This is a genomic window from Psychrobacter sp. Choline-02u-9, assembly GCF_002836505.1.
In the GTDB taxonomy this organism is placed as follows: domain Bacteria; phylum Pseudomonadota; class Gammaproteobacteria; order Pseudomonadales; family Moraxellaceae; genus Psychrobacter.
This window is the reverse complement of sequence record NZ_PJBF01000058.1, coordinates 115,344-173,014: the sequence shown is the minus strand read 5'-3', so window position 1 is coordinate 173,014 and position 57,671 is coordinate 115,344. Positions and strand designations below refer to the sequence as shown.

Below are 57,671 nucleotides of genomic sequence, written 5' to 3'. Positions count from 1 at the left end.
CAAATCCACTAGCGCTTGTGGAGTATCAACCTGATAGGTTGGATTTTGCGCAGCAAGCTCTGCACTCGTTGCCGTACCATAGTTCACCGCTATACTGGTCATGCCCAATGCTGTTGCCATTTGAATGTCATAGATACTGTCACCGATAAACACAGCATCAGAAACCTGCTGCTGCGTATAATCCAAGATATCGGTCAACATCTGCGGATCAGGTTTTGAGCCTGACTCATCAGCACAACGCGTAATCGCAAAGTAATCATGGCTATCGGAGGCATCTAATACACGATCTAGCCCTTTTCTTTTTTTGCCAGTTGCTACGGCGAGCGTTTTTCCCTGCTGCTGCAAAGTTTGCAACATATGCTCTATTGGTTCAAATAGCGGCGTACTGTGACTATTGGCAATATAGTACTCTGCATAGGTTTGCTGAATGGCAAGCAACTGCGCATCGTTTGCCTGCGGATATAAAATCTTAATGCCATTCATTAAACTCAGACCAATGATGTCTTTTACAGCTTTATCAGTCGTCTTAAACCCGTGTGTTTCCCCAGCCACATGCATAGAATCAACAATCAGGCCGATTGAATCCATTAACGTGCCGTCCCAATCAAAAATAATCAACGTCTTATCAGACAGATTGTGTTCTGCTAATGGTTGAGCATTTATAACACGCTCTGAAGTTGTAGCTGGTTTGGTCATGAAGTCACCTTAATGAATATTAATAATAAATAGCAGATACTAAAACGTCACGGCGGCTTATTCGTAAAAATAAGATATCGTGACGTTTAGGAAAGTACAAAAATAGTTTGGCTTAAGAGTTTATTTTGAAAAATTATTCAGGCAATTTCGTTGTTTCTGGTAGCCAATCTGCCATATCGTCTGGCAATGGCGCAGTAATGGTCTTGTAGCCTGGAATATCTAAGCGCCATGCATGTAGACACAGACGATGGACGCCTGATTTATCATGAACGTTATATTTGTCATCACCCAAGATAGCATGACCGATATGCGCCAAATGCACACGGATTTGATGAGTGCGACCCGTCAATGGCTTGGCTTCAATTAAGCTTACTGGCTGACTATTAATCATAAAGCGATCATGGATAACGATATCAGTCTGGCTTTCTTTCGCTTGTGGGTCTTGGCTATCTACTTTCACTCGGCGCTCACCACTAGCAAGCGTGTAACGTAGCAATGGTGCATTGATACGCTGCTCATTGAGCGCAGGTTGCCCTTTGGCAAGACACAGATAGTGCTTCTGAATGGTCTTGTCTACCAAATGCTGCTGCAATACTTTGAGCGTTGAGCGTTTTTTGGAAATCATCAGTAGCCCTGATGTGTCTTTATCAATGCGATGGATTAGCTCTAGGTATTTTTTACCCGTCACTTCACGCATGGCTTCGATAACCCCAAAGTCCAAGCCGCTACCGCCATGCACAGCGATACCAGAAGGTTTATTTAGCACTAGCAAACCGTCATCTTCATAGACCACGCGCGCCAGCAAGCTTTTGGCGAACTCGGTACTAATAATTGGTTTTTCGCGCGTTGCTAGCTCTACAGGAGCAATACGTACCACATCTTCACGCTGCACTCTATCGTGTGCTTTGCAGCGTTTATTATTAACGCGTATCTCATCTGAGCGAATCATTTTGTAGATATGTGATTTTGGTAAACCTTTTAAACGGTTTAACAAAAAGTTATCTAAACGCTGATCGTGTTGATGGCGCGTTACTTCGAGGTAGTTCACCTTACCGAAGTTGCTAATCTCATCGTCAGCGCTTTGTGGGCGTGTTTTGCTATTAAAAATAGCAGGGGCTTCATGGGTAGTAGCGTCGTCAGTCATTTTTGAGTTTGTCATTTTTAGTTAGGTATTTACACAAAGATTTGCTATAGTTTAGCATGTTGAGCGACAATTAAGCAGAGGCGACAGCAATAATCATTGTTGTTACAAATAGTTGACCACCGTTTTATTGCTTGTCAGTTTTCTATTACTTGCTAGTAAAGAGGTAGACACTATTTATCCTGCTGACCTGACACGTTTCATCTGATTTTAGGGCGCATTTTTATTTAGAGGTATTACTTACCAAATATAGCCCTACAAATTAAAAATACTGTACTGAATGTTATTCGGTACCATAAAATAAATAGTGACACTAAATACCATCGCGTTGATCACGCTGATAATAAATCAGCTTATTAACCGATTACCATACAACACTGACTCACTAATTGCATGACAACGACCGTACTCGATAACCAATCATTATTTAATGACTATTTATCTGATGGTTCTTTATGCCAGCATAGTTGAGCAAGTATGGGTAGTTTAACGTTAGGATCGAAAAGTAACTCGATAGCTGCCTAAGTATTGGTGGTCAAACAGATGACGATAACAATGTAAATACGATACCACGCTGACAAGCTGGTCCATTACTCTGTTTGCCAAGTACGCCCCGCTGATAACAAAAGCTGCGACACCTAACCTTGAGACACCCAAGATATTATTGACGCTATACAAAGAACGATAAACAAAGAGTAACCAATTGCTTCGCCTGAATAAACAACTGCTGAGTGACGCCACTATAATAGTAGCAATCATGACCGCGATATTATTGTTAGACTTTGATGGATGAATGGCAACAGCACTACGCCTTTTTAATATCAGTATTTTTTAGAACTGTAACTGACCCTCGCCCACGCTTACAACGTGCGCTGAAATCACTACCAATAGAACGTACTGAGAATAAGAGCGCTTTGACTCGCTGACCCAATCATATATGTACCAAGTTTACTGATGATAAAATATAAGTACCGTAGCCTTACACCCTATATTACTGATATTAATCTGAGCGCCGCTCATTACTTCAGGTAAAAAAGAAGCCATTGAAAAAGCCCATGTGCTTTATAAACCCACGATTTACGTTCTACCGTTAATGAACATCTACACACGCTAATCACAATATTAGCCACACTTGCCACTATGTCCTAAAGACTGTCTTATCGTTGTCATGCGTACTCATAGGATACAAATATGAAACGCATTTTGATCAACGCTACTCAAAACGAAGAGATTCGTGTCGCCTTATGTAAAGGCAACCACCTGTACGATTTCGACCTAGAAAACCGTACTCGCGAGCAAAAAAAATCTAACATTTACAAAGGTCATGTGACCCGTGTCGAGCCATCGCTTGAAGCAGTATTTGTCGAATACGGTTCTCAGCGTCAAGGATTTTTGCCGATTCGTGAAATCTCTGCTGAATACCTAAGCGGCAACCCACGCGACGAAAACATCAAAAAACTGATTAAAGAAGGCGACGAGCTAATCGTCCAAGTCGAAAAAGAAGAGCGCGGTAATAAAGGCGCTGCCCTATCGACGTATGTGTCATTAGCCGGTCGCTATCTGGTATTAATGCCGAACAACCCTCGCGGTGGTGGTATCTCACGTCAAATCTCGGGTAAACTGCGCGAAGATATGAAGCGTATGCTGAGCAATCTTGATTTACCAAAAGGCATGAGTGTCATCATCCGTACTGCTGGTATTGGTAAAACACAAGAAGACTTACAGCACGATCTAAACCACTTGCTCAACATTTGGCAAGCCATTCAAGAACAAAACCAAAAATACCCATCACCGCGCTTGGTTCACCAAGAAGCGGGCGTTGTCACACGTGCTGTTCGCGATTATTTGCGTGATGATATTGCTGAGATTTGGATTGATAACGAAAATGCTTATATTGAAGCGGCTGGGTTTATCGATGCGGTAATGCCAAAACAAGCCGAAAAGCTACGCAAATATACTGACTATGAGCCGATGTTTTCGCGCTTTAATATCGAAAAACAAATCGAAACCGCTTATCAGCGTGAAGTTCGTCTGCCATCAGGTGGTTCAATCGTTATTGACCAAACAGAAGCACTAGTCTCTATCGACATTAACTCAGCTAAGTCAACCAAAGGTTCAGACGTTGCTGAGACCGCTTACCATACCAACTTAGAAGCAGCTGACGAGATTGCTCGTCAGCTTCGTTTGCGTGATATGGGTGGTTTGATCGTTATTGATTTCATTGACATGAATGACAATAAGCACCAAAAAGAAGTAGAAAAACGTCTAATCGACGCGACCAAATATGATCGTGCGCGCGTTCAGTTTGGTGATATCTCTAAGTTTGGTTTGATGGAAATGAGCCGTCAGCGTCTACGTCCTTCATTAGAGGAGTCAACAGGCTATATCTGCCCACGTTGTCATGGCAACGGTATGATTCGTGACTTGCGCTCATTGTCGCTATCTATCATGCGTCAAATTGAGCAAATCGCCCTTAAAGAACGTCAAGGTGAAGTACAAGCAGAAGTCCCGACAGACATCGCGGCATTCTTATTAAATGAAAAGCGCGACAGCTTGGTTTATCTTGAGCAAGACAGTGGCACGCGTATCACTATTTTGCCACACGCGCATTTAGAATCACCAAACTTCAAGCTGCACTTCAACCGTGATGGCTTTGCACCATCGAGCTATGAACGTATCACTGATACTCAGCAACAAGAGCATAGTGACCTTGGCTACAACGTTGACTGGCAGACTGCTGAAAAAGAGCGTCCTGAACAGCAGCCTACTCGCCAGCCTCGTAAAACTGCAGATGATAAGCAGAGCCGCTCAAACACACAGCAGGCCGCAGCTACGCAAGCACAGAACGATACGGTAAATCATAGCAATGATCGTCGTAATCATAAAAACACCAACGATGTGTCGCCTGCACATGCACCGCAAGCCAATAAAACCGCTATTGTCGCCGCTCCAGTAGCACCGCAGACACAGAGTGTCGAAGCTACTGCTCAACCAAAAGCCGTTGCGTGGTTATCAAACCTATTTGCTCAAGCACCACAAGCCACTACGACGCCTAGTGTCAGTAGCCGAGATGCCGCTGAAGCAATCGAAGCGCTAGTAAACACGGGCGCGCAAAGCTTAGGCTCGTTTGGTCAAGTTGATAGCAATGCATTGAATAGTGCAGCTGCAACTGGTGAGCAGCCAACTCAACAAAGCAACAGTCAGAAAAACGAAAGCCAACAGTCAGATAATAACGCTAACCGTCAACAGGCGCGTCGTAATGACAGCGATGCTGACGACAGCAGCAATGAAGACAGAAGAAGACGTAAGCCGCGTAAGTCTAGATCTTCTAAGCCGCGTCAAAGAAAAGAGACAACTGACGAGGATACTGGCAACGTAAACAGTAGCTCAGAAAGTACTAACTCAAACAATGCTGATGACAAATCGTCTGATACTCAAGACCAAAGACAGCAAGACAAGCGTCAAAACGATAACAGACGCACGAACGATCGCAATCGTAATAACCGCCAAGATAGCAGTCAACAGAACAGCAATCGTAACGCAAGCGAGCGCAGTGATGCTGATAACGAAAACAGCTCTAAAGCAGATGAGCAAACTCGTACTAAGCGTAAATCGCATAGCCAACGCGGCTCACGCGGTAAGCTAGAGCGCGGTGAGACACTAACGGCTGACAACGTTAAGCAGGGCAAACAGCAGAACGCTAGAAACAACGATGCTGCCAATAGCAAAAATCAGCATAGTGCACGTCGCAATCAAGACCCTAACGAGGTCGTGCTACAGGTCAATGAAGCGCCAACTGAGTTAAAAGCCCCTGAAGTGGTGCATCTATCTTTAGATGATAGCAAATCCACACAGGCCAAAACTCAGCCTAGTGAGCAGCAAAGCGCGACAAATAACGTAGCAAAAGATGAGCGTTCAAACGAAACAGCTGCTCAAAAACCTACTGACAAACACAGTAGCAATGAGCAGAACACTGATAAGCAAAACACCAGTGCGCCGAACGCTGATAAGAAAAGCGATAACGGAAAAAGTACGGTGGAAACCCATGCTAATCAGGTAAATGACGATAAGCGTGAATCTACCGAACAAGCTAAGATGCAGAACGACGCGCCTAAGCATCAGCAGGCTGCTGAAGAGGAAAAAGCACCTGTAGCTGTAGAGGCAGCATCGACTTCTACGAGTGACACCGAAAGTAAAGCGGAAGCTCCAACATCGGTAACTGCTGACGTAGAGGAAGCTAAAGAAACTCAGACTCCAAAACAGCAGAAAACCAAGACTGCTGAAAATGTGAGTAAGAGTAATGAAGCTCAAAGTACTCAGGCTGACAGTAATAGTGCAAGCACAAGTAATGTGAGTAACTCAGCACTTGAGCTAACCCATGAAGCACTATTTGGCACACGTTACGTGACTGCTGAGAAATTTGGGCAAGCGAGTAACGATCCACGTGTAGTACTCGCTCAGCAAGCTGCTCAAGCGAACAAGCCAGCTGCCACTAATGTGCCAGCAATACGTGGCACGGTTGGTGAGTTTATTCGTGCCACGCTACCAGAGGCGCAAACGCGCTTAGCAGAAGAAGGCATTATCAACTGCTTTATCGCGACTATTGCGTTGCATAATGAGCAATCTCAGAGTGCTGATAATAGCTCTGATGCTGCTAGCCAGAGCTTTGACTTTAGCAATTATGGCTATCAACCATTGGCTGCCGACTACCTTGCACGCTTTGAAGTGATGACTCAAGCCGTCAGTCAATTCGCAGCAGCACAAGGTAAGACAGACGTTGAGCCACGTGCTATCACTAAGCGTGCTAGCAACGATCCGCGCGGACAGCACCCTGATTATCAGGAACCCACTGTATTGAGCGTACCTGCTGAACAAGCTACCGTCGAGCAAACCAATAACGAAGTCGATGCGCATGACGTTGAAGCGACTGCCCTCGCCAATCAGACACAGACAGAAAATGTCAGTGCTGATAGTGAGCACTTGCTAGAAGTCGAGCGCGCTCAGTCAGAAGCTAAGGATGCAGAAGTCGAAATCCCTGCAGAGCAAACTGGCAATGAAGTAGAAAATGCTGCAGAAAACGTGTTAGAGACTGAGCAGACGACTGAATCGGTAGTAGTAGAAGCTACTAAAGAGGCTAGCAAAGATGACAGTCAGGCAGCTAAGTCTAAGACGACCATAGCCAGCTATAAAAACATGATCGAAAATGTGGCTGAGCAATTGCTTCCACAGACTGGTATGTTTAATCTGACTACGCCAAAAGTACCAAAGGCGCGCAGTCGTAAGCCTAAGATGGATCATAAGAAGCCGACGCAGGCTGAAAAGCTCGCATCTGATGATGTAGACAGCGACAGCTAGTCATATAAGCTCAAATGTAAAAGCCCCAAAGCTATTTGTAGCTTTGGGGCTTTTTATCTTAATACAGTCAAACTTACTTGCTAATTCAAACGAGAGACAATAGAAAGCAGATAAGCTTAATGTGCAGAAGACGCTGTGTCATCTTTACCACGCATTTTGCCAATAGTAGTAACAATAGCTACTACAATAGCGCCAACAATCAGTCCGACCAATCCATTTAACAATGACGCGGTTAACCCTTCAAATACCCCAGTAAGATGGGCAATGTCTTCTACACTGTGATGCAAAAAGCCGGTACCGTGAACGATAATACCGCCGCCCACCAAGAACATCGCAATCGTGCCCGCTATGGATAAAAACTTCATAATCTTTGGCGCAGCTGCAAGCATAAACTCGCCAAACTTGCGCTTACTATCACCTGCTTGTGAGTTTTCAATCAAATGCAGACCCGCATCATCAATCTTTACGATGCCTGCAACTAAGCCGTAAATACCGACAGTCACGACAGCAGCCACTATCGAAAGTACGATGCCTTTTTGGACAATATCGCCACCAGCTGCTGTAATTGCGCCTAAAGAGATAACAATAATCTCAGCTGATAAGATAAAATCGGTACGTATGGCACCTTTGATTTTGTCCTTTTCAAACGCGACCAAATCTACCGACTCATCTGCATTGGCTTTTAAACGAGCATTTTGCTCTTCATCATGAGGCAACAATTTCGGCCAAAACTTGTGAATGACCTTCTCAGCCCCTTCATAACTCAGGTATAACCCTCCGATCATCAATAGCGGAGTAATCAACCACGGTATAAAATAACTGATCAATAGTGCCGCTGGTACTAAAATCACTTTGTTCACGGCAGAGCCTTTGGCCACTGCCCAAATGACGGGGAGCTCACGATTTGGCTTAACCCCTGTGACCTGCTCGGCATTGAGTGCTAAATCATCACCAACTAAGCCCGCGGTTTTTTTGGCGGCAACTTTGGTCATGACGCTCACATCATCCATTAAGACGCTGATGTCATCGAGTAAGGTTAATAAACTGGCACCTGCCATGTGTGCTCCTTAAAGCAAATTTGTTAAAGTAAGTCGTTCTCAAATGGTTCATACAATGCACTTTATACAGATTTTTATAGAAACAATGCGATTAGCCATAGATTACAAGTTCAAGCAACTATGTTAAATAGCACAAATGTATCTTGTTTTTTGAATTTATGTTGATAGCTATTCTTTAAAGTTGGCTTTATTGATACTTCTTGGCTGCCTTCCCTTTGCTATTATTTGGCGTAAATATGGTAATATGAAGGCTATTACTACCTATCTTTTATTATCAATAAGTTATAAAAACTTCTTCAATGTTAGACCTTTAAAACACTGCCAAGACACATTACTATATAGAAAAGTTCATAGCGCTTTTTATAACGAACTCATGATTAGGCGCGATGCCTATAGGAAACCCGTATGCCGTTCCCCACTATCCAAAATACCACCTTGCGTAATGCCCTTTCTCGTACCGTTCTATCTCGTTTTATGATGAGTGCGCTGCTAGTTGGTATCGCTGCTGGCTGCTCAAACAATGCCGCTGATGCAACCAGCAATACTAGCGTTGTAAACGCTGCACAGACAAATACTACTGCTACTAATCCCTCAGCTGGTAATGATGCAACCGTGGTGAAGGCGTTACAGGCGAACCTAAAAAGCTCTGGTATCGAGGAAACTATCGTTTCAGCTGTACCGACAGATATGGATGGTATTTATTGGGTGACCGCTGAAGGTCTACCTTCTTTCTTTACTGATAAAGCTGGCAAGCATATTATTCAAGGTCAGATCATTGCTGTGGGTGATGCTGCTCCGGTTGATATCAGTGCTGCCCTAGTTGCTACGACAGCACAAGAAGCGCTAAAAGCCGTCGATAAAAAAGACATGGTGATTTATCCAGCAAAAGGTGAAACCAAGGCTGTCATCTATGCCTTTACCGACGCAGACTGTGGCTACTGTCGTAAACTACATTCTGAAATGGATGATATCAATGCGCGTGGTATCGAGGTTCGTTATCTGGCATGGCCACGCAGTCAAGAGTCTGTACCAAAGATGGAAGCGATCTGGTGTAGTCAGGATCGTAAAGCTGCGATGGATCAAGCAAAAATCGGTGCTAACGTACAAGCCCCTAGCTGTGCCAACCCTGTACAAGAACATATGGCTCTAGGCTCAAGACTTGGCGTGCGCGGTACGCCTGCGGTGTTTACCGAAACAGGACAACAAGTAGGTGGCTACTTACCTGCAGCAGAATTGGCACAAGCGGTAGGCGCTAACTAATCATTTGAGTTATCAGTATTGGTTACTCATATTAGAGCGACTAATATGAGTAACCAAGCATAAATGACATATACATATGCCAAACAAGATTGAAGCTATCGCTTTTTTATAATCGTAAGCTGATATAACCTTGATGACGTTGTCTTTGTAATCTTAGCCTTTATGACATCAACCTTCAGAACATTGGCTTTTATGACGTTAACATTCAGAACATTGGCTTTTATGAGATTGTATAGACGTCACAATGCCTTGTCGGTATGATACGATAAAGCGCGATGCAAAATGAGTAACACCTTTTTTATTCGATCTTTTTTTATTCAACTATGATGAAGCAGATAGGCAGGCAGCACTTGACAATGCGCACAGACGTTATGTTTGATGTCGCAGACTCATTTGACACTGTCATCGCTTATACTGACTTCATTATATTTAACCTCTTGAGGATACTGTGAGTAATTCCATCAAACTAGCGATACTTGGTCTAGGCACCGTCGGAACGGGCGTGATCAATCTGATCAATGACAATTTAAATGAGCTAAAACGCCGTAGCGGACGCGACATTATTATTACCGAAGTCGGTACGCGTCGTCAGCGTGATGATATTGATGCCAATATCATGCAAAACAGCGATCTGATGGCAATTGCCGCAAGCGATAATGTCGATATTGTTATCGAAGTGATTGGTGGTACCACCTTAGCCAAAGACGTCATTATGCAAGCCATTAAAAACGGCAAACATGTGGTTACGGCAAACAAGGCTCTACTCGCTGAACACGGCAATGAGATTTTTGCCTTAGCTGAAGAAAACAATGTGCATGTTGCTTATGAAGCAGCGGTAGCAGGCGGCATTCCGATTATCAAGGTAATGCGTGAAGCATTGGCTGCCAACAAAATCGACTGGCTCGCGGGTATCATCAACGGTACTGGTAACTTTATCATGACAGAAATGCGTGATAAGGGTCGTCCTTTTGCTGACGTATTGAGCGAAGCGCAAGAGTTAGGTTACGCAGAAGCAGATCCTACTTTCGATGTTGAAGGTATTGATGCCGCTCATAAATTAGCGCTACTCGCCTCTATCGCTTTTGGTATCCCGCTACAGTTCGATAAAGTTTACTGTGAAGGTATTACTGGTATTACCCTGCAAGACGTGAACTATGCCGAAGAACTTGGTTACCGTATCAAGCATTTAGGGTTTGCAGTACGCCGCGATAGCGAAAACGATGGTGACGCAGGGGTTGAACTACGCGTACATCCGACACTTATTCCACAAGATGCGCTATTGGCGAACGTCAATGGTGTGAAAAACGCAGTATTGGTCAACTCACATCCGCTAGGCCAGACGCTCTATTGCGGCGATGGCGCTGGTGCTGGTGCAACCGCTTCTGCAGTGATGGCCGATGTCATGGATTTGGTTCGTGTGCTGGGTAGCAAAGACCGCGACGATCAAAGCAACACTGGGCATCATGTTCCACATTTAGCATTTATCCCTGACCAGCTATCAGACACGCCTATATTGCGCGCTGATCAGATGGTAACTGGCTATTATTTGCGTGTGCATGCTTATGATAGCCCAGGCGTACTGGCAGATATCACGCGCATCCTAAGTGATGCCGGTATCAATATTGATGCAATCTTGCAAAAACCTGCGCATAAAGTAGGTCAAGTGCCAGTGATTATTTTGACGCTACCTGTGGTCGAGAGTCAGATGAATCTTGCTATCGAAAAAATTGAAAAGTTAGAGACCATTACTGATAAAGTAGTACGCATACGATTAGATGAGCTAGCATAAACCACATACTGAAGAAGACAGATGCTTATAATATAAGTAAAAGCTAGCCAATCGGCATCTGATTTCTTGGTAGATACTTAATCAAAACGCACAACAAGGAATAATAACGATGTCAAATGATGCAATTGTAATCCTAAACGGCGCACGTACACCAATGGGTGGCTTTCAAGGCGCACTAAAAGACATGAGTGCTACCGAGCTGGGCGCCGCCGCTATCAAAGCTGCTGTTGAACGCTCAGGTGTTAGCGCTGACAGTGTTGATGAAGTCATTATGGGTTGTATCTTGACGGCAGGTTTGGGTCAAGGCCCTGCCCGTCAAGCCATGCGTAAAGCAGGTCTACCGGATGCGACTGGTGCTGTCACGATCAATAAGCTTTGTGGTTCAGGCCTAAAAGCAGTCATGCAAGCGCATGATGGTATCAAAGCAGGCAGCTTCAACGTTGCTGTTGCAGGTGGCATGGAATCAATGACCAATGCACCGTATATCATGCCAGGTTCACGTGGCGGCTATCGTATGGGTCACAAAGAAGTCAAAGACCATATGTTCTTAGATGGCCTAGAAGATGCTGATACTGGTAAGCTAATGGGTATGTTTGCTCAAGAAATGGCTGATGAAAAAGGCTATACACGTGAGCAAATGGATGAGTTTGCTATTGAGTCATTGAACCGTGCGCTAACTGCTATCAAAGACAACCACTTTAAAGATGAAATCGAGCCTGTTACGTTTGCAACGCGCAAAGGCGAGCAAACTGTTGATACCGATGAGCAACCTGCTCTTGCTAATGCTGATCGTATTCCTACTTTGCGTCCAGCATTTGCTAAAGATGGTACGATTACTGCTGCAAACGCTAGCTCAATCTCAGACGGTGCTGCAGCCGTCGTAGTAATGAAAGAGTCTCAAGCGAAAGCTGAAGGCCTTGATTACCAAGCTCGTATCGTTGCTACTGCGTCAAACTCACGTCACCCAAGCGAATTTACTATTGCGCCAATCGGTGCCATCGGAAAAGTATTAGCAGGCGCTGGCTGGTCAGTAGACGATGTAGATCTATGGGAAATTAACGAAGCCTTTGCGATGGTTACTATGGCTGCGATCGACGAACTGAAACTTGACCATGCTAAAGTAAATATCGAAGGCGGTGCATGTGCCCTTGGTCATCCAGTAGGCTGTTCAGGTGCTCGTATTTTGATTACGCTTATCAACTCTCTAAAGCGCACTGGCGGCAAAAAAGGCGTCGCAACGCTATGTATCGGTGGTGGTGAAGCGGTAGCCGTAGCTATTGAACTTGCTTAAATAAAGCAGGTTTAACTGACTTAAAGTAAGTTAGCTAAATAATACTTAGATAAGTATTGTTCATTGAAAAACCGCATTGCTAATAGTGATGCGGTTTTTTTGTGTCTGCTTTCTTTCGATGAATGTTGAATATTACTCTGTGTAAAGACTCGTTAACTTCTACCCCCTCCTATGTTATGCCACTTACAGCCTATTACACGCAATTACTGCAAGTGCACACTTTGCTACCTTGCTCATATATCTCATCAAAAATCACGATGTTAGGATAGCTACAAGTTGATAGGGAAGCTATTCATTTGGCTTACCATTAACTGTAATAAATATGGTTTTACTAAAAATTAATAACAACATCAACCATTACATTATAAAAAATAAACTCGCAAAAAAGGAATATAACAATGAGTCAACTAATCCGTTTAAAAGATATTCAAGCTACTCATCAAGATTTAATTGGTGACGACTATTATGATCCAACGCACAAAACTGCTTACGGTATCAATGAAGAAAAAATTGGTAAAATCGAAGGTGCTCTAGTAGAAGATACTACTGGTCGTATTCGTTACTTAATTGTAGATGCAGGCGGCTGGTTTAGCTCAAAAGAAGTACTGGTACCAGCAGGTTTAGCACGTATCGTTGGTGATGATGTCTTCTTTGATAGCTTAACTAAAACACAAGTAGAAGCCATGGAAGTATACGATCACGATTACCAGTACAGCTATAAAGAGCAGTACGAAAGAGATCGTCAAGCATTTACTGCTGATACACTCCCTGTAGAAGATCGCGTTGATATTGCAGATCATTCTTATGACGCACCAAATACGCTAGAGCTATTAGAAGAGCGTCTGACAGTGAATAAAGATCGTATCGTCGCTGGCTTAGTAAAAGTAGGTAAGCATGTCGTTACTGAAGAGCGCAATGTCGATGTAGATCTAGAAGAAGAACATGCCAATATCCAACGTACTAGCGTAGATCGCCCAACAGATCGTCGTATTGGTGATCTCGATGCTACTGAAACAGTTGAAATTGAGCTACAGGCCGAACGTGCTCGCGTCAGCAAAGAAACCTATGTTTCTGAAGAAGTAAATGTTGGCAAGACGACCGATCATCACACTGAAACTGTGGTTGAGACCATTCAACGCGAAGAGCTAGATGTTGATGGTGACGGCAACGTGGTTGACCGTGAAGGTAACTTAGTAGACCGTGATGGTATCACAGCAGAAGATGTACGCCGTGCTCGTGGCATGTAATATGCTAATAAGTCATAGTTTAACGACGTAAATTTCCTATATCGTCAGTTAAATATGATAGTAATAATCAGCTAAACTCATATGTTTGGCCATTAAGATCAGAGCATGTCTCTGGTCTTTTTTGTATTCATAACATGAGCGAATGGTTTATAGTATTCACTGTAGCTAGTTAATATATGTGGTTGATCAACATATAACGCTTTAAATTATTAGAAATTCATCATTTTATAATTATAAAGGAACAACAATGACTACTGAAAATGGAAACAGCCTTTACCAAGATAACTTGGATAAGGAACAAAATATCTCAACGAAGCAGACGAACAATACTGTCAATGTTGGACACTTAGAGCTATTAGAAGAGCGTCCTGTAATTAACAAAGAACGCTTAGATGTGGGTAAAGTAACCGTCATCAAGCATTCACGTACTAAGACTGTTGAAGTGCCAATTGAGTTGGTAGAAGAATATATCACCATTCGTACTGATTATCATGACGCAGAAAGCCAAGATTTACTCTCTGGTAACTACGATGAAAAAGATATATTGCGCCACGTCGAGCCTTCTTTGGATAGCAAAGCTGTAGTGACCATTAATGGTAAACAAATAGAGATTGGCGATGAACCGATTGATATTGTGCTATCTCGCCAAGTGGCTACTATTACCAAAGACACCTACGCTATTCAAGATATCGAAATTAACAAAAGCACCCATGTGCATACTGATAGCATTCAAGTAGAGCTCAAGCATGAAGAGTTAGATGTGACTGAAAAAGGTCTGTTGGCTCATGGTTCTGATACAACTCCGTTAAAATAAGCGCTGATAGTTTAGCCACTACGAAATTGTATGATTGATAAAGATTATGTCACAACATAAAAAAGCAACGCTATCTTAGCGTTGCTTTTTTAATGCCTATCACTTACTAAGTATTAAAGACCAACTACGAGGCTTCATTACACTCGAATGTATTAACATTTGACTCATCGGTACCAGCAGTACGCATGACGCCAGTTTTACGAGCTTCGTGCCCTACACGCCATTGTGTGAAGCCTTGACCACCATCAATTGCGGTCGCCACTTCAAACACTTCAGGATTACTACCTTCATTGGTCTGGTTTAACGTTACTGTACCCATGTCAGTTGCAACAACAACTTGATTGGCATCTTCTTTATAAGTCGCCTCAACTTTTAGTTCAGGTGTACATAGATACGACATCTGCATGACGGCGCTATTTACTGAAGCGGTGGTATCACCTTCTACTTCGTTAAGCGAAGCGTCTTCGGTATCGACGACGACATCACTAGGTTCAGCAGGCTCCGCTGACATTGGAACAGACTCTTCTGTATTAGCACCGTCTTCCATTCCCGACTCTGGCTCTGCCTGTTGCTGACAAGCGCTGACCGTCAAGGCGCCAGCCAACAAACTTGTTAAAACTACTGAGCTACGCACTTTTTTTAAGAATTCTACACTCATGACACTCTCCCAAATAAATATGTTAAACACTATAGCGTGTCCATAAATTCACGCCTATGCTGAATTTGTAAGTAATCAATACAAAGTGTTTGTTGGACTTAGTCTAGCAAGTTTTAAGTTTGCATAAGTTATCTAACAGATATAAAAAAGCCCCTATCTACTTAAGATAAGGGCTTTTTCAGATAAAGGCTGTCTCTAATAGCAGTTCAATACATAGCTAATAACTTGCTATGATTAAAGACTAGATTTTACCATGGCACTGCTTGTACTTAAGACCTGATCCACAAGGACACGCTGCATTACGACTGATGTTCATACCTGCATATGGGTTTGGTTCATTAGCATTACTACCGTTACCTGCTATAGCAGCACCAACGCCAGCTGCCGCAGCACCGCTGTTTAGACTACGGTTTTGTGGTTGCGGCTGAGCAGCTGAACCACTCGCATTGCTATCCAAGTTATCTACATCGTCATGTTCGAACTGCATTTGCATATGGGCAGCGTTCTCACGTTGCTGAATCTCTAATGCTTCCAGTTCTTCCTTGGTTGGAATATGCACACGTGACAAGTCCTGTACGGTCTCAGACTTAATCGCACCAAGCATCATTTGGAACAATTCAAACGACTCACGCTTGTATTCTTGCTCAGGGTTTTTCTGTGCATAACCACGTAAATGAATCCCTTTACGTAGCTGATCCATCTGCGTTAAGTGCTCTTTCCAATGCTTATCTAGACTCTGTAGCATGAAATGACGCTCAAGCTGAGCGGCGTCTTTTTCACCCATCTGCTCACGGCGACTGTGATAACGATCTATCGCCGTTTGAACGATTTTCTCACGCAGCCCTTCTTCATCCAGACGGCGATCTTCATCTAACCAATCATTAATCGGCATCGAGATTTTGAATTCGTCTTCTAACTCGTCTTCTAAGCCGTCAATATTCCACTGGTCGTCAATAGAGCCAGGCGGAATAAACTGATTGATCATCGCGTTATATACTTCATGATGCATCACTTCGATGGCTTCTAATAAGTCCATCTCTGCTAATAAATCATCACGCTGACCATAGATAACTTTACGCTGCTCATTGGCAACATCATCGTATTTCAGTAGGTTTTTACGAGCATCAAAATCGCGACTCTCAACTTTACCTTGCGCGTTTTCGATCGATTTAGAGACCATTTTATGTTCGATGGCTTCATCTTCTTTGAGACCCATCGCACGCATCATATTGACCACACGATCGCCTGCGAAGATACGCATCAGATCATCTTCGAGCGATAGGAAAAAGCGTGACATACCAGGGTCACCTTGACGACCAGCACGACCACGTAGCTGGTTATCGATACGGCGTGACTCATGGCGCTCAGAGCCAATGATATGTAAACCACCAGCTGCTACGACTTGGTCATGTTTGACTTGCCATTGAGACTTTAAACGCTGCATCTCCTCTGGACTCACCGCATCGATATCTTCGATAAACGACTGCCAGTTACCACCAAGGATAATATCCGTACCACGGCCCGCCATGTTGGTGGCGATCGTGACTGACTTTGGACTACCTGCCTGTGCAATAATTTCTGCTTCACGCTCATGCTGCTTGGCGTTTAGAACGTTATGCTTAACGCCTTCTTGGTCAAGCAAGTAAGACAATTCTTCACTGGCCTCAATCGTCGCTGTACCAACCAGTACTGGCGCGCCTTTGGCTTGAATTTCTTTAATTTCGCGAATGATGCCTTTGTATTTGCCTAACTTGGTTAAGAAAATCTGGTCATCCATATCGATACGAGCAATTGGCTCATGCGTTGGAATCACAATGACATCTAGATCGTAAGTAGATTTGAACTCGGCAGCTTCGGTATCAGCGGTACCTGTCATACCAGATAACTTGTCATATAGACGGAAGTAGTTCTGGAATGTCGTGGTTGCAAGTGTTTGGTTTTCTGCTTGGATCTCAACGTTTTCTTTCGCTTCTACTGCTTGATGCAAACCTTCTGACCAGCGACGACCAGGCATGGTACGGCCTGTATTTTCATCAACGATGACCACTTCGCCTTCATCGACGATATAATGAACGTTTTTGACAAATACGTGATGCGCACGGATGGCAGCTTGAACGTGAGCCAGAAGTGGCAGACGACTTGGGCTATATAAGCTTTCGTTCTCACCAAGCTCGCCTACTTCGATTAAGAAGCGCTCGATTTTTTCATAGCCTTTTTCGCTGATCTCAATCTGGCGATTCTTTTCATCAATCCAGAAGTCTTCTTCTTCGTTATTCTTGTTTGCTTCTTCGTCTTTTGAACGAATTAGCACAGGAATAATCGTATTAATCAACGCGTACATGCGTGATGAATCTTCAGCTTGACCCGAAATGATAAGTGGCGTACGAGCCTCATCAATCAAGATTGAGTCAATTTCATCGATAATACAAAAGTTTAGCGGGCGCTGTTTTTTCTCAGCAAGACTAAAGACCATGTTATCGCGTAGATAATCGAAGCCGTATTCGTTATTGGTACCATAGGTAATGTCAGCTTGATAAGCTTCGATTTTTTCTTGTGGCGGCTGCTGTGAGTAAATCACACCAACAGTCATACCCAAAAACCCAAACAACGGACGGTTCAGCTCAGCATCACGCGCAGCCAAATAGTCGTTGACCGTGACCAGATGAACCCCTTTGCCGCTGATCGCATTTAGATACATGGCCAAGGTTCCCATTAGGGTTTTACCTTCACCAGTTTTCATCTCAGCGATTTTGCCTTCGTGCAAGGTGATACCACCGATCAGCTGCACATCATAGTGACGCATGCCATTGACACGCAATGATGCTTCGCGGCAGACAGCAAACGCTTCTGGCAATAATGCATCTAAGCTTTCGCCTTTTTGATGTCTGGCTTTAAATTCTTCAGTTTTTTGTTGTAGTTGCTCATCAGACAGGGCTTGTATTTCAGCCTCTCGTGCGTTGATCTTGCTGACCACTTTACGCATGCGTTTTAATTCGCGGTCATTTTTGGTGCCAACCACACTGCCTATAATCTTTGATAACATAATTTTTTGACCTATGGAATATTCGATAATTAGTGCGCATTAGCCAAAGCTTAGCTCTCTGCCTTGTCATCACCCGACTAAGTACTACCTAATTTAGTATCGCCCAATTAAGTGTGCCGTCATTATATATGGTTATGACGCTGATGGATACAAGGGCAGCGAGTAGATATTTGCCACAGTAAAAACCTAGTAGGACGTGTTAAAATAGCGAATACCTTCTTAAATTCTTTAGCTTTTTCAGCGACTTTATTATTTTTCACATTTTGACTTTTATACGCTTGCGATCGCTACGTTTTGGCTCAAAGTTTGTCGTTAAGCCATTTATCTATAAGTAACTGGTTTATTGGTAAAGCCAAAGCTATCTATCAAACTCATACATAAGACAAATGACCCTTTAGCACCCTTATCACAAAATACTCATTACAACCTATTAAAGCACTATAAGAGACTCTGCATGACCGTAAAGCCATCTGGACAAAATCAATCGTCAAATCCTAATTCATCAGAAAAACCCTTATCAAAAAAAGAGAGCTCTGACTGCTTAAGTATAGGCAATGCCGTTTATAACCTAGCAGACCATACGCCGATGATGGTGCAATATCTAACCATGAAAGCCAACTATCCACAAGCATTGCTCTTGTACCGGATGGGTGACTTCTATGAGCTGTTCTTTGACGATGCTAAGCGGGCGGCACAGATATTGGATATCACACTGACGCGCCGTGGTACGGATAAGGCAGGCAACACGATAGCCATGGCGGGCGTACCGTTTCATGCAGCTGATAGCTATATGGCACGCTTGATTGCTGCTGGTCAGACAGTGGTCGTATGCGAACAAATTGACGAATCAACAACTGGCAATGCTAGTGACAAGGCCAACGCCCCTGCAATGGGCGACAAGCAGAAGAAAGACAAAAGTAAATCTGCTACTGGCAGCATCATGCGCCGTGAAGTGGTTAAAACGCTTACCGCAGGTACTATTACCGATGATGCATTGATTGCCCCTAATCATACGCCGACTGTGGTTGCCATCGATATTGCGACTATGAAAACGCAAGACCATAGCCAGACGTTACAAGCAGCCGTTAGCCAGATGGATTTGGCTGCAGGCACACTGACTACCCAGACACTGATAGCAGACAAAAACGATATCGATAATTTACGAACTCAAATGCTTACTGTATTGGCGCGTTTTGCGCCTAGTGAATGCATCATTAGTGAAGCGCTTATTGATGGCGTTGGCGGCAGTATTGGAAGCAATGATACAGAGTGGCTACTGTGGTTACGACAAAATCTGGACTGCCCTATTATAGAAGTCGCTGCCAATGACTTTCATCGTGAGCATGCCAGTGACACGCTTTGCCAACAGTTCGAGGTTCAGCGTCTCGATGGGTTGGGTATTCATGAGGCTCCACTTGTACAGACCAGTTGTGCGGCGCTTATACACTATGCGCGTCAGACTCAGCAACGTCATGTGCCCCAAGTGAACCAACTCATTGTCGAGTACAGCGATGACTACCTAATTATCGATGCCAATAGCCAGCAAAATCTCGAGCTATTTACCCCTGTTAGTAGCAACGGTACTTCTTTGATATCTGTGCTGAATCATTGTCAGACTCCGATGGGCAAGCGTTTACTCGTACAGCAAATGAAGCGTCCACTGCGTCAGCATTCCCGTATCAATATGCGTCTAGATGCGATAACTTGCTTGCTAAGCCCAGAGAGTGACTCAATTGAGTCAAACCAAGACTTGAAAGATAGTTTACTGGTTACACGTTTACGAGAAACGCTGAATACTATTGGCGATATTGAACGAATCAGCAGTCGAATTGGGCTAATGAGTGCCAAGCCTCGTGACTTGCGCAAGCTTGCCGATGGCATCGCTAGTAGTGCTCAGCTTACTACTCTATTGACAGAATCCGGTATCAGCCATGAAGACGCGGGCCTCTTACCAATGCTGATGCAGCAATTGCCAGCTGAGTTACCTGCTGTTCAATCCGTTGCCGAATTAATCGAGCGCGCTATTGTCATTGAACCGCCTGCTCATATCCGTGATGGCGGAATGCTAGCATCGGGCTTTGATGAAGAGTTTGATCGTCTTACCCACTTGCATGACAATATCCAATTGACGCTAGACGAGATGGTCGAGCGTGCACGTCAAGACAACCAACTACCGAGTCTAAAAGTCGGCTTTAATAAAGTTAGCGGCTTCTATTTTGAATTGCCCAAAATGCAGGCGAAGAATGCCCCTGCCCACTTTATCCGTCGGCAAACGCTCAAAAGTAGTGAGCGCTTTATCACTGATGAGCTAAAGGAAGTCGAGACAGAATATCTAAGTGCCCAGTCCTTGGCATTAGCGCGTGAAAAGCAGCTGTATCAAGAACTCTTAAATCAATTAAACCAACATTTGGCTGATCTACAACAGCTTAGCGCGGCTATCGCACAACTAGATGTGCTAAGCAATTGGGCCCAACTTGCCATGACGTATAACTGGCAGCGCCCAACCATGGGTCTACATACAAAAGACCAAAGCGAATCAGTGGCCAAAAGTCAAACCAATATCGATATTCGTCAAGGTCGTCACGTTGTGGTCGAAGCGGCATTGAATCAAACGAATACGAACAATAGGAATAGTAATTCATTAAGTACAAACCAATTTGTCGCCAATGACTGTGCACTAGGTAGCGCCAATGCTGATGAAGGACACCCTGAAAGACTGCTTCTGATTACCGGCCCTAATATGGGTGGTAAATCTACCTATATGCGCCAAACGGCTTTGATAGTCCTACTCGCTCATTGCGGCAGCTTTGTGCCAGCCGCTAGTGCTCATATTGGTGATATCGATCGTATCTTTACTCGTATTGGTTCAGCTGACGACTTGGCTGGTGGCAAATCGACCTTTATGGTAGAAATGATCGAGACGGCCAATATCTTAAATCAAGCTACCAATAAATCACTGGTATTAATGGACGAAGTCGGCCGCGGTACTGCCACTACTGATGGCCTTGCCATTGCCCATGCCTGTGTCAATCGCCTAGTCGAGATTGGCTGCCTGACATTATTTGCCACTCATTATTTTGAGCTGACACAATTAACGAATGATATTGGCAGGCATCATGCTAATATCCGTAATGTCCATGTAGCAGCCAGTGAAGTCGACGGTCAGTTATTGCTATTGCATCAGATAAAAGATGGTGCAGCAAGCTCTAGCTTTGGGCTGCATGTCGCAAAAATGGCTGGTATTCCTACCCAAGTGCTAGAGGATGCTAAGCGCTATTTAGCAGACAACTTACAGTTAGACCATTTAGCCGTAGATAAAGCAAAAACTGTTGATGATAAAAATGAATTAGCTAAGTCAGTAAAGGATAAACGGCAAGAAAGTTATAATGATGCTACTCTCAATCAAGAAGTAAGTCATACTACTCAAACATCAGACGCAATTAGTAATCCAAAACAAAATCAGTTATTTAGCCTACAAGATGAGCTGAGCACAATTGACCCTGATAGCTTAACACCTAAGCAAGCGCATGATTTACTTTATCATCTGAAGAAAATCATTAGTCATTAAAGGGAATTGTCAAAGCGTAGTAAAGGCGCTAAAATACGCTTTATTTTCCAACTATTCTATGTAGCCCTTATAGTTGATTTAATTTAAAAGAATTACACTGCAGCTGAGCGCAGAGGTATGAATAATACTTCAGGCAAGGCTGACATAATAATTCTCTTGAAAGAGATTGACTATATCAGCCAATCCAATAACAGGTAGACCTCACTATGACCTTTGTCGTTACAGATAACTGCATTCTTTGCAAATACACCGACTGTGTAGAAGTCTGTCCTGTGGACTGCTTTTATGAAGGCCCAAACTTCCTAGTCATCGATCCTGATGAGTGTATCGATTGCGCACTATGTGAGCCTGAATGTCCAGCCAATGCGATCTTCTCAGAAGATGAAGTACCCAAAGGCCAAGAAATGTTCACCCAGCTCAATGAAGAGCTGGCACAAAAATGGCCAAACATCACTGAGATGAAAGGACAAATGCCAGAAGCTGAAAAGTGGGATGGCGTGGAAGGTAAGATTCAGTATTTAGAGAAGTAGTTTATTTATAAAGTTTACGCGTAATAAAAAAGGCTGAAGTATTCCTTCAGCCTTTTTTATTACGCTGTTTATTAGTAGACCTTTCAAACTAGATTATGGTTCGCGTACCCTCGTCTCTAATGCTATTATTGGATAACTAATAAGTTCCTCGACATGAACTGGGTAAATACTTGGCTGGAATAGTCGTGCCATCTGCTACTGAACCACATCGCCAGCCGACAATTGTTTTGCCACCGTCAGATGTACCTATCAAAGCAGTAGTTGCTGTCCGCATAGGGACTATTGTTAACGTATTGGTTGTGGCAGTTAACTCCGTTAACTTATCTTCGTCAGCCTTGACAGTGACGATACCATTTTCATCGACAAAGCTGCTTTTAACATATTTAGTAGGCTTAAAATTACAAGAGTTTCGCAAAGCATCAGAAACATCTATTTTTGATGACGGCTGTACAATGTTAACTACAGCAGCTCGGCAAGAATAAACAGCCAATATCACCTCTGAAATTTTAGCTTTTGTTTTATAGTCTTGATATGCAGGTAAGGCAACGGCAGCAAGAATACCAATAATTGCAATGACAATGATCAGTTCGATTATAGTAAAGCCACTTTGACCCTTATTCATAACTATATTCCCAAAAAAAGTAATCATTAAATTACATTGTAAAGCTATCTATACATATAGTTTTACAGAGTCCACTGCATAGATCGTTCCAGTCTACAGTCAATGAACATACATAAAGTCATTTGAGCTTATTTATTACCACGGTCTTAGATCTACAATTTCTATCGTATTACCTTCATCATCTAATAATAAGGTCATATCAACTGCATTCGCTTTTAACCCTAAATAGCTACTCGCATTGGGATAACTATCTAGGATACTGTCTACTGCTTGCTCTGAATTATAGTTTTTGAGATCAGATACACCTTCAGCAGTTTCTATTATTCTACCGTTTGCTTCTGCAATGGCGACATATCGTTCTGGTCTCTGAGCTAAAGATATGCCACCTTGCAGCTCTTCAAACATATTTTTCTCTCTTTCCAACTGATTTACAGCGATTTTCACAGCCACATATCTAGGTCCTAACAGACTGGGGTGATAATATTCACTATCTACACGGTTATCAATACTGACATCAAGCAGCTCATTATTTCTTATCAGCTCAAAGCGATTACCGTTAAACGCCATCCAGACTGGTCTACCCTCAGCCAAACTGTATATTCCATAACTCAATGCCGATATCTGTAATAGTATTATGACCAACAAATCAAACTTTAAGGTTTTCTTATTAGCTTTATAGACAATGAGGCTTAATATGGGACCGACGATCACATCTATCGCGATCATGAGAAGTACAATATGTGTGACACCTGTCGCTTTAGCCAAAGGCGCGGGATACCAAACTGTAAAAATCCCAGTTAAGACTAGCAACGCTACTATCAATGAAATGCATAGATGTTTAATAAAGAATTTTAGACGAGGAGACATACCTTGACCTTAATAACCTACGATAAAATAGAGGTTTGTTAAATCAGTGCGATAATCTAAATACAAAAAAGTCCTACGAATTTATTATTTAGACCAAAAAAAGACTGGCAAGCCAGTCTTTTTCAATTACTCCAACCTACTAATGAATTAGTAAGTACCTTGACACGAACCAGGTAGGTACTTATTAGGCATTGGATTGGTCGCTGCAGGACCACACATCCAACCTTGTATTGTACCACCACCAGCAGTTGAAGCATCAAGAGCTACTGGATCAGCATCAGGATCAGGATCGCCTTCAGAATCGACTGCCACTACCATTGGAGTTAATGTTATAGCATTAGCAGTAGAAGAAGTATCTCCGCCTAACTTTTCCTCATTAGCTACTACTGTGATTTTACCATCTTCATCAGAATCGCCTGAAGCAACGAATTTAGTAGGGGTGATATCACAACTTGACGCTAAAGCATCATCCATATCGACTACTGGAGAATTTTGTACAATATCAGTGATCGTAGAGCGGCATGATGAAGCTGCCAAGATAACTTCTGAAGTTCGTGCTTTAACGGTATAATCTTGATAAGCAGGAAGAGCGACCGCCGCCAAAATACCGATAATTGCGATAACGATCATGAGTTCGATTAGGGTGAAACCTTTCTGTACAGTGTTCATAAGAACTCCTTTTGGGGTATATGAAGATAAGCGGCTATTGTGTCTACTAGCGCGTTTTATCCTCAGGGATATAACGAATTTCTTTCTTGTTATAACTAATGCAGATACTATGCCAACTTTTATAAAAGTTCTTACGATATACTATCTCAACTATTTGAAATAATGTCACCTTGCTTATAACCCACGCTAATTACACTCTATATCGCTTTACCAAGCGAAAACGCACCTCAAATTATTATATGTTTATATTTAATCCAACAATCTCACTAATATTTCCATAAACTTACTGAAAATTGTCAGTCAATATCTTTTTAAGAGCAAATAGTAAGTTTTACTGACGATTTTTGTCAGTTTTATGATGATAATTTAATAATATTATTTATTCCATTCATTGCTATTACCGCATATACTCCCTCGACACTTCACATTACGGTAATTAAGACTAAGGCTGCCGTCAGCTACCATTTGACTGCCAGTTTTAGGCATAGCAGTGATTATCCATTTTTCAGTCAGTATATTATCTGGAGGCGTTAGTGTGATTGGATTAATAGTAACATCGTATAGAGCACTGCCCTGTCTTGGATATTCAGTTGCGAATTCTGTTTTAATGCTTGAACTGATATCACTATAGCTGCCCTGTGCCAACTTTCGGCTTTCTATCGTTGAAGCAATATTTTGCATCTCACTCATCATATCGGCACGCTTGGCTTTGATGATGTATTGCTGATAGCTGGGGTAGGCAATAGCAGCCATAACACCAATGATAGCGATGACAATCATCATCTCAATCAAGGTAAATCCATACTGAGTTTTAGTGATCTTATGTCGTTTACAATACGTTGTTGTCATCACCATTCCTCCTGACCTGTACCGCAATTAGTCGCCGTAATCGTGATACTACTCTTGTTTTGACAACGTATACCTGTGCTGGTCATTAACATATTGTTCGCTTCTTTAAAGGTACCTGTACTATTAGGCGTTGCCAGCATCTTCCATGTCCTACCTGTCGCGTTATCAATAGCGGTATCAGTTGTCACCAAAGACTTCTCAGGGTCAGCAGCACCATCGACAAGGGTAATCTGGTAGCGATAGTTGGTGGCATTACTGCCTTGTGGTACATAAATAATCGTGTTACTGGCATCGTAACCATAGTTTGCCTTATTATCAGCGCTATTAATTGTCTGCGGTTCAAAACCTTTATAAGTTAATGCGGATGATCGCCATCGCTCCAGCTGCAACTCTAAATTAAGCATTTTAGCTTGCACATCACGCTCGGCATTTCTTATCACATATTGCCTATAGCTGGGAATAGCAACGGCTGCTAGTACAGCGATGATCACCACGACCACCATTAGTTCAATAAGAGTGAAGCCTCTTATATTGACATGCAATCTATTCTCACTCTTGGTATGCATTAGTTGCTCTCATACCATTGTGTTGGCTTTAATATATAACGATCTTTGAATAGTATATTTGCCATGGAGCCATCGCCATTATCTTTTGTAATACTACCGTAAGGATTGTTGCCATCATAGCCTCCAGCTGGCGGTTCTTTAGGAGCAGACCCTTTGCTAGAGTCAGCACCATAGCTCAATAGATTGCTAGCGCGGTCTGTCAGACTACGTGTGCCAAGTAATACAGTGGTGTCCAAATTATCAGAGTTCACTGCTCCTAAACTAAGCTCCTGAATGCCTTTGCCAGCAGGGATAAAGCCACCTGTACCTGTAACGGAGGTATCATCCATACATACACCATAAGGCAAGCAATACATCTGTTGTTCTGACCCGCCTAACGTTTGTGCTTCACAGACATTACTACTCCCATACGACATATTAGGGTCATATACAGACATAAACAAAAAGTTGTTTATGACGCGATAATCCCCTATTGATTTTACATGTGAGACATTCTCAAACCCTGCAAAACGTGTCAATGGGTAGTACCAACCTTTCTTATCTTTAGAACTATCTATTACCGTTAGTTTTTCAATCATTTTAGCTTTCGCTTGCTTTGTATTTTTGGATAACTGACTACCACCAAGCTCAATCAAATCATTTTTTTCGTTTAGGTCTTTAATTTGGAGTGATGATGTCGCAGTATTTTCTAATAGATCAGCACGAACAATATCAGTATCTATAATGCCGTATAAACGATTGGCTAAAGCCTTTGTATCGCGACGCTTAGCTAACGGGGAACTACGATCGCCAGAAGCAATATTGACAAGAGCAAATATCTTGCTTTGATTATCTCTATAAAAGCTCAAAACTGGACGATTGTAGAAACGGTAAGGCAATGTTTTAACACTTTCAGATGCCTCTAGCACTCGAACTACACGTACTTCGTTGAAGGCTTTCTCTTTTTCGTTAATAAAGTCGGCGCGAAAAACATTACCACCTAGATCAGCGAAGTATAAGTGATCGAATAAACCGTCGTTATTACGGTCAAGCGCTGTCACGCCAGCGACGATACTATGATTTTGAGGATTGTTCCATGACCATAGTTTTTCACCTGTTTTTGCATCTGTGACATAAATAGAGCTACCTTTAGCGGCAGTAGTCGGCACAAACTGTGGATCTTCATACTCTGTGTCATATCCACCACCAAAGATTATGACGTCTTTATACTTACTATCACTGGCGTTTTGGTTTAATCGGGCAATGGTCACTGTGTTCCAAATTTGTCCAACATTGCTATAGTCAGTATTATTGAAAGTCGCTTGAGTACCAGCATTGTTTTTGTGTAATACCGGATCGGTATGGCTAATATCCGGCGTGATACTAAATAGAATCTTGGGCGTCGTTTTGTCAGCCAAATCTAAAGCGTATAAACCTTTGCCACCCATGCGAAAGCCACCATAGGCTGCCATTGACAAGAAGTTGCTAGTATTGGTTACATCGTCTACGTTACTACTGTCAGGCTTATATAAAGAGACTTTACGGTTTTTTTGATCATTTATAGTGGTACTGCTATAACGATACTTTGCACTCACTAGCCAAGGTGCATCTACTCCGAAGCTTAATTCTCCCAAGGCATCTTTAACTAATGCTTCTGATTGTGTACGGAACATTTCTTGTAAGACAAGTGCCCATTCCTCTTCTCCCGTTTTGGCATCTACTAAGTGTAGAGCACCATCCATGGAACCAAACAGTAAATAATCTTCACGGTTATCAGCAGTAACATTGCCTGCAGCATTTACTTCAGCACTATAAGACACCAATGCAGGCTTTGAATGTACCACGCCACCTACTTGACGAATGGCTTGAGTAGGTAAATACTTTTGTTCCCTCAGATCTATGTTAGATATATCATCATTAGTCGTCGCATCGATATTGTAACCTAAGAAATTTAGCATGATACGTTTGGAACGAGGCAATGATAAACCAGCAGTCCTGTAAACATTATCATTAATTTGCGTTAGTCCTGTAGGCACACCACTGTTGCTAACGCCAACCTTTACCACACCATCAGTTATCCGCGTATCATTAGCTCCTATATAGTTTTCAAAAAATACATTTCGTGTGCTAGCAGGTGAGCTTAAATCTGGTGCTATTAATCGTGTATAAAACCCACCACTATTGATTGCTGAGTTACCTGAAGTAGCAATAGGAGACTGTTTCCATAAATCAGCGGCAGCATCATTCAGCGCGCCACCTTCATTGCTATATAGCCGCCTATTACTTTTACCATATAACGTACCATTTTTAGTTTCATACTTTTTAAGGTTACCTGGCCATACCTTAAATGTATCGCCTACTTTAGGCTCTAGCATCGGTAGATAGGCATAAGGTAGAGTAGTACTAGTTTGGTAGGGGTCATCTGGTACGCTTATCGTGCCGGCTGGCGTAGTATTAATAGTTTGATTCAAATCAGTGATAAACTGTTGAACACTATTAGCAATATCAAGTGACGTTTCAGCATAAAAAAATCCACCGTTACCATACTCGCTACTACCCCATTTACAGGCATTTTTTGCATCTAAAGTAGCAGCAGCAGCACAGTCATAGCTACCGTCTGCCTTTTTGGGAATACCAGCAAAAGATGCCCCGAAGCCTGCCACAGCCGTTCTGATTCTGGTACCAGCAGGATTTTGGGTGCTATCATTCAAGCGCTTAGCATACTCACCAATATACTCCCAACCGCCAGTTTCACCACGGAATAAATTAGACTGTAGGGTTGGAGAGGTTAAGACACCTGTGCCTGATGGCTTGTTATTGATCCTCGTACCGCCTGTTAATGACTCGTTCATGATGGCCTGTGCCATGTTCTGGTCACTAGTGGTCGGAGGCCCATAAGTAGTTGAGTTAGGTGCGCCATCGGTTAAAAAGTAGATGCCATTACTGTCGCATTGCCCAGTACTACTACCCTGAATATAGCTTTGACCATTAGATTTTTTGGTATCAGCGGCAGAGTACCTCAAACCGCCAACCATATTTTCCCTCTCATCAGCTCTTATCGTAAATGGGTTGGTTCGATAAGAGACTAGGCCAGTAATGCCACTACCATAACCCCAAACGGTTCCAACGATAGGCTCGATATCAAGTGGCTCTTGAGCAACTTTTAACCAGCCGCCATAACGCCAGCCGACAGGTAACTTGTCATAAGTGTCCCACAGGTTGTCCATGGTGACCGTTTTTCCCATTGCTGCATTGACTTTGGTTTTGAAGTCGTCTTGACTGGAGATTCGTTCCCAACTGCCATTAGCTGTCGGACGATAGATGCCTCCATTAACTGTGCCTTGGCTTACGGTTTTTCTACTGTTATCATGTCCTGGCCAGTTATTTGCGCACTGCTTGACAGTAGCACCAATGGCTACAGCATCTTGAGTAGTTCCCAATTCGACACAGACAAAATAAACCTGTTCGTCTTGGTTCCATGCTTTTTGTTTAATCATAGACCCATCGTAGATGATATTGATCGATCCAGAGTTGGTTTGGCTACTATCATAGCCTGTACCAGTGCCCATCATATAAGCGCCAGCTTCAGCGTAGGCATGGGCGGTGGGCGTGCCGCTCGATGATTTGGTCACATCAGGATAGCTATTACTTGATAGCTTAAGATTTGCGTTGGCAGTACCGTCTTCATTTGTGGTCGTGTCTAATGATTTGATATCTGCTAAGGCTCTGGCGATTTTTTGACGCTGAGCCGTGGTTAGCGGTGCAGCGGGCACCAGTATGCGCCCTGAGTGCCCATCAACCAGCTTATTACTGGCGTTACCAATATTCAGACCCGTTTTGGATGAAAAGTGTCCCAAACCCATATATACCTGATCGCTGATTTGCTCACTTGCCAGTAGCGGTAAAAGTGCGTCTTTTAATCGTGATAAACGGTCTAAAGCTTTAACATCACCTTTTTGGCACCCACGAACGTAGTATTCAATCGTTTGACCACCAATCACGACACTTTTTCGTATTGACGTTCTGCCATTGGTTGAGGCATCAGTCAAGTTATAAGCCCATTCATAAATGGGGCTGGTATTTCTTCGATTGCTTTGATACTCATCTACGCCCACGCGCTTACATAAAGGTTCATCCACATCACCCGGACTGCCGTATGGGTTATTTTTGGGCAGTACCAGTGAGCTGATACCCATCGAGCCTGAGGTATCAATCATCATCATAAGATTGGTTCTGGCCGTTTTGGCAGGCTGATAAATGCTTAGATCACCAATATCACTTACGTCTCCATTTTGATTAACGGCGGCTTGAGACATAGTAATAAACATCATACCCATCATCGCAGCACTCAGATTAGAGGCTCGCCACCAAGAATGTTTAGACTGATGAACATGAGGTTGGCGTGCCGTTACTACGGGTACATGATAACGATTGAGGGGTTTGATTTTCATACTGTTATCTCCAAGTACGGCTGTAATAGAATGATGCTATAAATATAACGGCTCTTAAATATCTCTACATAATGCATTTGTACTGGCTGTTTTTCCGCTATTACCAAAATAATCACAGAGCTCACTATTTTGGATATTGGCCAAGTCAACTTTCTCTACAAGCATTTTACTAGGGATGTTATTTTCGGTCATACATTTTGTAACCCCATCAATCTTATCTGAAGCATCTTTCTCAAAACATTCCTCTATCTTGCTATCTTTAGCATTCCCATAAGCGGGTAGAACTGACGTCGAATACACCTCAAAAGTATACATTTCCGCAGTCTTTTCATCAGAGTCTGTGCCCAAATTCATGTGCTCAAAGCTACCTCGATTTGAAGTCGCGCTAACGTTTTTTACCATGACTTGTGTCATCGTCGTGTTTCTATTACTGGTATAATCATTTGCGTTAGTAGGGTCACAGTAGCCTGTAGCATTGGTAACTAATCTACCTGCATTGCGACGTATAACAGCATCATCAATGTTGAAGAAAGAAGATCGCGGTCGATAACAAAAATCGATGATATCACTGTTATTATCCTCTAAAATATAATATCCAAATATACCGGTGATACCCATAATCTGTTTATATTGATCAGAAGCGGGAGATCCATTAACTGACATCTCGATTTTATTGTTTACGCTATCAGAGGATTGCAGCAGTAAAGTATTTATCTGATCACTGGTAGCCAACTTTAAATCTGTACTGCTATTGCGTACTGCAACTACTCCTACGATCATAATCAACATCAAAAACAGCAGTACTACAATCAATACTGCTCCATACTGGTCAGAACCTAATGAAATATGGATGCGAGAGCTATCGGTATTCATGACTGATTGCTACCTTTGTTAATATGTATAGGAGAGGTATGTTTTGTCAATTTTTTTAACTAACACCATTGATCACATTTACGACTCGGGCATTACGCAACAGCACATTGGTTTCATAAATACGTCGTAAATATTTTGGAGCATTTATTTGACTCTTTAACTGCTGCTCGGCACCAAATATAGTGAACTTACTATTACTATCGTCAGGACTATTAGAATTACTACGAGTTAAAATAGCAATTTTAATATTCGTAATGAAAGGTTTGTCAGTAACAATATCCATATATTCTTTGACACTCATATCAGTATATTCATACCTTAATATACCACTAGTACTGACTTCTTGTTTTACACCTAAACGAATATTAAATTGATCTACATTTCTAATGACAGTTTGACCAATATCACCAAAGTCTTGGTATTCGTATTCAGTATCATTTTTCTTTTCTATTCTACCTGCATCACAATTCAGATTTAAGTTCTTTCTATCTAGACCAGTTTTATTATCGTCTTCTGCTATAAAATAACGAGCAATTACGCGCTCATTCACTTCCACATTTTTACCTTCGCAATCTTGTAGCACCTGACCTGTAGTATTAGTATATTGAATAGTAAGCTGGTCACTAGCAACATCGGTGTTAGTCAGACCGTTCCATCTACGATCTTTATTTCCCGTACTGCTCATATCATGACTACGAGTCAAAAAACCATCCTTTAGCTCGTTTGTAGTTAAAACATTGACAAGATCTGTATCATCGTCGCTAGAAGTAAGTACCACACCGCCTATAGTAGTTTTGTCATTAAGAGGCACTCCATCATTGCCAAGATTTGCCAGTCTTAACTGATATTCTAAACCTTGCAAACCAAATATTGCTGAATCCTGAATTTCAGAACCTGCATTCTGTATGCGATCTACACGTTGACTAGTAATAAAAACCTGAATTACAGCAGCTGATATTAACAAGCCTAAAACTAGCGAAATCATAAGCTCAATCAGTGTAAAGCCTTGATGACATCTAATGTTTATAGGTATATCGGATTTCATCAATATGTCTCCACAATGATACAGTTACTACCACTGTTATAAATACCATTTTCATTCGCACAAGCATCATTGTCACTATCATCCATTAATGGCTTAGTATCTCTCCAGGCCGCGATCACACATTTGACCTGAGAAAAATCAGCTGTTCCTGGACAAGTAACCATTTTCACACTAATACCATAGTCGTTTAACTGCTCAAATGCTGCTTTAGACTCATTAATAGCAATCTGCTCAGCAGTACATTCAGTACAGCTTTCAACGGTCTTTGTAGCATCATTAATTGTCTGTTGATAGGTATCAATTTGTTGCGAATTAGCACGCATATTCTCCGCTAAGCCACGGATAACACTGAGTGCCTGAGTGCGTAGCAAGCTCTCATCAGTAGCACTAATTGCTCGCAATTGTAGAGCACTAAATCCAAGTACTGCAACAGATAGTAATAGAATCGCAACCATCACCTCTATCAGCCCTACGCCTGCCTCTACACTGTTACTTTTCATTCACAAACCCCTCCAAGCTTGCTACTAATAAGGCCCACGTTGCTCACAATTACCTGTCTAGGTAATGCTGATCTATTGCTATCACAAATGGTGTAAGTAACTGCTGTACTCACAGTTCTATTGGGTTTAAAAGTAATCTTTTTCGTTGAAGAGCTGATTGTACTGCTCACATTGTATGAGTGAGTTGCAATAATAACTAGATTTGGTTCAGTTTCGCCACCACCAGTTTCGCCACCACCAGTTTCGCCACCACCAGTTTCGCCACCACCAGTTTCGCCACCACCAGTTTCGCCACCACCAGTTTCGCCACCACCAGTTTCGCCACCACCAGTTTCACCACCGTTATTGCTGCCACCGTTATTGCTACCACCGTTGTTGCTACCACCGTTGTTGCTGCCACCGTTGTTGCTGCCACCGTTGTTGCTACCACCGTTGTTGCTACCACCGTTATTGCTGCCACCGTTATTGCTGCCACCGTTATTGCTGCCACCGTTATTGCTGCCACCGTTATTGCTGCCCGAGTCAGAAGGCGGCCAACCACGAGCTAACGCTGATTTCATGAAGAGGTTTGTCCAATCTTGAGGTTTTGTCCATGAGGAAAGAACATTCGGGCCTGAGTAGGGAACCTCAATATTGATAATATTGTTTGGCCGAATTCCATTAATGTAGCTGACCGTTACAGGTATGTTGTTAATATTGCTTTCAGCTTTTGCTTCCTTTAAGACATTCATTAATGTAGCAGTCGTTGATTTAATACGCTGATTAGCTAATTGCTCACTAATAATAGGTGCAGCAATGCTTACAATAATAGCTAATACAGCAATCGTTATCATCAGTTCAACTAAAGTGAATCCTAGATAATCTACAAATTTTGAGTATGAGACTTTTATCTTAGAAGCTTTCATATTGCTACCCTATTTTTTATTATTATCATAGATTATTGAACCTCTTTAATTTGAATGGTGAGGTACTCAATAGGCTTAAATAGCTAAATCTTCATTTATTATATTAATTAGATATTAGGGCGTGTTGAACATTCAAATGTGGCACTGGCGGCGGCTATTTTACAGGCAATACGCAGTGAAATTTTCGAAGCCTAGTCATTCTAGGATAGACAATTTCGCCATGTATTGGCAAAAAAGAGCCCCGCCCCAAAGGGCTGATGCTAAAATCACCCCAAACGGTGTTGTAAACCTAGCTAAGGCCTCGACATTATCGTCGGTTTACGCCTAGTTTGGTGCGATTTTATCTATCAGCAGTCCTAATATTTGAATGTTCAACACGCCCTAGTCTTGCTAAATAACATGCAATTTTCATTCCACGATATTTAGCTAGCATTATTTAAGGAGGCACTCACTATCTAGCCCTCTCAACTTATAAACTAACTCAACAAAAAATTATTTAAACACATAGCTTAAAACAACGAATTAATATATATAATAATATAGCGTTAAGGAAATATATTAGCAATAATTAGATATTGCTGACAAAAATGTACTAGGTTTAAGGTTTGCTGCCATGGGCTAATACGTAAGCAGAAATTTGATAACTATTATGGCTGCTATCCGTTGCTGATTTTATTGCTGCAGGTGGAATGAACGCTTGCGCTAATGCTTGTAAGCTTGCACCTGTGGTAGATACATCATCGAATAGTAGTAAGCGTTTTGTAGGAGGCCTTTCGATTAGAGCAAAGGCGTTGTCTAAGTTACTAAGACGTTCGGCACGAGTCAGTCCCTGCTGACTAACTGTATCGTCAATGCGCTTAACGCCTTGCCATAAAGGAATTTGCCAATGTTTAGACAATTGGGCAGATAGAATACTGACAGGATCGAACCCACGTTTAACCAATCGTTGACTTGTCGTTGGCATAGCGACAATCACGCTGTTATTACGATGACAACCGTGTGGACGCGGTAATTGACGTATGGCATGTAATAGTAACGGCAATTTCGTCATATCCTCCTGATGCTTAAATGCTCGGATAGCTTGACGTATTGGATACTCGTAGTAAGTAGAGGCTTGGATAGATAGAGATATACTAGGAGCGATATCCACTTCAAAAGGTCTTGGCAACCAAGTAATATCGTTGTGACAGTGATCACAAAGTAAACCACTGCTCAAATAGCTGTTTGCTTGATGAACGATATTAGTAAGAAAAGAGTGTTTCTTTAAGGCTGTCCGTGTAGGCGGCATATCCGTTATATTATGTAGGCTAGATTGTGTTTGATGGTGTAGTAGTTGAGATTGTGGTGTACTACGATAAATACGGCATAGTTGGCAGCGCATATCCATATACTCTGCCAACCACAGTCCAGTTTGATAAGGCGCTAAGCGGCGCATAAACTATTATTTGTCATAACTTATCATAAATTCCACCTATATTAGAGCCTTTCTCAAATTAATGTCCTTTCCGAATTAAAGCCCTTTCCAATCGTTCAGTACGATACCGAAGCCGATAGAGGTATTTTCATGATTATAATCAATGATCGACTCACCATATCCTTGGAATAGCTGAACCATACCATTAACGTTCTCTGATATAGGATAGATATAGTCGATTTGCGCAGCACCTTTATTGGTACCTGGATTGTAGCGCAAGGTACCGCTAATGCTCTGATCAGCCGGCAAATCGTACAAGAATTTGATATCACCGTAGCCCATGTAGTCTTCGATATCTGGATTATCGTCATCGCTACTACTTTCGTTATTTACTCGAGCCCATAAACGCGGTATGACTGATAGCTTGCCCCACTCTGCGCCTGCCATGAGATAAGCACGATTCCATGAACGTGATAATGGATCATCTTGTCCATTCGAGTGATGGACAGCACCTGCGCCCAACATACGCAGACGTCCACCAAAAGGCAGATCTGCTGTCACAGGTTGAGTTAAGAATATTTCAGGTTGATAATCGGTAGCACGGAATGGACGCGAGTTGTCTTCGTTATAAACTTGCCAATGTGATTCTTGGGTATAGCCAAACCATAGGTCAGCACTGGTATCAAACAAATCTTCTGCGACTTTTGTTTTTAGGGATAATTGGAATTTTAGCTCAGTCTCACGTATGTCATTAGAATCAAAAGGATCTGTTTCTTGCGATGGTGTACTTGGACTTAAATTGGGATCGAAAGTATAAAATAGTGGCAACAGATATGTCGGTCGATATGGTCTAACCGTCCAAGTGCCACGCTCACTATTTTTGTCTAGGTCATAAGATAAACTGAGTGGCGAGAATTTTTCGATGTCTGTTTGAGTAACACCGACATTTTCTAAAATCTGTGCCTCGCTATTCGTTTCAGCATCTACTTCTACGTTGCCATTTGCCTTCAATTTGCTGGCAGCTGTTTGCTGATTAGTCATTAAAATGGTATCTGCATCTTCAACTGTCGTCCCGCTCATCGCCGTTTGAGACTCAGCCAATATCACTTTTGGATTACCTGAGACCGTACTTTGAAAGGTCTTTGCCAAATCAATTGGTTGTTTGGTTGAGGTGTAGCTTGGTGTCTTACCTTGTTCAGCTACTTTATCAAAACAAGCTAGGCGAGCAGCACTAGACTGGACTTGCGTACATTCAGAAAACAGCTTGGCTTGCTGAGCAATAAATTCTTTGCTGATTATTTTGCCATTTTGTGTACTCATATCAGAAGATATCACACTGTTATCAAGACTCTGTGATAGGTCAAGATCTTCGTATTCAAACGCAGCTTCGGGTGCTGGCAGTTCGTTATAAGTCTGAGAATCATCAGCAGCTTGTACTTGTATCGCGGTACAACTCAACGCAAGCGCAACTGCAATACGAAGAGGCATATGCACATTCTGGTAAGAAGGCTGTTGGTGACGCTGAGTAATGGTATGGGCAAACATAAGTGTCCTTTATCTAACTAGCATTAGCGCTAGCAGAGTATATGAGGTAATTAATATAACCATTAGCGTTGTCGCTAAAATAGAATTGACTGAGACTATCAGCTAATCGCAGATGTTAGGAGCGGAAAAAATGACAATCAGTGCCCCTGCTGCATTGTTTCCTTATTGTAATGAAAATATAAGCACGATACTAGCTTTATCGGTAGTTAAAATAAGCACCTATCAATATAATTACTTATATAACAAATACTTAATAAATATTCTATAGTATGAATTTAATGGCATTGAAAAAGCCAGCATACTTTCTTAGTATACTGGCCTTCTTAATATTCTTAAGAGTTTTCGAAATATAACATTGGTTTCTTAAGTGTTCGTTGTTAGATATTAGTTGTTCAACGCCGATAATGTTTGCTCAAATTCTGAGCGACCAATCTCACCAACTTGCTGATTTACTAGCTGACCATCAATATAATATAGTAGCGCTGGTGGACCAAAGAGTTGGTAACGAGACAACACGGCTTTTGAGTCTGCTGTCGTCTCAGTGATATCGAGCTTTACTAATTGCCAATCTTGCATTTGTGCTGGGCGATTATGAAACAGGTTCTTGTCCATAATGCGGCACTCAATACACCACTCTGCTGTCAGATCGACAATGACATTCGGATTGGCTGCGACAATGGCATCTAGCTCTGCAAGCGTCGTGATCGTCTTATCAGTGGTGCTATCACTATTCACTGGTTGACCAGATGTTGACTGTACCATCATCGGTGCTGCACCCAATGACGCTAATGGATGTAAGCTATCATCATTACCCAATGCAGCGCCGACTATTAGGCAAGCGGCCCAAATACCAGCGATAAGGCTTAGTGCTTGGGTCAGCATACGACCTTTACCTAGCCAACTCCATGCCCATGTTGCCAAGACCATAAACCATAACGCCCACACCATCAGCATGACTGGCGATATAAACACGCGCTCAATCAATAGCAGTGCCACGGCAAACAGTAGTAAAGCAAAGCCTTGCTTTACCCAATTCATCCACTCGCCTGCCTTTGGCATAATCTTGCCTTGAGTAGCACCGATTAGGATAAGCGGCGCTGATAAACCAAAACCCAGCATGAATAAAGCGGCAAAGCCGAGCAACGGACTACCAATGGTAGAGACCGCCAATAATGCTCCAAATAATGGCGCAGAAACACAAGGTGACACGACTAACGCTGATAAAAACCCAGCGATCAAACTGCCGCCTGTACTACCAAGCTTACTGTCACCTGCTTGGCTTAAGCCTTGCATCTTTCGACTGATCGCTTGTGGTAATCGCACACTGAAAAGACCTAACATGTATAGTGCGAGAAGTATAAAAACAATAGCAAAGCTGATGATAATGATCGGGTTCTGCAGCCAACCAATAATACCTAAAGACTCACCGAATACTGCGATAACAGCGCCCAAAATACCATAAGCAGTCGCTACCCCAATCGCGTAACTGGTGGTCAAGATGACACCGCGTTTGACCGTTGGGTTTTGTTCGCGGGCTACAATATTGGCCACAATAGGCAGCATCGGTAGGACGCAAGGCGTCAAAGCTAAGCCTAAGCCTGCTAAAAATAATAGTACTAATGCCAGCCAAGGGTGAGAAGCCAAACCAAAAGGATCGCTATCAACGAAACTGTTGCTCAAGGTACTTTCGATATTGGCCGTCTCGCCTGTTACGCTGCTATTTGCTGCAGAAATCGTATTCGTCGCCGTACTACTATCTAAAGAATCATACTCTACAGCGCTGTCATCAATGAGATCATAGTCAATAGCACCATCGTCTGTCAGTGCTTGCGCCTCATCAGGCAAAGTATTATCAAGAGCTGTTGAGCTGACTTCCTCTGGTTTCGCCGTAGCACTATTCTCTGAATCGGTCGAGCTCGCACTATCTGCTGATACCTGCGTCGATGCAGCTGCAATATCGACAGGCGTATTAATCTTTTCAGGTGGATAGCACAGTCCTGCTTTTGCACAGCCCTGCCAGCCGACGACGATAGCGGCACCATCTATACTCTTGCCACTATTGTTCGTCAGTGTGGTGGTAGCGACCATATTTGCTTGGTCAAATACCAGTACTTTGCCAAAAGTCGGGTCATCTATCGAGTACGGTGTTTGGCTAAAGGTAAAAGGTGCAGCCGTCACGCCAGCGGGTAGCGTAAGCTTAATTTGCTTTTTATAGACGTAATGTTCAGGGGTGATATCGAAATTAATAGATAACCGCGTACCGGCTTTGACAGGGGTACTATCTGTACTTACCTGAAACGCTTGATCCACTGGCAAAAACTTTGACTTCGACGAGCTTTCACTACTACCGAAAAGGTCGCCTAACCCTGCCGCTTGTACCGTCGATGTCGCTGATAAACCTGTCAGCAATGAGCCACTAGCGATGGCAAGCGCTAAGATATGGGATTTTTTCGAATGGGTAGATACGCTAAATGATGAAGACTTTGGTGATGTCTTGATGGACATGAATGGCTACCTATTATTACCGATATTTTAATCAATCTGCTCGCTATTTATCTGCGTGTCGCAGCAATGTCTATCTTGGTTTTGATTTTTTCTGGTGGATAGCATAGCCCAGCCGTTGCACACCCTTGCCAACCAATAATAATAGGCGCGTTTTTGGCGCCCTTACCATTACTGGTCGTCAGTGTCGTGGTTGCAATGACGCTTCTTTGTGTAAATACAGGAACCTGACCAAAGGTCGGATCATTGATTGATACTGGTGCTTGATTAAAAGTGAACGGCGTGGCGTTTATTCCTTTAGGGAAGCTCAACGTAAGCTTATCCTTATAAACATAATGCCCTGGCGTAATTTCAAAACTGATCGACAGCCGCGTGCCTTTGGAAATCGCTTTGGTATTACTGACCACCTGAAAGGCTTCATCCACTGATAAGAACTTTGATTTTGCCGAGGAGCTATTTTTAAATAAGTCATTTAACCCTGCTGCTTGTACACTGATCGATGTCATTGACAAGACCGTTACCAATGAAGTGCTTGCAACGGTTAGAACCAATTTATAAAGGTTTTTAGAAAAATATTTATTAGACTGTTGAATCGACATAGATGATTACCTTTAATTGCAGTTTGCGATGACTGTTTTGCTGAGCGCCTAGATATATTTATAGCACTGGCTATCAAACTTGTATTGAACAGTAGGCAGTTTATCTACTGATAAAAAATATCAACCAATAAGGGAATATTGGTTGATATTTATAAATTGTTGAAAGTGCATGGATGAACGAATGTTTCATTCTACAAAGCTATATTAGTATCAGAATTTGTTCACTATACGTCTGTTATTAAGCTTTATAGCTGAGCATAAAGATCCGCATCTTGACCTTCACCACCTTGTTGACCATCAGCACCTAATGAAAATAAATCATAAGGTCGCCCTTCACTACCTGGTGCAACATACTGCATCTCATTTTCCCAGCCATCGGTCGGATAGCCACCTTTAATATACCCACCTTCAGGATAGTTTTTTGCATCAGCTGGCGGTGTCGTAAGCGCCTCTAACCCTTGAGCGGTCGTTGGATAGCGCGAGTTATCAACCTTATACATATCTAACGCATTTGAGACAGTGGCAAGCGCCGTTTCAGTTGTTTTCACACGGGCCTTATCACTTTGACCAACTACTTTTGGTACCACTAATCCAGCAAGAATGGCTAGGATCACAATAACGACCATAATCTCGATAAGAGTGAATCCTGCTTGACCAGACTTTTTTATCGCACTGCGCCGCATAGCTGAAGAAGCGGTCTTATGGTCAGTTACAATATTTGAATGGGATTGCATATTCTGAATAGCACTTTTTGGCGTCATATTTACTTGGAATTTGTCAGTCATAATCATCGCTTTGGTCATCACAGTTATGTAAATAGTAAAAGTGGCGTTCTATTGTGGCTCTCATCAATGATATATCAATGAGTTCTGAAACTATTGTCACTATAAACCATGGTTTTATTTTTATCCAGCGCTGCGCCTAGTTTGAGTTTGCTATTTCAGCCGAAGCTAAATATTGAATGGCACCAACTGTATGACTATTGATTCGTGCTTACTATAGCGCGGCGCTTATGTTTGCCATAGCAAAAATAGCGTTCGTTCAACAATATACAACAGTAAGCAAACCTTAAGAAAGCTAGTCCAAGGCTTAGCAAGCAAGTGAGGTGATATGAGTAGAGTGAAGGAGAGTTAAAATAGAAATTTTGAAATAGGAAAGCTATCTGTATATGAATAGCATAATGAATCATAGGCTAGCGACTGAACCTAGCCTGCTAAATCGTTCATATTAACGATAGGTAGCATAACCGCCATTACAATAATCATAACTACTACGCCCATCAACACCAGCATTAAAGGCTCAAGTAATGATAATAAGGTGCTGATAAAATTGGTTGCTTCTGCTTCCTGCATATTGGCGGCACGGCTCAGCATATTTTCAAGCTCGCCTGAGTTTTCTCCGCTTTTTATCATCTGTACCATCATCGGTGGAAAGTAAGTAGATTTCTCTAGCTGGCTAGACAAACTAGAGCCTTCTGTGACCCTATCAGCCGCAGTGATAATGGTTTTTTGGATATGCAAATTGGTCGTGACCGCAGCACCGATATGTAATGCCTCAATCAATGGCACCCCTGAGCGTACTAGTATCGCAAGGGTACTGGCAAACCGCGCGGCATTCAATCCTCTCGACAATCTAGCTAGTATCGGCAATCTTAGTGCCACGCTATCAATGGTTAATTTACCTGCTTGCGTTTGGGCAAAACGATAGAATAAAAATGCGGTACTTGCCAATACCAATAGTATCAACCACCACCACTGAGTAATGATATTCGATAGCGTGAGAACAATTTGAGTAATTAAAGGCAACGCTTGCTCAGACTGCTCAAAAACTTTGACAATTTTGGGCACAACGAAACTCATTAGCCCCATAATTACTGCAATTGCCATTACCATCAGGACAATTGGATAGACCATGGCCCCTTGAATTTTCTTTTGGAGCGCAAAACGGTTTTCGGTGTAGTCTGCTAGCTGATTGAGGATAAGGTCGAGGTGACCAGATTTTTCGCCTGCAGCAATCGTAGCGATATATAAAGGCGGAAAGCTAGCGGCTTGTTGCAAAGCACGTGCTAAGCTGAGCCCTTCTAAGACATGTGAGCGTACTGCAAGCATCAGGGATTTGATATGAGTCTTTGGAGATTGTTTAGCAACCGCTGCCAAGGTTTCCTCAAGTGGGATACCCGCTGCCAATAATACAGATAGCTGACGTGTCAGCAATGCCAACTCGTATGCAGACGGTTTTTTGTAGCGGTTTTTGCTCTGACTTTGTCTGTCATTGACAGGGTTGACTTCAACGGGCATCCATTGCTTATCACGCAGCTGCTGGCGAATTTGCCGCGCAGAATCCCCCTCTAGCAAGCCTTTTTGGACAACACCGTGGTCATCAAGCGCTTTGAAATGATAGGCAGGCATGGCAACAGATATCCTAAGAGGCTTACAAGTAGACAGTTATAATTTATGACTTAATAGAAATTTATTAATTTGACATGTGACGCTTAAAAAAGTGGCGTTGAGTCGTTACTATCAGGCATCAAACCTTGTAATAATAAGACATCCAGATGCTGCTGCTGTAGCTTTTTATCAAAATCATTAACCTCAGCGATTAGCATTCTTTCAATACGTTTATCACTCGCGAAAACGCTCAAGCGCGCACAAATAACGGCCAACTGATAAATACGTTTTTTGCAATAACCGTCGAGACCTTGTAATAATCTAACCATATGTGGTGTCTCAAGACTGGCGTAATCATAGTCAGCCACGACTTGCTGGCCAAGGGCTGTGACGCCATAAGTAATCGACAAGTGAGCACAATAATAACAGCTGAATAAATAACCAACCACATGACCGATATAATAGCCTCGATCGTAGGTAAAGCTACTCACGCCAAAGTGCCCAAGTACATAGCTGTTGAGGCTACCTTGGTCGCGAATTGGCTTGCCGTGCTTTAACTTACCGACTGTAGCAAAGCACAATGGGTTGCGACCATCTTGAGTCGTCAGCTGCCAACCGGCGGGCTGCTGTGCAGGCATATGACGCACGATATCTGCAATAATGTCATCGACCACATGCAGCTGCTGCCAGAGTCTTTCGAGCGTATCCGTATCCATCAACCCACGTTTATCGAGCTGCTGCGCAAGTAAATATTGCTGATATTCTGCGAATTGTGGCTTCAGGGTTTGTACTAAGTAAGTAGGACGCGTATTGGCAGATGCCATATATAACAGTCGAGTACGCTCATGCTGAACACGATAAAGCGCAACACGCTGCGTAGCGACATTGGTTTCTTGCGCCACAGGTTTTGCAGCTACTGTAAGACTATCGGATGACTCAGATATTACTGCTTCAGTTGCTACCGCCTCGATATCTGACAAGGTAAACATCGTCAATAATGCCGCCTTATCAGGTGTCTCTACCGGCTCATTTTTCGGCGCCTCTTTGCCGACATGCGGGTTCTCTACAGCATTGTTTTTATCAACATTACTTTCTGTTTTAGCAGGTGCAGCAGCCTCTTGTTGGCCATTGTTTCCTGCATTTAGCTTTGCGGTCGGTTCAGTCATAACATACCATCAGCAGCGAAAATAAACATCGTCTCGATCCTTTTATATGCTTATCGTATAAGGACATATAACGCGCTACAACATCAACGCTTTTGTCTCGACGACTCATCAACCCATAGTACCTGAACACAGACTCATTGTCAGCTGCCCTTAACTAAAATAGCCATAGCAAGTTACCAAAGATCTTATAGATATGAGTGACTCAACGTTTATAAACAATATATATTCACAAATTAAAAAAGCGCCAAGGACATATAGATGACCTTAGCGCTTATCGTCGAGATTCTACTTAAATAACTTAAATAAACAGCAACTGAAGCTATGCAAGATTGTTCTGTCGATACTGCTGACGGTATGCTTTTGGCGAAACACCATACACACGTTTAAATGCCTGACTAAAAGTCGAATCTGAGGCGTAGCCCACCATTTCACTGATACGGCTAATACTGTTTTGCTGTAAGCGTAAATAGCGAGCCGCCAATCGTAAGCGGTAATCAATCAGATAAGTCAGTGGCGGCATACCAACAGTGTCTTTGAAACGCTGTGCAAAGCTGGAACGTGACATCCCTGCTACTTCGGCAAGCTGATGAATGGTCCAGCTTTCACTCGGTGCGCCATGCATTGCAGCTAGCGCCTTGGTCAGAAATGGATCCTTCATAGCTTTGAGCCAGTTTTCTGTGGCTTCAGGCAAGCTTTCAATATAAACGCGCAAACATTCAATCATCATGATGCTTGCCCAATGATTGATCACAGCCGTTTTGCCCATACGCTCACGCTCAGCTTCTAGTGTTAGCAGCTTTATCTCTACATCAATCACTTCAAACCGACCGTCAGCGGCATCATTGAGCTCCGGTAATATCGGTGGCAGTACCGACAACAGAGGATTAATCATCTCTTTGTCGTACTTACATTCGATCAGTATCAAAGATGAATTGGGGTCTCCATCGCCATCAATATCAAGTGTACGCTCAGGGCAATTGCTCAATAGTTCATCAAGCGACTCAGCAACCTCGCCATGATGGTTGAGTGCGTAACTCACATGTTTGTGCGCATTCGGAATCATGATCATGTCGCCAGCGCGAGCTTCTCGTAGACCATTACCAACATCAATGCAAAAACCGCCAGACATTACTAAGTAAAATAAAATGGTGTCCTTTCTAGTAATAGAATAAGACCAATTGCCAGTGCCATTTAGACGATAATACTTAGTCTCAAATAAATGCACGTTTTGCAGCAATACACTCAGTGCGTCCATCAATCAATTCCTCAATAATGCAGATTAATAACGATTCATCTTAAAAAATAATAATATTCTTAATAACAAGTTCTTTCGATTTGCTCTATGCCAATGCGTGCTCCAATAAATAATTCTTATTAAATAATATGGATTTGATAACACTTAAGCATAATGCATCATTTAAAACGTCATGTCTATTTACTGATTAGATTTACTAAACAGTAATAGAGTAGGTATGGTCATACTAGACCTTAAGGAAAACCTATAGGAAGTGTTGATAAAAATTTGGGGAATTATCTAGTATTGAAGGTGCTATCAATTTTGACCTGTTTAATCTTATAAATACAATGCAAAAATAAAATTAAATAGGCACAAAAAAATCGCCATCAAGGGCGAGTGGTATTACTTATATATCTTTATATGAAGGTAATGCAGAATAAAATATGGGGCGACTGATGGGACTCGAACCCACGACAACCGAGATCACAACCCGGGGCTCTACCAACTGAGCTACAACCGCCATAACTATTGCCAAAGAATAGGCAAGATTTGCAGGCTAAATGGTGCGCCTGGCAGGATTCGAACCTGCGGCCACCTCCTTAGAAGGGAGATGCTCTATCCAGCTGAGCTACAGGCGCTCTTAGAGGACTTTTATATACTAAGTTTACTTTACGATATATTTTACTATATCAGAAACTAAACCGTTATACATAAAAAAAAGCCTGTAAGGCTCTTAAAATAGATGGTCGGAGTGATAGGATTCGAACCTACGACCCTCTGGTCCCAAACCAGATGCGCTACCAAACTGCGCCACACTCCGAAATTTTCTATTATCACGATAGTTTGTTAATCAACTCGTTGTTGGCAATGCCGCTAACTTGTTAATGTTCCTCGCTATCGAGGTGCACATATTAAGGGGTAAAGGCGATTGTGTCAACACCTATTTTCGATTAATTTCAAATAATCGCTAATTTTTTTAAAATTACGTCAATTTCGCCAAAATAGTGACAGCCAGACCCTTTATCCATTAGTCATTCACGCTGTCATTGATAATGATATTAAGCTTTGTCCAAATGTGGCAGTACTTCACCGTTGAGTGTGCCTGTCAAAACATCAAATGGCATTAACCATAAATGGGCATTAATTGATTTATTGCTTTTAACATCATCGCTACTGCTATCATTACTACCATAATGAGTTTGCTGCTTGAGCGCTACTGGCTGCCTATCACTACCTAGCACCGGATAAACCAACCAGACCTGCCCCGCCAAGTAAGCTTGTGCATAGCTGGTCAATTGATAAGCGTCGCTCGCACTAACTGCAGCGGCATGCGGTAAGTATTTCCACTTAATATCGATGACATGACTGTAGCGACCTTTGTTCTTTTCTGTGGCTGTAGTTTGACTAGCTGCTATATCGTTTTGGTTTTGGCAATCATCAGAGACGGTTTCAAATATCAGCAAATCAGGCCGTATAGATAAGCATGCTAGTCCTTCAGCATCGTTAAGCCAGACACTTTGGGTCTGATAAAAAGGACGGTAACTACTACTAATCTGTTGAAACATCGATGCAATACGCTGACTTGCCCATTGCTCAAAAGCTTGATTCATATCAATCAATAAACATAATCTTAGCTGAGAGCTATTTTGTCTGCTTGGATCAATACCGTTACCTGTCGCAGCTGTCGTCTGTTTTAGTAACCAGTATGCCAAGTCTACTAACTGCTGCGCGGCGTGCAGTTTTTGCTTTTGGAGTGGTTGAACGTCTAGCTGACGCTTTGCTTGAGCATATATTACCGCTATCTGCTGCATTTCGCAGTTGTTTAGCGTAGACACTTGCTGCCATGGCTGCAACAATTTTGAAGAAATAAACTGGGGTAATAAAGGCATCAAGTAAACCAAGGCACTCCTAATCAACCGATTGGCCAACATGTCGTGACTTAATACGCTACTTTTACAGATGAACTTATGCGGTTGCATACTATTGTGACGCAGTTGCTCTTTGATGAGCAGTCGACCTTGCAAGGATGCCTGATTTTCAATCTGAGCCTGATAATGCTTGGTTGGTTGATAATCCATTAAACGCTGCAAAAACTGCTCAATCAGCCAATCTGATATAGGCAATACTTTCAACGGTAAAGGAGTGGACTGGGAACTAAACTGACCGAAATTTTTCGTATTGGGTAGCTTACGATTGTTATGCGCATCAAGATGAATTAAATCCGATAGCATACCCTGTACCCAATGACGGGTCTGGACGATATCATTGCTCTGAGTAGACTGATTTAGCTTTGGCAATATCTCAAGCGTTATGCCACTAGGTAGGAGAATAATCCCAATATAGTGCCCAACCTTAAGCTGCCATTGCCCTTGCTTACGCTTGATAGTAAATACTGCAAACTCTTGTACCATTAGCCAATCGAAGTCAGATGCTTGCAAAAAATCATACACGGTCAAACGTTGATGCTCAAACACGGTGATAACATTCATGGTGGCAATACTGTTAGGGATACGAGTCTGGCGACTGTTTGCCCTAATAGCGTGCTCTTTGGCGTAATATGGATTATTCGTTATCACTGAACAGTCATCCTGCTAGTACAAACGCTGATAGATAGCAGCATTATTAAACTCACCATCCCTAGCAATCAAATCGGCATTGATAGTATAACTATTCACATTCATAGACTGACCAAGAAAAGAACCCTGCCCTGCAAACATTTGGTGTTCAGCGGAAGCATTGTTTTGGTTGCCCATCGGATTATACAAGTCGTCATTCATCAATGCTTGACTGTCCTGTACGAACTGCTTGCTCGTCGGTTGCTGCTCATCTCTAAAGATATACTGCAGCACCGTAATTTGGCCACCAGCTGCTTGAGCCAATTGAGGAATAATTTGTTCAACGAGAGCCGTTTGTAATTGCTCTAATTGAGTGACGGTAAATAAAAACGCATGACCTAACTGTGCTTCTATTCCCAGTGTTTGCACGATACGTCTATTCAAACCTGTTAGTAATTTACTCAAATCTATCATAGCTGCTTCTGAACCGTCAGATAGGCCAGTATCAATGTCATTGCTGTCATAAATTATCGATAGTAAATTAGGCTGCGGTGGACAGTCAATAAAACGAAAACGTCGACGTAACGCCATATCAAGTGGCGCTAAAGAATGATCTTGGGTATTCATAGTGGCATAAATATCGACATTGGCAGGCACACTAAAGGCACGTCCAGAATACGCCAAACTTACTGTCATCGCATTTGGCTTGCCCGCTCGTTTATCAGGCTCTATCAAACTGAGAAGCTCACCAAACACTCGTGACACGTTAGCACGGTTAATCTCATCAATCAGCATGGCGTAACGCTGCTGAGGGTTACGGGCTGCGCGTTGACATAGCTTCAGGAATGCTCCATCTTGCACCGCGTAACTCATTTGAGTTTGATTAGAGTGGCTGTTATTTGCTTGAGCGGTGCCACTCATGACAGGCCGTATACCTTCTACAAACTCTTCATAACCGTAGGCTTGATGGAAGCTCACCATACTAAAGCGTTGCTGAGCAATGTTTTGATTTTGATGGGCTTGGTTGTCACGCTGTGCCTGCTGAAACTCTGCTAATCGCTGCGATAAATCTTCTAGTAGCACTATACACTCAGGTAATAAATACCATGATCCACTATTGTCTTTATCAAAATAAGCTTGGCTAGCACGGTTATCAAAACTGACTGTTTGAGAGTTCGTAGGGCTATGTCTGCGTAACTCTAACCAAGCTGTACTATCCAGATTTTTCTCACGTGAGTTCTGAGCAGCTTTGGTCATAAAAAAAGGATGATCAATAATTTCTCGTACCTTTAACAAATCCTGTTGTTCAGCACGTAAATCTAAAAACACCAGACACAAGACTTCGCGCCAGCTTAGACCTTGCAGCAGCTGTGCTAATAAGTCTTCATTTTCAGCCTTGGGTAGATAGTCGGTATATTGCTTCGCGATTTGCAGTAATCTATAGGTTTTACCTGTACCAGCAACGCCCGTATAAATAATATTGGTCGGTTCATGAGTAGACATATCAGGCATAACATTATCCAGCGGCATTGAAAACAGGTTTGAAATAGACATGCTAACATTTTGTCATTATAACGTGGCTGTCTATTGGCATGGTAACTATAGTCAACCCTCTATATATTAGATACGGTGTCAGTCTCGCTTAGTCTACTATTTGTAGTACTTTCACTCGGCTTCCTTGTATCCAAATTATATTGAACTGACTATACCAATCACTTAATAATACCAATGTCCAAATGTTGCTGACATATAAGATGACTAGGCTGCTTTAAGTGGCGATCTAAACTAATGACATAACCTAGCAACATAGCCACGCTACTATAGTTTTGTAAGCGCAGCAGTTCATGCTAATAATAGTAGGAAGGCAATGGTTGATGTACCATAGTATTTGTAGCGACTTTCATTATCTATATTTGTGTCGCTATCATAAAAAGCCATGCTAAGAATGTCATTCAACTCATTTACGTTAAGGAATTTTGTATGTCAGGATTATTAAAAAAACTACCCGCCAAGTTGACCAATAAACTGCCAGCCAAAGTATCTGACAGCACAAAACCTTCAGTTGAGAAACCCAGTAGCACGCTAAAACCAATTAGCAATCAATTTACCAAACTGTTATCCGTCACCAAATATCTGCCTGCTGGAGCACGCTCAAGTATTTTATCCAAAGCTTTTGGCAAGGTCGTTCCGTATGTCGGCACAACTGGCATTTATTATGAGACGGTAGAACCAAACCAAGTCGTCGTTAGTCTCAATAACAATAAAGCCGTCCAAAACCATATCGGCTCTATTCATGCAGTCGCCATCACATTACTGGCTGAGACGGCTACGGGGTTTATTTTGGGTTTAAACTTGCCCTCTGATCGCATTCTGCTGATTAAATCTTACTCGGTAAATTTCCATCGTCCAATCAAAAAAGGTCAAATTGCTGCTATTGCAAGCTTGTCTGATGAACAGCGTTTGGATATCCTAAACACGCCAAAAGGTGAGATGATTATTCCCTGTGTCATCAAAGATCGTGAATCTGACAGTGACCGCGATCCAATTGTGGTTGAGATGACTTGGGCGTGGATACCAAAAGCGGAGCTAGAGGCACGCCGCCAAGGTAAAGCGTCTGAAAAAGTCGCAGAAAATGATAATGGAACCGAGACACCAATCGAAGAAAGCGATGCTTCATCTACTCAAAATAGTAGTGACGACAAGTAGTTAATAAAAATTGATAACAAACCCAATGAGGAAACAGTATGTCCAAACTTAGTACTTGCCTATCTACGCTAGCGCTAGCCACTATGTGCTCATTGGGTTTTGTTCATAGCGCTAATGCTAATACAACGACGGCTGTCAGCATTGCTAAATCTAGCCCTACTTTCTTGGGCGATGGCGGTACTTATCCTTTTTCAGAAGCTGTACGCGTGGGCAATACATTGTATATGTCGGGGCAAATTGGCTTTAAAGAGGGCAAACTGGTCAAAGGCGGTATCAAAGCTGAAACCAAGCAAGTGCTAGATAATATCCATAGCACGCTATTAAAGTATGGCTACCGAAAGTCTGATATTGTTAAATGTATGGTCATGCTGACTGATATGGATGACTTTGATGACTTTAATAAGGTCTACAAGGCTGAGATGATAAAGCCTTATCCTGTACGCTCAGCTTTTGGCGTATCAGAACTGGCTGCTGGAGCAAGCGTTGAGATTGAATGTATGGCTGCAAAATAATAGCGACTAAAAACTCTAAAGCTCCAAAACTAGAAAAATCTTAAAACAACTGGCTATTCACGCCAGTTATTTTTTTATCTGCTAGGCCAATATCCAGTCTGCAAGATCCAGTTCGCAAATTTATACCAGTATCGTGTCATCCGTTAACGCACTCTCCTTCGTCACTCGCAGCACTTCTTCCAATGTTGTGCGCCCTTCTATGACCTTACGCAAACCATCTGCACGTATCGACGGTGTTTGCTGGCGCGCATACTCTTCCAGCTCATACTCAGCCGTATTGCTATGAATCATACGGCGCAATGTATCGTCGATTGGCACGACTTCATAGATGGCGGTACGGCCTTTAAACCCTGACTGATTACATTTATCGCAGCCAACTGGCTTGGGCAGGCGAATCGACTCACTTGCTATATCTTTAGCATCACTTTTCAGTGTTGAGCCAATACCAATTTCGGTAAACAGCTTGGCTTGCTCGGTATCGGCAGCCTGCCAGCTTTGACAATGTGAACATAAAGTGCGTACCAAACGTTGTGCTACTACGCCAATAAGCGACGACGACAACAGAAACGGCTCAACACCCATGTCCTGTAAGCGAGTAACCGCGCCGATAGCAGTGTTGGTATGCAGCGTTGATAGTACCAAATGCCCTGTCAAAGAAGCCTGTACGGCAATCTCAGCTGTCTCTAAATCACGAATTTCACCAACCATCACCACATCGGGATCTTGACGGAGCATTGCACGCAAACTTTTAGCAAATGTCATATCTACTTTATTGTTGACCTGCGTCTGCCCAATACCATCGAGCTGAAACTCAATGGGATCTTCGGCGGTTAAGATATTGCGCGTTTGGTCATTGAGATCTGTCAGTGCCGAATATAGCGTGGTGGTCTTACCCGAACCCGTCGGCCCTGTGACCAAAATAATCCCATGCGGACGATGAATCAAGCGCTTCAGCTCGGTATAGTCATTATCAGATAGCCCCAAATACGTCATGTTAAGACGTCCCGCTTGCTTGTCTAGTAGACGCATCACCACGCGCTCGCCAAAGCTCGACGGCAGTGTCGATACACGCACATCAACTTCTCGCCCTGCCAGTCGTAAGCTAATACGCCCATCTTGCGGTACACGCTTTTCAGCGATATCCAGCTTGGCCATGACTTTGATACGCGAGACTAATAATGGCGCGAGCTGGCGTTTTGGTGTGATGATTTCTTTAAGCTCACCATCAACTCGGAAACGGACGACCAAGCGCTTTTCAAAGGTCTCAATATGAATGTCTGAAGCGCTTAAACGGATGGCTTCGGACAACAAGGCGTTGATCAGACGAATGATAGGCGCGTCGTCTTGTTGATCCATCAAGTCTTCAGTTTCAGGGACGCTATCTGCCAAGCTATCGAGATCAGGATGGTCTTCAAGTCCAGCAGCAATATGCTGCGACTCTCCTGTATTGCCAGCATAAGCTGCGTTCATACGTTTTTCAAAATCATCCGCGCTAACACTTTCGTAAGTGGGTACACCGCGAACGCCTTGCTGCTGTAAAAACCGTACCGCTTCGTTGATCGCTGACAACGGAGTCGCTTTGGTGAGTACCAATGTTGGCGGCAATTCCGGATCTATCGCAAGTATGGCCAAAATCTGATGGCGTTTCGCAAAGCTGTATGGCAACTGCATCATAAAGACGGCCCAATAAGTGAGGAGAGGATAAGAAGAACGCACGCCAAGACAGGATGGATGCCTTGTCCTTAACAGTTCGAATCAAAAAAGACTGCCAGTAAGGTTGCATGAGTTTGTTATAATAGCATTTTGTTTTAGACGGGTATTATTTTATGTGACTGGCGCTTTATACCTATCGCCTAGCACATATGATTGCTATCAAATTTAGCATATCATGCCTTTTTTTGCTGATAGCTTGCCATTGTCTATTACACCTTTTAGATTGCTTAGATTACCCATCATATTTTGTCTGTCCCTTCTCCCGCTCGATATTAGGATTTTCCGTTATGTCAGAGAACGTTAGCACTACTCATCCAACACCACTTTTACAAGATACCTTTACTGTCGGTAGTCGTACCTTTTCTTCGCGTCTGTTAGTCGGTACCGGTAAATATAAAGACATGACAGAGACTGGAGAAGCCATTGCCGCTTCAGCAGCCGAAATCGTGACCGTTGCTATTCGCCGTGTCAATATTGGGCAAAATAGTGATGAGCCTAACTTATTAGATGTGATTTCACCTGATAAATATACGATATTACCGAATACTGCTGGCTGCTTTGACGCCGAAACAGCCATTCGCACTTGTAAGCTTGCTCGCGAGTTATTGGGTGGGCATAATTTGGTTAAGCTTGAGGTATTGGGTGATGAAAAAACCTTATATCCAAACGTTATGGAAACTTTAAAAGCCGCCAAAGTATTGATCGATGATGGTTTTGAAGTAATGGTTTATACGTCAGATGACCCTATCGTCGCACAAGAATTAGAAAGTATGGGCTGTGTCGCTATTATGCCGCTTGGCAGCTTGATTGGTTCAGGACTTGGTCTACTCAATCGTCATACGCTTAGCTTAATAATCGAAAACGCCAAAGTACCCGTATTGGTTGATGCTGGTGTCGGTACTGCGTCTGATGCTGCACTTGCAATGGAGCTTGGCTGTGATGGCGTACTGATGAACTCAGCCATTGCCAATGCACAAAACCCGGTAATGATGGCACACGCAATGAAACATGCTATGTGGGCAGGCCGCGCTGCGTTTTTGGCAGGTCGTATGCCTATGCGTAAGATGGCTACTGCCAGCTCACCACAGACTGGGTATTTCTTTCAATAAATTGAAGTATAGATGACATGTCATAATAGAGCGTGTTGAGTATTTACGTATAGTGCTGTCAGTGCTATGGTTGATTGCTTAACACGCTCTATAAAATAATAAAAAATGTTATTTGATTGAATATCTACTTATTATAATTTTCACATAACACTTATCGTCATAAAAGGATTTATTATGCGACTTCTCACAGCAGTCGACCAGTTGTTTCTACTTCTTGAGTCGCGTAAACAGCCCATGCACGTTGGTGGACTGTTTGTATTTGAATTACCAGACAATGCGGATAGCGATTTTGTCTATCAATTGGTAAAACAAATGCAAGAGTCTGATGTGCCGCCCAGCTTTCCTTTTAATCAGGTACTTGAACATTTAGCCTTTTGGAAAAAAGACAAAGATTTTGATGTTGAGCATCATTTGCATCATGTCGCGCTACCAAGTCCTGGACGCGTACGTGAACTATTGATGTACGTCTCAAGAGAACATGGACGTTTATTAGATCGTGCCATGCCTTTGTGGGAATGTCATGTCATCGAAGGTATACAGCCAGAAGTCGAAGGTGGACCTGAACGTTTTGCATGGTATTTTAAGATTCATCACTCTTTGGTTGATGGCATCGCAGCGATGCGTTTGGTTCAAAAATCCTTATCACAATCGCCAACCGAACCAGTGACCCTCCCTGTCTGGTCGTTGATGGCGCGCCATCGCAACCAAGTAAACGCTATCTTACCTGCCGAACGATCTATTAGGGGCATCATAAAAGAGCAGATATCTACCATCAAACCTGTATTTACAGAATTGCTAGATAATGTGAAAAACTACGGTGATGAAGGGTACGTCGGTACTTTTGACGCCCCAATGAGTATCTTGAATAAACGTATATCAGCTTCACGACGTATAGCTGCACAGTCTTATGATATAAAGCGGTTTAACGATGTCGCTGAAAGGCTCAAAATTAGTAGGAACGATGTGGTACTGGCGGTCTGTGCAGGTGCTATTCGCCGTTATCTAATCTCAATGGATGCGCTACCGAGCAAACCATTGATTGCTTTTGTACCGATGTCACTGCGTACAGATAATAGTATCTCGGGCAACCAGCTGTCATTTGTATTGGCAAACTTGGGTACGCATTTGGACAATCCACTGCGCAGGATAGAGCTTATCCATCGTAGTATGAATAACGGCAAACGTCGCTTTCGCCGCATGAACCAAGCGCAGGTCATTAACTACAGTATCGTCTCATACGCGTGGCAAGGCATTAATTTGGCGACAGGACTGTTTCCTAGAAAGCAGGCATTTAACCTGATTATTTCTAACGTACCTGGCTCTGAAAAACCACTGTACTGGAATGGCGCACGTCTGCAATCGTTGTACCCCGCTTCTATTGTCTTTAATGGTCAAGCGATGAATATCACTTTAGCCAGTTATCTAGATAAGATTGAGTTTGGCATTACCGCTTGTAGCAAGGCATTACCTCGCGTACAAGATATGCTGATGCTCATAGAAGAAGAGTTGCAGTTGCTAGAAACTACCAGTAAGGAATTAGCATTCAAAGGCATTACTGTCGAAGATAAAAATGGCAATAAGGGTAATGATAAAACAAAAAAGCTGGCTCCATAATGGAACCAGCTTTTTTCATTCATACTCAATCTAGATATTACTTGAATTTAAATCTTGCAAGCGCTAAACGTTAATACCATTAAGGTTAACGTTTAGATTGCGTCACCCCAGATTGGTACAACTGTTTGCATCAATGGCTTCAGCAATTTCACATTACAAGCGAAGATAGAGCCTGATGTCATAGAGTTGTGCGCGCCAGTATGATCAACCACCACACCGCGTGCTTCAGTCACGATAAGCTCGCCCGCAGCGATGTCCCAAGGCTTGATAGACATCTCAAAATAACCGTCAAAACGACCAGCGGCAACATAGCACAAGTCAAGCGCAGCTGAACCCATACGACGTACCTGACCACCTGCCTCAGATATCTTCTGTAAGCTCTCAAAGTGCTGTTTGGCATAAGAGATAACTTCGCCGTTACGCTTACGCTCAAGCGGATGACCAGTCGTAAAGAAACCACCATCAATGGTTTTGCGCTCGCTCACTTGCATGCGGCGATTGTTCAAGCGCGCGCCTTTACCGCGGCTCGCTGAGAACATCTCATCACGTACTGGATCATAGACCACACCGTGTTGGGTAACGCCTTTATGCTGGACTGCGATAGATACGCAGAACTGCGGTACACCGTGGACAAAGTTCTTAGTACCGTCTAGTGGATCGATAATCCAGCACCAGTCAGCATCTTCGCCGCGACCTTCTTGCATACCAAACTCTTCACCCAAAAATGAATGATTAGGATAGCTGGCTTTTAGCGTCTCGATAGTGAGCTCTTCGCTAAAGCGATCAATGCGGGTAACCAAACCATCAAGTCCTTTAGACTCGATATCTAACTCGATTTTGTGGCGGTTTTGATGCGCATATAAAATCTCTTTACCAACTTTTTCAGCAGTACGCGCTGCGATGACGACCATGGGTTCCATAAATAACCTATTTGCTTGATGAATGAATATAAAAAATAAGACTAACTTTGTGCTCACAACATGCCAAACAGCCGCCGCATCACACCACATCTATGCGATTAAAAACGTGTCTCTTATAAACGAAAACTTATAAAAGACACTCGCATTATACTAAAATTGTTCGATAAAAATGAAAAAACCGTTACGCTGACCAAGCCAGTACTTTGGCGATCATCTAAACTGCGCAAGTTGTAAAAAAGTTAGCACCTACGGCTAGCAGGCGTTTGCTCTGTTTAAGGAGCTTATATCAACTTTAATTAACACATTTTTAGTGCATTAATTTTTTAAAATAATATTGTAACGCTTACGATAAAAGCATTTTAAGCTGTTTAATTACGCCTTCGACATCTAAACCACAGTCAGCCAATTGTTCTGCTTGGGAGCCATGAGCGATAAAACGATCAGGAATACCGATATTAGCAATAGCTGGACGACTTTGCTTAAAGGCTGCCGACTCATTGAGTAAATATTCATTCACTGCACTACCTGCACCGCCCATAATCATGTGCTCTTCTAGGGTTGCTATATGAGTGACCCCTTGTGCTAATAACGTCTCAAGCATTGCTGTATCTAGCGGTTTTACCCAGCGCATATTGACCACCTGTATCCGGCAATCTAACGCTGCATCGTTATTTGTTAAGCTTTCTGCTGCTTGCTGTGCAGTGGCCACCATCGTACCAAAGGCCAAAAGTGCCAATTTGTAAGGTGCATTGTCTTTGCCTAATACTGACTCGACAACCGCTTCACCAACTTTATAAGTTTGAGCTAGCTGCTCAATATCAGCACCTGTGCCTGTACCACGCGGATAACGTACCGCCGTACAGCCTGGATACTCATAGCAAGTATTGAGCAAATGGTAGCATTCGTTCTCATCTTTTGGCGCTGCAATCACCATATTAGGTACACAACGCAAGAATCCGAAATCAAACACGCCAGCATGCGTGGCACCGTCTTCACCAACTAGGCCCGCTCGATCGATGGCAAACATAACGTCGAGATTCTGTAAAGCCACGTCATGAATCAGCTGATCATATCCACGCTGCAAGAACGTTGAGTAAATCGCGACAATAGGTTTGACGCCTTGAGTTGCCATTCCAGCCGCTAGCGTGACAGCATGTTGCTCAGCGATGGCCACATCAAAGAAACGCTGTGGAAAATGACGAGCAAAGTCCGTCATCCCTGAGCCTTCTTCCATAGCAGGGGTGACAGCTAGTAGCTTATCGTCTTCAGCCGCTTTATCACATAAGAACTGGCCAAACACTTGCGAATATTTTAACGCTTGCTTTGTACTTGGTTGTTTTTTTAGCTGCTCTACAGAGTCAGCTTTAGACTTTTCATGTTCTTTATGATTTTCGACTGGCAATTTACTGATTGCGTGATAGCCCACTGGGTCTAATTCTGCTGGTGCAAAGCCTTTACCCTTAGTGGTATAGATATGTACCACTACTGGACCTTTTACTTGCTTCGCCAGTGACAATACGCGCAGTAGCTCAGGAATATTATGCCCATCAAACGGACCAAAATAGGTAAAACCAATCGCTTTGAATAAGTTGTCTTCTAACTGAGGAACATCGCGCATCTCTTTATGACGTTTGCGGCGATCGAACGCCTGCATATCAGGACGGTGGCAAAGTACCGGCTCACCTAACTCAGAGATATCCACTTGATAACCTGACTCCCAAAGCATCGCTAGATGTCGTGAAAATCCACCAATAGAACAAGATATCGACATATCATTGTCGTTTAGGATGACTAGTAAATCAGCATCTTGCTGTACTGCGTCATTCATGGCCTCAAATGCCATACCGCCTGTCATTGCACCATCGCCGATGATGCAAGTAACCGTTTGCTCGCGGCCTTGATAGCGCAGTGCGAGG

The 57,671-nt window shown here is 42.7% G+C and carries 40 protein-coding genes and 3 tRNA genes (2 of these 43 cut by a window edge); 12 read left to right on the top strand and 31 right to left on the bottom strand.

What is annotated here, in order from left to right; genetic code table 11:
- Positions 1-696, bottom strand: the 5' portion of a protein-coding gene (locus CXF69_RS10855) for an HAD family hydrolase (protein WP_102078083.1). 12 nt of this gene lie to the left of the window's left edge; only the first 696 of its 708 coding nucleotides appear in the window; its start codon is at positions 694-696; the stop codon falls past the left edge of the window.
- A 133-nt stretch (positions 697-829) separates the two neighbouring features.
- Positions 830-1,840: an RluA family pseudouridine synthase gene (locus tag CXF69_RS10850; RefSeq protein WP_102078082.1), complete on the bottom strand. Its 1,011-nt coding sequence runs from the start codon at positions 1,838-1,840 to the stop codon at positions 830-832.
- 1,188 nt (positions 1,841-3,028) lie between these two features.
- Here CXF69_RS10850 and CXF69_RS10845 point away from each other — a divergent pair.
- Entirely contained in the window at positions 3,029-7,192 is a 4,164-nt protein-coding gene (locus CXF69_RS10845; RefSeq protein WP_102078081.1) for an Rne/Rng family ribonuclease, read from the top strand.
- A 116-nt stretch (positions 7,193-7,308) separates the two neighbouring features.
- Here the strand turns inward: CXF69_RS10845 and CXF69_RS10840 are convergent, their stop codons facing one another.
- Positions 7,309-8,250 (bottom strand): DUF808 domain-containing protein, encoded by a 942-nt coding sequence (locus tag CXF69_RS10840; protein WP_102078080.1) that lies wholly within the window; start codon positions 8,248-8,250, stop codon positions 7,309-7,311.
- 405 nt (positions 8,251-8,655) lie between these two features.
- Between CXF69_RS10840 and CXF69_RS10835 the strand changes: the two genes are divergently transcribed.
- The 5 genes from CXF69_RS10835 to CXF69_RS10815 all read left to right on the top strand — a co-directional run bounded on the left by CXF69_RS10835 (position 8,656) and on the right by CXF69_RS10815 (position 14,651).
- Positions 8,656-9,510, top strand: a complete 855-nt coding sequence (locus CXF69_RS10835) for a DsbC family protein (protein WP_102078079.1) — start codon at positions 8,656-8,658, stop codon at positions 9,508-9,510.
- Positions 9,511-9,958: 448 nt separating this feature from the next.
- On the top strand, positions 9,959-11,299 hold the full coding sequence (locus CXF69_RS10830) for a homoserine dehydrogenase (protein WP_102078078.1): 1,341 nt from the start codon (positions 9,959-9,961) through the stop codon (positions 11,297-11,299).
- A gap of 109 nt (positions 11,300-11,408) precedes the next feature.
- The gene (locus CXF69_RS10825; RefSeq protein WP_102078077.1) at positions 11,409-12,590 is read left to right on the top strand and encodes a thiolase family protein; all 1,182 of its coding nucleotides are present in this window, start codon (positions 11,409-11,411) and stop codon (positions 12,588-12,590) included.
- A 398-nt stretch (positions 12,591-12,988) separates the two neighbouring features.
- Positions 12,989-13,837, top strand: a complete 849-nt coding sequence (locus tag CXF69_RS10820) for a DUF2382 domain-containing protein (protein WP_102078076.1) — start codon at positions 12,989-12,991, stop codon at positions 13,835-13,837.
- A gap of 247 nt (positions 13,838-14,084) precedes the next feature.
- Positions 14,085-14,651, top strand: a complete 567-nt coding sequence (locus CXF69_RS10815; RefSeq protein ID WP_102078075.1) for a YsnF/AvaK domain-containing protein — start codon at positions 14,085-14,087, stop codon at positions 14,649-14,651.
- Between the two features lie 124 nt (positions 14,652-14,775).
- Here CXF69_RS10815 and CXF69_RS10810 read toward each other — a convergent pair whose 3' ends face one another.
- A complete protein-coding gene (locus CXF69_RS10810; protein WP_102078074.1) occupies positions 14,776-15,309 on the bottom strand; it encodes a hypothetical protein in 534 nt (177 codons plus the stop codon).
- A 241-nt stretch (positions 15,310-15,550) separates the two neighbouring features.
- Positions 15,551-18,352, bottom strand: coding sequence for a preprotein translocase subunit SecA (secA, locus tag CXF69_RS10805; protein ID WP_102078073.1), 2,802 nt, complete (start codon positions 18,350-18,352; stop codon positions 15,551-15,553).
- A 454-nt stretch (positions 18,353-18,806) separates the two neighbouring features.
- Here secA and mutS point away from each other — a divergent pair, with 454 nt between their 5' ends.
- Together mutS and fdxA are read left to right on the top strand one after the other, a co-directional pair.
- Complete coding sequence (mutS, locus tag CXF69_RS10800) at positions 18,807-21,920, top strand: DNA mismatch repair protein MutS (protein WP_102078072.1); 3,114 nt, start codon at positions 18,807-18,809, stop codon at positions 21,918-21,920.
- Between the two features lie 206 nt (positions 21,921-22,126).
- Positions 22,127-22,450: a ferredoxin FdxA gene (gene fdxA, locus CXF69_RS10795; RefSeq protein WP_057758216.1), complete on the top strand. Its 324-nt coding sequence runs from the start codon at positions 22,127-22,129 to the stop codon at positions 22,448-22,450.
- A gap of 136 nt (positions 22,451-22,586) precedes the next feature.
- Here the strand turns inward: fdxA and CXF69_RS10790 are convergent, their stop codons facing one another.
- The 23 genes from CXF69_RS10790 to CXF69_RS10680 all read right to left on the bottom strand — a co-directional run bounded on the left by CXF69_RS10790 (position 22,587) and on the right by CXF69_RS10680 (position 48,735).
- Positions 22,587-23,072: a pilin gene (locus tag CXF69_RS10790; RefSeq protein WP_102078071.1), complete on the bottom strand. Its 486-nt coding sequence runs from the start codon at positions 23,070-23,072 to the stop codon at positions 22,587-22,589.
- 135 nt (positions 23,073-23,207) lie between these two features.
- The gene (tfpZ, locus tag CXF69_RS10785; protein WP_102078070.1) at positions 23,208-23,939 is read right to left on the bottom strand and encodes a TfpX/TfpZ family type IV pilin accessory protein; all 732 of its coding nucleotides are present in this window, start codon (positions 23,937-23,939) and stop codon (positions 23,208-23,210) included.
- Between the two features lie 147 nt (positions 23,940-24,086).
- Positions 24,087-24,608 carry a pilin gene (locus tag CXF69_RS10780; protein ID WP_102078069.1) on the bottom strand — a complete coding sequence of 174 codons (522 nt, stop codon included), beginning with the start codon at positions 24,606-24,608 and terminating at the stop codon, positions 24,087-24,089.
- Positions 24,609-24,983: 375 nt separating this feature from the next.
- Positions 24,984-25,457, bottom strand: coding sequence for a type IV pilin protein (locus CXF69_RS10775; protein WP_102078068.1), 474 nt, complete (start codon positions 25,455-25,457; stop codon positions 24,984-24,986).
- The gene (locus CXF69_RS10770; protein WP_102078067.1) at positions 25,457-26,023 is read right to left on the bottom strand and encodes a type IV pilin protein; all 567 of its coding nucleotides are present in this window, start codon (positions 26,021-26,023) and stop codon (positions 25,457-25,459) included. Before CXF69_RS10770 ends, CXF69_RS10775 begins: the two co-directional genes overlap by 1 nt.
- Positions 26,023-30,453, bottom strand: a complete 4,431-nt coding sequence (locus tag CXF69_RS10765; RefSeq protein WP_102078066.1) for a pilus assembly protein — start codon at positions 30,451-30,453, stop codon at positions 26,023-26,025. Before CXF69_RS10765 ends, CXF69_RS10770 begins: the two co-directional genes overlap by 1 nt.
- Before the next feature lie 54 nt (positions 30,454-30,507).
- Positions 30,508-31,326 carry a pilus assembly PilX family protein gene (locus CXF69_RS10760; RefSeq protein ID WP_102078065.1) on the bottom strand — a complete coding sequence of 273 codons (819 nt, stop codon included), beginning with the start codon at positions 31,324-31,326 and terminating at the stop codon, positions 30,508-30,510.
- Between the two features lie 55 nt (positions 31,327-31,381).
- A complete protein-coding gene (locus tag CXF69_RS10755; protein WP_102078115.1) occupies positions 31,382-32,371 on the bottom strand; it encodes a PilW family protein in 990 nt (329 codons plus the stop codon).
- Positions 32,371-32,871 carry a type IV pilus modification protein PilV gene (gene pilV / locus CXF69_RS10750; protein WP_102078064.1) on the bottom strand — a complete coding sequence of 167 codons (501 nt, stop codon included), beginning with the start codon at positions 32,869-32,871 and terminating at the stop codon, positions 32,371-32,373. The genes CXF69_RS10755 and pilV overlap by 1 nt, the downstream gene beginning before the upstream one ends.
- A complete protein-coding gene (locus tag CXF69_RS10745) occupies positions 32,868-33,776 on the bottom strand; it encodes a pilus assembly FimT family protein (RefSeq protein ID WP_102078063.1) in 909 nt (302 codons plus the stop codon). Before CXF69_RS10745 ends, pilV begins: the two co-directional genes overlap by 4 nt.
- A 598-nt stretch (positions 33,777-34,374) precedes the next feature.
- Positions 34,375-35,211 (bottom strand): ComF family protein, encoded by an 837-nt coding sequence (locus tag CXF69_RS14530; protein WP_228706777.1) that lies wholly within the window; start codon positions 35,209-35,211, stop codon positions 34,375-34,377.
- 75 nt (positions 35,212-35,286) lie between these two features.
- A complete protein-coding gene (locus CXF69_RS10735) occupies positions 35,287-36,735 on the bottom strand; it encodes a phospholipase A (protein ID WP_102078062.1) in 1,449 nt (482 codons plus the stop codon).
- Positions 36,736-37,119: 384 nt separating this feature from the next.
- Positions 37,120-39,240 carry a protein-disulfide reductase DsbD gene (dsbD, locus tag CXF69_RS10730; protein WP_102078061.1) on the bottom strand — a complete coding sequence of 707 codons (2,121 nt, stop codon included), beginning with the start codon at positions 39,238-39,240 and terminating at the stop codon, positions 37,120-37,122.
- A 47-nt stretch (positions 39,241-39,287) separates the two neighbouring features.
- Positions 39,288-39,836, bottom strand: a complete 549-nt coding sequence (locus CXF69_RS10725; protein WP_102078060.1) for a protein-disulfide reductase DsbD domain-containing protein — start codon at positions 39,834-39,836, stop codon at positions 39,288-39,290.
- A 245-nt stretch (positions 39,837-40,081) separates the two neighbouring features.
- Positions 40,082-40,519: a type II secretion system major pseudopilin GspG gene (gene gspG, locus CXF69_RS10720; protein ID WP_102078113.1), complete on the bottom strand. Its 438-nt coding sequence runs from the start codon at positions 40,517-40,519 to the stop codon at positions 40,082-40,084.
- Positions 40,520-41,041: 522 nt separating this feature from the next.
- Positions 41,042-42,244 (bottom strand): type II secretion system inner membrane protein GspF, encoded by a 1,203-nt coding sequence (gspF, locus tag CXF69_RS10715; RefSeq protein WP_102078059.1) that lies wholly within the window; start codon positions 42,242-42,244, stop codon positions 41,042-41,044.
- An 83-nt stretch (positions 42,245-42,327) separates the two neighbouring features.
- The gene (locus CXF69_RS10710; RefSeq protein WP_102078058.1) at positions 42,328-43,389 is read right to left on the bottom strand and encodes a hypothetical protein; all 1,062 of its coding nucleotides are present in this window, start codon (positions 43,387-43,389) and stop codon (positions 42,328-42,330) included.
- A 319-nt stretch (positions 43,390-43,708) separates the two neighbouring features.
- Positions 43,709-44,644 (bottom strand): AraC family transcriptional regulator, encoded by a 936-nt coding sequence (locus tag CXF69_RS10705; RefSeq protein ID WP_102078057.1) that lies wholly within the window; start codon positions 44,642-44,644, stop codon positions 43,709-43,711.
- Between the two features lie 426 nt (positions 44,645-45,070).
- A tRNA-His gene (locus CXF69_RS10700) sits at positions 45,071-45,146 on the bottom strand.
- Positions 45,147-45,187: 41 nt separating this feature from the next.
- Positions 45,188-45,264, bottom strand: a tRNA-Arg gene (locus CXF69_RS10695).
- Between the two features lie 105 nt (positions 45,265-45,369).
- A tRNA-Pro gene (locus CXF69_RS10690) sits at positions 45,370-45,446 on the bottom strand.
- Between the two features lie 238 nt (positions 45,447-45,684).
- Positions 45,685-47,202, bottom strand: coding sequence for an McrC family protein (locus CXF69_RS10685; RefSeq protein WP_228706776.1), 1,518 nt, complete (start codon positions 47,200-47,202; stop codon positions 45,685-45,687).
- A 15-nt stretch (positions 47,203-47,217) separates the two neighbouring features.
- Entirely contained in the window at positions 47,218-48,735 is a 1,518-nt protein-coding gene (locus CXF69_RS10680; RefSeq protein WP_228706775.1) for an McrB family protein, read from the bottom strand.
- Between the two features lie 426 nt (positions 48,736-49,161).
- On the opposite strand from CXF69_RS10680, the gene CXF69_RS10675 reads away from it, so the two are divergent.
- Positions 49,162-49,887, top strand: a complete 726-nt coding sequence (locus CXF69_RS10675; RefSeq protein WP_102078056.1) for a DUF4442 domain-containing protein — start codon at positions 49,162-49,164, stop codon at positions 49,885-49,887.
- A 38-nt stretch (positions 49,888-49,925) separates the two neighbouring features.
- Positions 49,926-50,399, top strand: coding sequence for a RidA family protein (locus CXF69_RS10670; RefSeq protein ID WP_102078055.1), 474 nt, complete (start codon positions 49,926-49,928; stop codon positions 50,397-50,399).
- Between the two features lie 120 nt (positions 50,400-50,519).
- Here the strand turns inward: CXF69_RS10670 and gspE are convergent, their stop codons facing one another.
- Positions 50,520-52,073, bottom strand: coding sequence for a type II secretion system ATPase GspE (gspE, locus tag CXF69_RS10665; RefSeq protein ID WP_102078054.1), 1,554 nt, complete (start codon positions 52,071-52,073; stop codon positions 50,520-50,522).
- A gap of 326 nt (positions 52,074-52,399) precedes the next feature.
- On the opposite strand from gspE, the gene CXF69_RS10660 reads away from it, so the two are divergent.
- Both CXF69_RS10660 and CXF69_RS10655 read left to right on the top strand, forming a co-directional pair.
- A complete protein-coding gene (locus tag CXF69_RS10660; protein WP_101205496.1) occupies positions 52,400-53,221 on the top strand; it encodes a thiazole synthase in 822 nt (273 codons plus the stop codon).
- 174 nt (positions 53,222-53,395) lie between these two features.
- Positions 53,396-54,835, top strand: a complete 1,440-nt coding sequence (locus CXF69_RS10655) for a WS/DGAT/MGAT family O-acyltransferase (protein WP_102078053.1) — start codon at positions 53,396-53,398, stop codon at positions 54,833-54,835.
- A 92-nt stretch (positions 54,836-54,927) separates the two neighbouring features.
- Here CXF69_RS10655 and CXF69_RS10650 read toward each other — a convergent pair whose 3' ends face one another.
- Together CXF69_RS10650 and dxs are read right to left on the bottom strand one after the other, a co-directional pair.
- Positions 54,928-55,755, bottom strand: coding sequence for an inositol monophosphatase family protein (locus CXF69_RS10650; RefSeq protein WP_057758174.1), 828 nt, complete (start codon positions 55,753-55,755; stop codon positions 54,928-54,930).
- Between the two features lie 343 nt (positions 55,756-56,098).
- Positions 56,099-57,671, bottom strand: partial view of a 1-deoxy-D-xylulose-5-phosphate synthase gene (dxs, locus tag CXF69_RS10645; protein WP_102078110.1) — the 3' portion only. Its footprint extends 500 nt past the window's final position; 1,573 of the gene's 2,073 nt are visible here — the last part of the coding sequence; its start codon lies off the right edge, out of view; it ends in the stop codon at positions 56,099-56,101.

What these genes read in the sequence shown, in the direction of transcription:
- tfpZ (WP_102078070.1), bottom strand. Translation starts at nt 23,939, where the DNA reads ATGTCTCCTCGTCTAAAATTCTTTATTAAACATCTATGCATTTCATTG.
- pilV (WP_102078064.1), bottom strand. Translation starts at nt 32,871, where the DNA reads ATGAAAAGTAACAGTGTAGAGGCAGGCGTAGGGCTGATAGAGGTGATG.
- CXF69_RS10650 (WP_057758174.1), bottom strand. Translation starts at nt 55,755, where the DNA reads ATGGAACCCATGGTCGTCATCGCAGCGCGTACTGCTGAAAAAGTTGGT.
- CXF69_RS10745 (WP_102078063.1), bottom strand. Translation starts at nt 33,776, where the DNA reads ATGAAAGCTTCTAAGATAAAAGTCTCATACTCAAAATTTGTAGATTAT.
- gspG (WP_102078113.1), bottom strand. Translation starts at nt 40,519, where the DNA reads ATGCGGCGCAGTGCGATAAAAAAGTCTGGTCAAGCAGGATTCACTCTT.
- CXF69_RS10710 (WP_102078058.1), bottom strand. Translation starts at nt 43,389, where the DNA reads ATGACTGAACCGACCGCAAAGCTAAATGCAGGAAACAATGGCCAACAA.
- mutS (WP_102078072.1), top strand. Translation starts at nt 18,807, where the DNA reads ATGACCGTAAAGCCATCTGGACAAAATCAATCGTCAAATCCTAATTCA.
- CXF69_RS10850 (WP_102078082.1), bottom strand. Translation starts at nt 1,840, where the DNA reads ATGACTGACGACGCTACTACCCATGAAGCCCCTGCTATTTTTAATAGC.
- CXF69_RS10660 (WP_101205496.1), top strand. Translation starts at nt 52,400, where the DNA reads ATGTCAGAGAACGTTAGCACTACTCATCCAACACCACTTTTACAAGAT.
- CXF69_RS10790 (WP_102078071.1), bottom strand. Translation starts at nt 23,072, where the DNA reads ATGAATAAGGGTCAAAGTGGCTTTACTATAATCGAACTGATCATTGTC.
- CXF69_RS10760 (WP_102078065.1), bottom strand. Translation starts at nt 31,326, where the DNA reads ATGAATACCGATAGCTCTCGCATCCATATTTCATTAGGTTCTGACCAG.
- secA (WP_102078073.1), bottom strand. Translation starts at nt 18,352, where the DNA reads ATGTTATCAAAGATTATAGGCAGTGTGGTTGGCACCAAAAATGACCGC.
- gspF (WP_102078059.1), bottom strand. Translation starts at nt 42,244, where the DNA reads ATGCCTGCCTATCATTTCAAAGCGCTTGATGACCACGGTGTTGTCCAA.
- CXF69_RS10845 (WP_102078081.1), top strand. Translation starts at nt 3,029, where the DNA reads ATGAAACGCATTTTGATCAACGCTACTCAAAACGAAGAGATTCGTGTC.
- CXF69_RS10815 (WP_102078075.1), top strand. Translation starts at nt 14,085, where the DNA reads ATGACTACTGAAAATGGAAACAGCCTTTACCAAGATAACTTGGATAAG.
- CXF69_RS10835 (WP_102078079.1), top strand. Translation starts at nt 8,656, where the DNA reads ATGCCGTTCCCCACTATCCAAAATACCACCTTGCGTAATGCCCTTTCT.
- fdxA (WP_057758216.1), top strand. Translation starts at nt 22,127, where the DNA reads ATGACCTTTGTCGTTACAGATAACTGCATTCTTTGCAAATACACCGAC.
- CXF69_RS10840 (WP_102078080.1), bottom strand. Translation starts at nt 8,250, where the DNA reads ATGGCAGGTGCCAGTTTATTAACCTTACTCGATGACATCAGCGTCTTA.
- gspE (WP_102078054.1), bottom strand. Translation starts at nt 52,073, where the DNA reads ATGATGCAGTTGCCATACAGCTTTGCGAAACGCCATCAGATTTTGGCC.
- CXF69_RS10705 (WP_102078057.1), bottom strand. Translation starts at nt 44,644, where the DNA reads ATGGACGCACTGAGTGTATTGCTGCAAAACGTGCATTTATTTGAGACT.
- CXF69_RS10680 (WP_228706775.1), bottom strand. Translation starts at nt 48,735, where the DNA reads ATGTCTATTTCAAACCTGTTTTCAATGCCGCTGGATAATGTTATGCCT.
- CXF69_RS10780 (WP_102078069.1), bottom strand. Translation starts at nt 24,608, where the DNA reads ATGAACACTGTACAGAAAGGTTTCACCCTAATCGAACTCATGATCGTT.
- CXF69_RS10770 (WP_102078067.1), bottom strand. Translation starts at nt 26,023, where the DNA reads ATGCATACCAAGAGTGAGAATAGATTGCATGTCAATATAAGAGGCTTC.
- CXF69_RS10655 (WP_102078053.1), top strand. Translation starts at nt 53,396, where the DNA reads ATGCGACTTCTCACAGCAGTCGACCAGTTGTTTCTACTTCTTGAGTCG.
- CXF69_RS14530 (WP_228706777.1), bottom strand. Translation starts at nt 35,211, where the DNA reads ATGCGCCGCTTAGCGCCTTATCAAACTGGACTGTGGTTGGCAGAGTAT.
- CXF69_RS10825 (WP_102078077.1), top strand. Translation starts at nt 11,409, where the DNA reads ATGTCAAATGATGCAATTGTAATCCTAAACGGCGCACGTACACCAATG.
- dsbD (WP_102078061.1), bottom strand. Translation starts at nt 39,240, where the DNA reads ATGTCCATCAAGACATCACCAAAGTCTTCATCATTTAGCGTATCTACC.
- CXF69_RS10820 (WP_102078076.1), top strand. Translation starts at nt 12,989, where the DNA reads ATGAGTCAACTAATCCGTTTAAAAGATATTCAAGCTACTCATCAAGAT.
- CXF69_RS10735 (WP_102078062.1), bottom strand. Translation starts at nt 36,735, where the DNA reads ATGTTTGCCCATACCATTACTCAGCGTCACCAACAGCCTTCTTACCAG.
- CXF69_RS10675 (WP_102078056.1), top strand. Translation starts at nt 49,162, where the DNA reads ATGTCAGGATTATTAAAAAAACTACCCGCCAAGTTGACCAATAAACTG.
- CXF69_RS10765 (WP_102078066.1), bottom strand. Translation starts at nt 30,453, where the DNA reads ATGAAAATCAAACCCCTCAATCGTTATCATGTACCCGTAGTAACGGCA.
- CXF69_RS10670 (WP_102078055.1), top strand. Translation starts at nt 49,926, where the DNA reads ATGTCCAAACTTAGTACTTGCCTATCTACGCTAGCGCTAGCCACTATG.
- CXF69_RS10755 (WP_102078115.1), bottom strand. Translation starts at nt 32,371, where the DNA reads ATGAAATCCGATATACCTATAAACATTAGATGTCATCAAGGCTTTACA.
- CXF69_RS10775 (WP_102078068.1), bottom strand. Translation starts at nt 25,457, where the DNA reads ATGACAACAACGTATTGTAAACGACATAAGATCACTAAAACTCAGTAT.
- CXF69_RS10725 (WP_102078060.1), bottom strand. Translation starts at nt 39,836, where the DNA reads ATGTCGATTCAACAGTCTAATAAATATTTTTCTAAAAACCTTTATAAA.
- CXF69_RS10810 (WP_102078074.1), bottom strand. Translation starts at nt 15,309, where the DNA reads ATGAGTGTAGAATTCTTAAAAAAAGTGCGTAGCTCAGTAGTTTTAACA.